Genomic DNA, 57,671 nt, shown 5'->3' with positions numbered 1-57,671 from the left:
CGGCGTATATTCTAAATACCATACTGGTCACTTCGCTCACTCTGGCCTACGTGTGCATTGTTGGCGAGCTTTCCAATAACAACCGACGGATTATTGTAATCGCCATGGTGGTGATTCTCTTTTTTCCGAGCATTACCAAATTCCGTTCATTCCTGATCCGTGACTTTGCCTACCTGAGTTGTTACTTATGGTCGCTGTATTTCATTTTCCGCTATTGCAGCACGCTCAATAAACAACATCTGATCGGCTGGCTGGCGTTTGCCGCATTGAGTTGCTTGTTTCGCTTTGAAGGAATCGCTTTCTTGTTGATCGCGCCGTACTTCCTACTGCTGTTTTCGACTGGTAAGTTCACCAATCGTCGCTTACTGTTCACCGGTTTATCGATCCTGATTCTCGCCGTTAGTCTTGCCTTAATGGCCTGGTATGTAAACGATAAATACGCTGCCATGATTAAGGTGGCACAAGACTCTGGCAAGGATATTCACACTGTCTTTGATTTGTTTGTTGCCAGCACAAAAAAACAGCTCGGTGGCGAGGAGCTCACACTGTTGAATTACGCTGGTGTCTTCGCAGGTAATATTGGCAACGTGGCCTACGAGCTGATCCGTCGAATGGCGTTGTTTTATTTTGTGTTTGCGCTGATCGCTTACTGGAAGAACATCGGCTTTAACAGTTACTTCGCCAAGCGTATCTGGATCGTCTACGTGGTCACCAATTTCATCGTGTTGGTGTGCTTCAGCCTGTACAACAACTTTCTGGTTGGGCGCTATACAATGGCGACCGCGCTCACCTTGTTACTACTCGCACCGTTTATGATTGAACGGATACTGCAGTCGTATCAGCAAAGCACCTGGCTCAAGCGGATCGGCAGCATATTGGCCCTCGGCTTGCTTACCGCTGTGTCCCTTGAAGGGATGGATGTCTCCAGTAAGAAACTGCACATCAAAGAGGCAGCACACTGGCTTAGATCTGAATTACCGGAACACGCATCGTACTTTAGCAATGACCGACTGTTGATGTACTACAGTGGCGATGACGTGGTGGAAACACTGATGAGCAATCACAACAACGTTCATTTGCGCTTCCTGCTAGACACCAAACAACTCAACGACTATGACTATGTGGCACTCAGCGTGAATCCCAAAAGCAAGCTCGAGGATGATTTTCGCCAAACCCTATGGTACATCTACGGACGCCCCGTCAAGATCTTTGAAGGCGTAAAGGGGCGTGCTCTGTTCATTTATCAAACTAATTCAGACTAAATATGAAACTACCACGCCGCGCTTTTTTGTTGTCATTGCTCGGCGGTTCTGCCGCAACACTGGGTTACAGCGCGTATCGCGGTGTACGACTGCCGACACTGGATTGGGACCCACGCGACCCTGCTAGCACGGTTGAGGTCGACAATGGCTTGAACGCACGGCTACACAATCTGATTCTAGTCACACCCGAAGACAACACCAATGTCGCGCACTTTCGCGCCTTCGCGCCGGAGCCGACACTCCATTTGACCTGCGCAAACGGTGGCAAGAAGCAACTCCAGATTCGCAATCTAGCAAACAATGCGACTATCCAATGCAGCGATCCAGCCGCACTCGTGAGCCATACGATTGATGGCATCACTCACACCGTGGAGCTGGATTTTACCGCTCAGCAAAAACTAGAACTGGTGTGCCGCTTACCACAGACCGAAAACTACACATTTGCCGCCATCGGCGACACCGGTGGTGATCAAGAACTCGCCTGGTGTTTGCAACGCGGCCATCAACTGGGCGCTGATTTTTTCCTCCATCTCGGCGATTTTAATTACCAACCCGGCGATTACCGACGCGCGATTGATCTATTCAACCAAAGCCCAATTCCCGTCTATATAAGCATTGGCAACCACGACTTTCATGAAGACGGTTCGATCTATGATCAATTCCTGTCTGAAGTCAGCCCACTGAACCACGCCTTTACGCTCGGCAAGACGCGCTTTATCAATTTAGACACCGCCGCAAATTTTCTACCGTTCGGCGCTGGCTCGCGCGGCGCATTAGTCGACGCCCTAAAGCAAGACACCACCGTAGCACATTCCATCGCCTACACGCACCGCCCCTTGTACGACCCCCTACCCGGCAGTCATCACGACCTAGGGAGTGATGGTGAGCGTGACTGGTTAATTGCAACCCTGCACGAACTCGGCGTAAAAACCTTGATCAGCGGCCACATTCATATCTACGACCGTCGCGAAGTACAAGGCATCGACAACATCGTGGTCGGCCAGGGCCTCGGCCACCAAGACCTACTCACCAACAGCGACTACTCCAAAATCCTGTTGGGGCACATTAATGCGCAAGGGGAAATCCAACTCGAAATCGCCCCCTTATCCATGCCATTCGAACTGCATTGCCATCCGCGCAACGAACCCGTCAAAGAAAGCCTACGCGGCGGCGAGCATGACGCTATGATGCGGGTTGTTGATGAGGCGTGTGGTTGATCTATATTTGTAGGGCATAAGATTTGTTGATCAAGTCATTAGCAGTCTCTGGCTTGTTCGGCATATCTGATTTTGACCGCTGTATACTCTAGGCCGCCATTGCGCGGTTGTTAGACACGACTGGGGCGTCGAAATTTTGATTGCGTTCTTTTTAAGCGAGTGGGCCAAACTCACTATTTTTCAATTGAATTATTTTTCGAACTATTCGATTCTAAGTTTTTCCGAATTATTTTAGTTGACGGATGGTTCTCGCCTAACGCCGCAGAAATTATATTGTAGCTTTTACGAAGCAGAGGTTCGGCCTCTTTAAACTTGCCTTGCTTCTCTAGATTCATTCCTAAATTGTTGTAACTGATCGCCGTATCAGGATGCTCTCCACCCAACGCACGCTGACGGATTTCAAGGATTCTTCGGTAGAATGGCTCAGCGTCTTCATACTTGCCTTGGCCATCTAGATTTGTCCCTATATTGTTGTAACTTTTGGCCGTTTCAGGATGCTCATTGCCTAGCATGCGCTGACGGATTTCAAGGCCTTTCCGATACAATGGTTCGGCTTCTGTATATTTGCCTTGGCTCTCTAGATTCATCCCTACATTGCTATAGCTTTGCGCCGTAAGTGGATGCTCTTCGCCCAGCGCACGCTGACGGATTTCAAGGGATTTACGATAAAAAAAATCGGCTTCTTGGTATTTGCCTTGGTCCTTGAGGTTGGATGCCACACCATTGTAGCTGCCCGCCGTATCAGGATGTCCTTCGCCCAACACAAGCTTACGGATTTCAAGGCCTTTACGATACAGTGGTTCGGCCTCTTTATACCTGCCTTGCGCATTGAGGTTATAGCCCACATTGTTGTAGCTGGTGGCCGTATGCGGGTGCTCTGCACCCAGCACGCGTTGATGGATCTCAAGGCTTTTACGATACAATGGTTCGGCCTCTTTATACTTGCCTTGCGCATTGAGGATAGACGCCATATTGTTGTAGCTGCCCGCCGTATGAGGATGCTCTTGACCCAGTACACGCTGACGGATTTCAAGGGCCTTACGAAACAACGGTGCAGCCTCCTCATACCTGCCTTGCGCTCTGAAGTTATACGCCATATTGTTGTAGCTGCTGGCCGTGTCAGGATGCTCTTCACCGAGCACTCGCTGACGGATTTTGAACCCTTTACGGTACAAAGATTCAGCTTCTTCAATCTTACCTTGGTCTCCCAGGTTAGACGCCAAATTGTTGTAGCTGGTGGCCGTGTCAGGATGCTCTTCACCCAGCACACGCTGACGGATCTCAAGTCCTTTACGATACAAGGGTTCGGCCTCTTCAAACTTACCTTGGTCATCTAGATTAGATGCCACATAATCGTAGCTGGTGGCCGTATCAGGATGTGCTTCACCCAGCATACGCTGATTATTCTCAAGGGCTTTCCGAAACAATGGGGCAGCCTCTTCATACTTGCCTTTCGCACTGAGGTTAAACGCCATACCGTTATAGCTATCACTCAGCCCCGAAGGAACATTGGTCACTCCTTCCTGCTTACAACCGCTCAATGTAAATGCAAATAGAATTACTAATAAAACTCTCAACCGGCATCTATGAGGTGTATCTAGTAATGATTTCCAAAAAGTACTTAATTTTGACCTATTTCTCGGCATTCCGTTCTTTGAGCCGCAGCCCATTCTCAAATAAATTGAATTTCAATATATATATATATATACAGAAGTAGACCATGTGTACAGCCTGACCTTATACCGTGTCTATTGTGGAAATAACTAATATTAAATGTAAGGATAGCTCCAAGATATAATCGAACTAGGCATGTTTTGAGATAAATTCGAGTGTAAGTGTTCGCAGAAATATTTAGAGTCGCCGCGCTACGCTCGCAATGACGGAAAAGGACAATTACCAGCCACTCAGCTTCTTTGAATGCTGCCTCGCTATTGTATTTGGGCTCACCCAAACAACTAACAACAGTCAGCGCGCAGCCAAAGAACTCGGAGTCGGCTTTGGTAGCTTTTAGCTTGTCCAATAGGAATTCGATGGCTTCGATTTCGTTCATTGTCTAAATCGGCCCCGACCCTTTTTCTGCCGTCTATCCTAGCGCGACTCAGCCTGAATGCAGATGCGTGGCAAGTGCTCACGACCCAATTTGAGGCCCAGTTCCAGTATTGGGTCGGCTCAGAACACATCGTCAGACAGGTGTGTTCCGACAAACACTATCAACGAATCCCATCGACGGTTATTCATCGCCAGCTGCTAGGCTGAGGCATCTACAAATAAACGACCGGATCGCGTAAAGCGAGGCCTTCGCTCGTCTTGAATCTGGAAATGGCTGCCTAAAACCCCATCCCTGATACTTCTACGTCAATTTTAAACAAAACAAAGCGATCAATCTCGCGCGCAAAGTAGGGATTGGTGACCTTTTCTTAAGCCATTCTTATGGTGGGTGTCCCTTTATATTCGTTACTTTAAAAAGTCGGGCCTAAAAAACCAATAATGAACCCGCCCAACAAGGCGGATTTTTAATGCTTCCAGTCAGCCGCGAACGCTCTAAGTCCAAATTCATTGCTTGCATTTCCTTCTAGGGTGGATTGGTAGTATTCTTGTCCTATGGAAATTTTGCTTCTAGTTCTTGAGAAATTGTTCAGCGTTCTAGCTGATGTGCTATCTGGTGTAATTGCTGCAATCGCTATTGCCCTCATCAATATTAAAAAAATGGTTCCGGGATATCTGGAATTTAAAAAAAAAGATTAGTCGTACCTAGGTAAACACCCGAATTACATATACCTGACTCGGGCTGTGTCTGACTCCGTTGAATTACAAGGTGTTTGCGATGCCGAATTGGCTTCATGAATTTTTTTATGTAATAAATCTTTCAAAAAGAGTACAGGTAGTGCTGATTTTTGGCATGCTGGCTTTCATCGCAATTTTGACGTTTGGTGCTTATCAGGTTTCAGAGCTTACAATGGTTGGTCCTGCTAAATGTATAGAGATACCTCTAAAGCAGATGTTTGCTAAAAGGTATGAAGCATTGGCATTCATGACGCTATTTTCGTCTATAGTGACTGCGGTACGATGGTATATGAAGGACCGGAAACGTCTCTTAGGGTAAGCAGTCAGAACCACGAGCCCGACTCTATTGAAATAGACGGGTGTTAAAACCCGATAACGAACCCGCCCAGGAAGGCGGAGTTATACCTTCATTTCCGTTGGAAATACAGCCTGGCCATCGATGGCGGCTTGCTCCGTTTAATAATCGTGCTAATTATGTGTGCTAATAAAAAATACTCTGAAAAAGCATTGGATCAATGCTTAAGTATTCAAGCGTTGCTCGAGATCTTACCGGGACACCCATCAGAACCATCTTGCCATAAACCCGCTTCCCTGACAGAATAAAGTTATTCAAGGATGAATAAACAAGGATTGTTATGACCTTACCAAGAAGCACTCTTGTGTCGTTGGCCGACACACCTTATTACCACTGCGTAGCGCGTTGCGTTCGGCGTGCCTATTTATGTGGTGTCGATCGATACTCAGGCACCAGCTATGAACATCGGCGTCTATTGCTCTCTTGAATCCACGTTTTTTAATTAAACTGGATCATGACAGTACTGACAATGTAGACATAATGGTCCTTGAATACTTTACTATGATGGGTGTCCATTCTTATGCTGTAGGTGATTAGACTTGTTGATAAAGTAATTCGCATTCTCTGGCTTGTTCGGCATATCTAACTTTGACCGCTGTATACTCCAGGACGCGATTCATGGATTTGATCTATCTAACCATTCACTCGTCTAAAAAGGGCTCTTAATGTCTGAATTCACAGCAACAATTGACGCATACTTTGAAGATGCTCAACAGCAAGAGAAACTGCTTGATTTACTTAGGAATAAAAAGATTATAGAAATTGAAAATGAAAATTTTTCAATTCAAAACTGTAGCGTTGATGAAGTAGTCAATTTCACGTTATGGGCCGGAGGGCATGACCAGACGAAGTTGGTCACAGATTGGCTCTCATCATTTTCACCTAAACTTTCAATCGTAGAATGTTTCTCTGATGAATCAGAGAAACGATTAGCTTTTGAAAATGGGAAAAAAAAATCTCTCAAATTGGTGCTCAACGGGTTTTCACTCATATCTAAAAATTATGAGGCTGGATTAATTTTTCAAGGAGGAGTAAGAAAAGCAACCGCGTACCTAAAAAGCAATGATGTTGATGTGTTGGACACATTCCAAGGTGAACGCCATATTGATCGTATTTTTGACCGATACGACCCAGATCATGACACAAAGATTTTTGAAATATTGATCGAGCAAGGAAAAATAACTACAGACCTCGTTTTGGACGGAAGTTGTCCGGAAGCAGGTGACGGCGTGGTAGCCGCCTTCTGTATGAACACAGGGTTAGTAATAAAGATGCTAAATAATGGCGGAGATGCAAATATTATTGACCACCATAGCGGTAAAAATTTACTTTGTGACTTTTATTTTACGCCGGACCAAGAATGTCTAAGGGAGCTACAGTCGTTGCTGTCGCTAGGCGTCGACGTAAACCATAAAGACCACCATGGGAGACAGCCAATTGAATATTTCTTTAATAACCTTCATCAAGCCGTTGGGTGTAGCGAGTCGGATGAAGACATTTTTTTAAAGCAACTGAAATTGCTTATAGAGTATGGTGCAACGCCTCATTTTATTGATAAGCATGGCTTTGGCTGTTTATTTTATGCCCAAGGGTTTGACCAAATATCACGTTTTTTAAATAAAAATTTTGCTGGTTTGAAAGTCGTAGAGAAACCTGAAGAATTCGAGCAACTACTACTGAAATACCTGGGCATTTCAGATAGTAGGGATAACGAAGCTAGCGTTCTACACAAGTACATTCATTACGACCTACTTAACTTGCTTTCAGTTACAGAATTCCGAAAGTTTTTTATAAACCCTAAGTTTCTAAAGGAAAAAGCAATGGTGCTCCGCAGGATTGTAGAGTATTTAGACGAGGTGCTGATCCTAGATAGCAATGACCTTCTCAACGTGCTATGTGAGGTCGGCGTACCGATTACTGGCGTTTATACTCAGTCTTCATACTACTGGACGGAATGGAAAGTTCCCAAGATCGAAGAAACCAGAAATATAAAGCAGCGTTTAGAAGACGAGAATATTTTCGAGAAGCTTAACTCTGGCTGTAGATTAAAAAATGAGTGGGGCGAAAAACATATCAATGGACAAGACGACATAAATCTTCTAGCAAAATACTGCTCCGATAAATTGTTAGAAGACATTAAGAGGCAATATAAAGAACAAGGTAAAAGGGTACCTCTTGGATCCTATCTTAGCTATCACTTGGAAAAGACAATTAATCAAGCATCGCGGTCCTGGGGCGAGCATATTTGGATTGGTTCAAGTAGTGCAGTTATAGAAATGCCAAAGAACAATTTTAAAATAGTCAAGTTAGAGGAAGCTTTTGAGCTGCCTGAGTTTGAGGTGCTATCGAATGCATTAGCACCTTAAATATTTTTGCTAGGCAATAACTATGGTTCAAATGAAATTGAGACTTGAGAATGGCCGCTTAGGACAAAAGATCAGTCAGGCCCTCACTTGAGTTCTGGCCAGTTACTGTATTTGGTCACACACCAAACAACTAACAACAGCAAACGCGCAGCCAAACCACTGCGCGCATTTTCACAAAGTTTACCGCTTCATAGATCCAAAAAACTCGGAGTTCGCTTTGGTGGCTTTTAGCTTGTCCAATAGGAATTCGATGGCTTCGATTTCGTTCATTGGGTGCAGAAGTTTGCGTAGAATCCAGACTTTTTGCAGTTCTTCTGGGTCCATCAAAAGTTCTTCCCGGCGTGTGGAAGATTTGTTAACGATGATGGATGGGTAAACGCGTTTTTCAGCAATTTTGCGGTCCAGGTGCACTTCCATGTTGCCGGTGCCTTTGAATTCTTCGTAAATCACTTCGTCCATTTTTGAGCCAGTTTCGATCAGCGCGGTGGCCAGAATCGTGAGGCTGCCGCCCTCTTCGATGTTACGTGCTGCGCCGAAGAAGCGCTTTGGACGTTGCAATGCGTTGGCGTCCACACCACCGGTCAGTACTTTGCCGGAGGCCGGTGCCACGGTGTTGTAGGCACGCGCTAAACGGGTGATTGAGTCGAGCAAAATCACCACGTCTTTCTTATGCTCTACCAAACGCTTGGCTTTTTCGATCACCATTTCGGCGACTTGTACGTGACGCGCTGCTGGTTCGTCGAACGTTGATGAAATCACTTCACCACGCACCGAGCGTTGCATCTCGGTTACTTCTTCCGGGCGTTCATCAATCAGTAACACCATCAGTTCCACATCTGGGTTGTTGGTGGTGATGGCCTGAGCAATCTGTTGCAGCATGACCGTTTTACCGCTTTTTGGCGACGACACAATCAAACCACGCTGACCTTTACCCAGTGGCGCGATCAAATCGATCACACGACCGGTCAAGTCTTCCGACGTACCATTCTCCTGCTCCAGCTTCATACGTTTGTTCGGATGCAGCGGTGTCAGGTTTTCAAATAATATTTTGTTGCGCGCTTCTTCTGGCGTGGAGCCATTGATGGTCTCAACTTTCAGCAGTGCAAAATACCGCTCTGAGTCCTTCGGAGGACGAACCAAACCAGCGACGGTATCCCCGGTACGCAGGTTAAAGCGGCGGATCTGACTTGGGCTGACATAAATGTCATCTGGCCCTGCCAGATACGAACTGTCGGCGGAACGCAGAAAGCCGAATCCGTCTTGCAAAATTTCAACCACGCCTTCGCCTTCGATGTCCTCCCCTTTTTTCGCCATTGACTTGAGGATCGTGAAAATCTGATCCTGCTTGCGCATGCGGCCTAGGCCATCAAGCTCCATAGAGCGGCCTATTTCAGTGAGTTCGGTGGCGGATTTCTTCTTAAGATCGGTTAAAGATGCTGACATGATTGGGAATGCTTACACGGGTTGAATGGCCAATACGATGCGGAATTAAACAGAAATAAATCAGATGCGCACAGGCGAGGGTTGTTAGTGATGAAATTCGTAAATGTTATTGAGCGCCCAAGCCCTGTTTTTTAAGGCTGGACACATACCGTCTCAACGGGGCAGCAAATGGCGGATTTCATACCAATTGCCACATTCGGCACGTATGTTGACGACGTATTCTTGGAAATCTTTTCGGGAACAGGGGTTCGGCGATTGCAAACCCTCCTTAATTGTTTCCGACAATATCACGCAAAATACTAGGTTGTCCAGCTATGCGTGAGATATCTATGGGCAGCTCCGTTGCGCAATGGGCACACCGTGCGTCAATGGACGCACGGTGTGGTAAACATCGCACTAGATATTTTCGTCAAGAAACGCAGTCAATTGCGATTTAGACATCGCACCAACCTTGGTGGCCGCGACATCACCTTCTTTGAACAACATCAAAGTCGGAATCCCACGGATACCAAACTTTGGTGGCGTATTCGGGTTACTGTCAATATCAAGCTTTGCTACGGTAAGCTTATCACCGTATTCAGCTGCAACTTCGTCCAGAATTGGCGCCAGCATTTTGCAAGGCCCACACCACTCTGCCCAGTAGTCGACCAGCACGGGTTTATCAGCTTTTAGCACATCCGATTCAAAGCTTGCGTCGGTAATTTCTACGGTGTTTTGAGACATATGTAATTCGCCTGAATTGGTTAAAATAGAAAAAGGAAGCGGTGAATTAATCAAACTGCTAAACCGCGTGTCAGCGTCTCCGGCTAAGCGTATAATGCAGCGATATACACTGCAATAGCACCTGAAGTCTGCGCTGAGCGTGGTTTTTCAATTGGGTATTCACGCTATTGAGTCTAATTTCCGAAAAAACGACAGGAAATTAGACCAGCATTGAATATTCATGATTAATTCACAGCTCCCTTAAGGTATAGTGTGCGGATTATTTTATATATTGCAAGTATAAAAATATCACGAATTTGGTCACCTCTGGCTAACGCCTCGATCCAACGATGAAAAAAATTGGCGCGCCCTGCAATAAGCTGCATGGCGGTATGGATTTCAATGTCGCCGAGGCCAATCAGATTCAGTTTCTTAAATCAGTTAGAAAATTACTGGCCGTCTTCAGGACGGTCTCAGGCACGATAGACACCTGACACAATGACAGACACACATCTAAGCGATACTCGGTTTGCCGAGCTCGCAATACATCCAGACGTACAAAAAGGCATCGATGCCACTGGTTTTGAGTTTTGTACGCCCATTCAGGCAATGACCCTGCCACTGGCCCTTGAAGGCAAGGATATCAGCGGGCAGGCACAAACCGGCACTGGCAAAACTGCCGCCTTCTTGATTGCCTGTCTGCACCGGTTATTAACCAACAAACCGAAAGAATCAAAAAAGAAAAACCCGGTCCGCGCCTTAATTGTGGCACCGACACGCGAGCTAGCAATTCAAATTCTGGAAGACGGCAAACCGCTGGTCCAATTCACTGATCTTAAGCTCGGAATCGCCTATGGCGGTACAGATTACGACAAACAACGTAAACACATCGAAGAAGGTGTGGACGTATTGATTGGCACACCTGGCCGTATCATTGACTACTTCAAACAAGGCGTGTTCGCGCTGGATGCTCTGGAAGTCATCGTGCTCGACGAAGCCGACCGAATGTTCGATCTTGGCTTTATCTCGGATATCCGCTATCTGTTTCGCGCTATGCCAGCCCCAGAAGAGCGCCTTAATCTCTTGTTCTCAGCCACCTTGTCACACCGCGTTGCGGAACTGGCATACGAACACATGAGCGAACCCGAAGTAGTTAAAATTGAAGCAGAAATCACGGCGGATCGCATTGACCAGATCGCTTACATGCCGTCTAACGAGGAAAAGATCCCACTGCTGATGGGCTTGATTCAAAAAGCCGGTGACGACAAAGGCGTGGTATTCATTAACACCAAACATATGGCGGAAAAAATCGAAGCTTGGTTGAACGCCAACAACTTCAGTTGCGCCTTATTATCTGGCGATGTGCCACAGAAAAAACGCGAAAAACTGCTTGGCAACTTTAAAGACGGCAAATGCAACATCCTGATCGCAACCGATGTGGCAGCACGCGGCCTGCACATCCCAGACGTCAACTACGTGGTTAACTTCGACCTGCCGACCGATGCCGAGGACTACGTCCACCGTATTGGCCGCACCGCACGTGCAGGAGCCAGTGGAACAGCAATCAGCCTGATCTGCGAAACCTATGCCATGAACATCGTCGACATCGAGGAATATATTGAGCACAGCATACCGGTCAATCGCGACATCTCTGACTTAATATTCAAAGACCCGATCAAACCGGATCTATCTGCCTTGCGTTCGAATCGTAAACGCGACGATCGAAAAGGCAAAGGCGGCAAGAAGGACAAACCGGAAGGACGCAGCAAACACCGCGCCAAAAGCGACAGTAGCGATGAACGGGTACGACGTGAGAAAGGCAACCCGAATCGAGTGCCAAAAGAAAAACGCCGCACGCGTGATGACGATGCTGCACAAACTGCGGAACAGCGCGAAGCGGCCAAAGTGGCTGCCATGGAAAAGCGTCACCAGGACCAGCAAAAGTCTCCTCGCATTCCATTACGCGGTCGCCGCGGACACGAAATCCCAGCCATTGGCTAAGTAGGGTTCTTTCACACTCAGATACGCAACGCTGTGCCGCAGACTGACTCACCAAACCCAGCATCAAAGCAACGACGTTCGGCATTGCTCTTGGGTGGCGGTGGCGCACGCGCGGCATACCAGGTTGGTGTTCTCAAGGCTATTGCTGAACTAGTACCCGAGGGATGCGATAACCCGTTCCCAATCATTTGTGGCACTTCGGCAGGCTCGATTAATGCTGTGGCGCTGGCGTCCAACGCATCTCGATTTCATGCTGGCGTGGCTCAAATTATTGCCGTGTGGTCCAATTTCGAATTGCATCATGTGTTCTACGCCGACGCCAAAAGCCTTTTCAAACGCATCGTGCGCTGGGCGTGGTCCAACCTAGGCCCCGGCACTTGGCACCAAGGACCCAGCTCGATCTTAGATAACCGGCCATTGCGCGACTTACTGAATAAGTACATCAGTTTTGATCGAATCGATGAATCAATTGCAGAAGGTCACCTGCATGGCTATGCGCTAACGGCCTGCAGTTATACCTCCGGCGAATCGACGACGTTCTACGACGGTGTACCTGAAATCGAAAACTGGTTACGCACACACCGAGAAGGCCAGCGCGAAAAAATGAGCATCGACCATTTGATGGCATCGTCAGCGATCCCAGTATTGTTTCCGTCGGTCAAAATCGGTGAAGAGCATTTTGGAGACGGCTCAATGCGTCAGATATCGCCGATCAGTCCGGCGCTGCATCTGGGTGCCGAAAAAATACTCATCATCGGTTTACGCACCAAAGTAGCCGCAAATGAATTTGAGCCTCCACGCTACCGCCCAACGCTGGGCCAGATTGCCGGCTATGTCCTTGACACCTTATTTCTGAACAGTCTGCATTCGGATATCGAACGTATGGAGCGTATGAACCGTACCCTGCAGGCCAGCGGCGACGACAATAATGACTCATTGCGTATCATCGAACACTTGGTGATCAGTCCATCCAAAGACATCGCCAATATCGCCATGTGCCATTTTCTAGAACTCCCCAAGAGCTTCCGCATTGCACTGCGCTTTCTCGGCATGGCCAAAGCCAATAGTCGTCGCCTAATTAGCTACTTGATGTTCACCAAAACATTCTGTCGTGAACTTATCGAACTCGGTTACGATGATGCCATGGCACAAAAAGATGACATTATTGAGTTTCTCAAGAAGTAACGCGCCAAATTCTGAGTACAAAATTATCAGCTCGCCATCAGCTAAACAGTGGTCCAACTATGTGCCATGCCTGCTTGAGCCACTGCTGCCCCGAATTTGTAGCCAACGCAGCAATCAGAACACAATGCAGCAACACGCTCACCCAGAAAATAATCTGAAAACGAGTTTTACGGGACTTGTGTCGTAGCTGGCGCTGCGCAAACAGTGCACCTGGCCAACCACCAAACAAAGCCAACAGGTGCAGAGTTTTCTCTCGTGTGCGCCATAGATTCAACTGAGCTGCGCGCTTGTCCTGCCAATAAACCAGGTAATTAACCACACTCACGCACAACACGAACACGGGCACCCAAGCGGTGATCCGTTGCAGCGCTATGAGCACACCAAGCGCGATTGCATAACACAAGACCAACGTAACTCGCCAAAACTCAAACAGGCTGCGGCTCTGGCCAACGCGCCGAACCCGCACGGCACGGTAACGTCCGTTTTTGTCCACCGCCTCGCGAAACTCTACTGCCTCACCTTTCTCCGGGTGCCGCTGAAAATCACAATCGGTTATATGACAAAACACTCGGTTAGAGTTTTGGATGGCTTGAATAAACCCATACCCTTTTGCTGGATCCCAGTGATCTATGATCCCCTGCTTAGGTTTGTTCATGTCTTAGATATTGTCGAACAAAGCCAAGAGGTCTGGTTGATCTTGCCAGTTCTTAAGAAAACGCCGACGATCTTTAGCGTGTTTACGACGCCAACCCCAAGTGGTCCAGTGCGTTTGCGCGGCGTCCAAATCAATAAACACCAACTCAGACCCGGTCCAGATAAGATTGCTGGCTTTCATATCACCATGAGTAATGCGCGCAGCTCGCATACGTGCAAACGCCTCTCGAACGGCCTCGGCCACGGCCACCTGTTGCGTCGCGGTTAAGTTTGGCAGGCAGTGCAATACTTCATCACCATCAACCGACTCACTCACGAAGTAGGCAGTGCGCCGAATCGGTCCAAAGCGGTGCTCGAGCATCATGAGCGGGCGGGCAACGCGCAGGCCGCTGGCGGCGAAAGCATAGCTCATCTGCCAGCACCGTCGTGCTCGCGAACGGCGAAACGCACGCTTAATCTTGTGCCAGAAACTACGCGGGTTGTAGCGCTTGAGGATCAATGCACCGCCGGGACCCTGATAGCGACACACTGTCGTGGTTCGGTCATGCTTAAGGGTTTGAGCCTGTGACGCCATACAGGCATCCAACGTAGCACGGTCGGTGCCAAATACACGACAACTGTCGGCCTCGCAGATTCGAAAAAATCGCCAACCAGCCGCAGACTCAACCGCTTGTTGTGGCCACTGCATGTGATCCATAGCGGCTATTTTCCGATAACGGCTCGACCAGACTTCGTTGTCGCTTGATTCGCGTCATCTGGCAATGATTCCAGCAGCCGTTCTTTGGCTTTCTGACGCAGCACTTTCTCCATCGCCAGTGCTTTGCGCTTTTCTGACTCATACAACTTATTGCCACGACTCTCTACCTTACGCCAGAAGCCCATTTCGGTACGCAGAATTTCACGCAAAGGCTTGCCTCGGTACAATTTCATAAATCGCAGCAAATCACGCTGAGTTAAGCCAATGTCTTTACTCGAGTAATATAGCCCCGCAATGTCTTTAACGGCCCAGCGTTCTGGTGTTTTACGCCGCATCTGAATACGGTGCAGGTCGATCAAATAAAGCTTGCTCTCAGGCGAGACTGTGTCATCGACGTCGAAATGCGCGTCTAATAAAAAGTGGCATAAATAGAAATCACGATGATTGGCACCATTCTCATGAATCACGCGTGCCGTCTCCACCACCTTATTCAGTATCCAGCGCTTAAGGCGGATCTCTTTCAGTGTACGTGGCGGATTTTGCTTCCAATCGGCACAGAAGTCTTCCAGACTGGTTTCAGTCGGCAATGCCTCGGTCACAATAAACGAGTGCTTAGTTGCCGGGTTGCGGCCACGAATACCGTAGGCCGCGACCGTCATCGTGTCGATTTCCAAATCCTTAAGACGGTGCACACCGTGCCATTCGTTAAGGGCGCCGACCACCGGTGCTCGCAGATAAGTAATATTTTTGATGATTTCGCCCCAGCCTACACCGGTGTGCATCTTCAAGAAATAATCCTTATCCCCACGTGTAAAGCGCAAAGTCCGACGCCCGAGTGCCTCACGGTACACTTTGCCTTCGATATTCATCATCTGATAGAACGAGTCTTCACCTTGCAACGCTTGGCGCAACTCATTCGTGATGTAAAGCGATTCATCTCGCTTCTGCGATTCGTGATTCGGCAATGCCGAACGCAACTGCTCGCACGTCTGCTCAATAAAATCGACTGCACGTTGTGGCATCACATACAGACTCGGATTCTGACCGTACTTGATACCGTTCTCGCGCCATTCTTCTTTACGTTCCGACAGCAGCATTTTTTGCAGCTTTTCATTCAGCTCTTCCTGCGAGAATCGTTTGCGCAGCACGTAACCGGCATTGGCGGTTTTAATATGTGGCGCATAACCGCACACCGGCGTCGCCAACACGGGCAAGCCAGACACAATCGCTTCTAGGAGCACACCGCCAGTGGTTTCAGCGTAGGCTGGATGCAACAACATATCCCCCGCTTTCATGAGTGCAGGGACGTCTTTGCGACCGCCGAGAAAGTGGATATGATCGGCCACATCGAGTCTCTTGGCTGATCGTTGAAAAGAATCAATCTTATCCTGACCAACCACGAACAACTTAGTCTTGGCCAGCAATTCTGACGGCAATGAGGCCAAGGCGATGATCGCGCGATCCAAACCTTTAGTCGCAAAACCAGAACCAATCAAGAGCACCAGGTTCTCATCTTCCTGAATTCCCAGCGATGTGCGCAGAGTCTGCCGATCCGGCAAGTCTTCTAGGTTTGCCCAACGCTCTTTCTCCAGCGTCGGTGGCAAGCATAAAAAGCGCGAATCCTGCGTCAAATAATACTGCTGATAAATCAGCTTCTCGCGGTTTGAGAGCGACAAAATATTGGTCTTGGACGACGCATCGAACACACCACGCTCAAAACTCGAAAAATACAAAAATCGCGGTGTAAATCGATAGAAGAAAGAGTGTCGTAGAAATGAGCGACCAACATAGCAATAGTCACCGCAGTAATAGATATCCATACCTGGAATCTTATTAAAACCGACGATGACATCGAATTCGTACTTTGCAAGTTCACGTTTCAGCTTGCGGTGAAAGGTGTGCGCACGCGTGTGGTTGGTAAAGCCAAAATGCTTAATGACCACCACTTCAAGCCCAGGTGGAATATCCCCTTCCCAACTGCCGGTAAACACCGTGGCCTTGTGCCCGCGCTGCGTACACTCATTCGCAATGCGCAACATATCCAAGGACAGGCCGCTGTATGGAAAGTGTTTGTAGAGACAGAACGCGAAATGCATGGCTATAAATATGGGTTGTTTGGGCGAATTATACGCCTAATTTTTACGCAGTTTAGATAATTTGTTGCTGCAACTGTTGCCAGATGATCGCCGCATCAAACTGCTGATAACATGGCGGCGTTGTGATTTGCGCTGTAAGTTTGGGGCATTTCTTTAATAAACAAGGCGAGCAGGCATAGTCACTTTGCAGCGGTACCTGCCGTGCGCCGCGAGTCCCCGTTAACCCGGCATTGGTTGAGCCGTAAATGGACACACAGGGCAGGCTTAACGCGGCCGCCAAATGACCAAGACCGGTGTCCACTGCCACTGCACCAGCGGCGCGAGACAGGAGGTGTGCGACCTCCGTCAGCGGTGCCTTTGGGATAACGGTCACCGGCGCGTCGCCTTGCGCAATCCATTCAGCGCGTGCCTTTTCTGCGGCATTGCCCCAGGTTACCGCAACCGGAAAACCCTGCGTTGTAATATGCGCGGCCAGGTCTCGCCATAACTGGTCCGGCAAATGCTTGGTCGGCCAAGTCGTGCCATGCAGCAACAGCACCGGTTTTAACTGGCCGTTAGGGTCAAAACTCGTGCGCGAGCGCAATTCTGGCAAATGAATATCGTAATCAGGCGCGTTATCGGGTACCGGATAGGACAACGCACCAGCAACCAACCGACGCAGTCGAGTGATCGCGTGCTGGTCGCGCGGAACGGGAACGCATTTATTATACAGCCACGCAGCCGGTGACTCTTTGATCGAATCACCACTAAAGCCAGCACGTACACCACCACGCTGAAGCCGTGCAAATCGAGCAAAAATCGCGCTCTTCATCAGACCCTGGGCATCAACAATCACGTCGTAACGGACTTTCCGTAATCGCCGCCAGAACTGCGTGAACTCAGTCAGACTCGCGCGATTAAATCGACGCCAGCGCCGTGTCGCCACGGGTATAACTCGATCGACACTGGAATGCCAATGCGGTATTTCGGCAAAGCTGTCTTCCACCATCCAATCCACGACCGCATCCGGATGATGCGTCCGCAAATCGGTCAACGCCGGCAGTAAGTGTACTGCATCACCCATCGACGTGAGTTTGACGACCAGAACCCGCATTACAGTGTTTGACTCAACTCGATCACCCGTTGCGGCGACAGCTGTGTGAGGCAATTCAGGTGCTCTAAGGGGCACTCGCGCTTAAAACAAGGACTGCAATCTAATCCCAAGCGCGCTATTGCATGATTATGACTCAACGGCGGTGTATGTCCCGGATCAGTCGACCCATAGACGGCGACTAGCGGCTTTTGCAACGCGGCGGCAATGTGCATCAACCCCGAATCATTGCTCACCACCAAGCTCGCGAGTGACATAAGATCGACGGCTTCGGGAAGACTGGTTTTACCCGCCAGAACGTGACACTGGCCACCGCTAGCTCCGTTGATCTCATCGCACACCAGCACATCTTTATCCGATCCCATCAACCAAACCTGCCAATCGAGTTGTAAGTACGCCTTGGCTACCGCTGCGTAGTGCGCTGCTGGCCACTGTTTGGACGGACCAAACTCGGCACCAGGGCACAAGACCAGAATCGGTTTCTCGGTATCAAGTTGATTTGCCTGCAACACGGTCAGCACCGCGTTCGCATCCACCTCGAGCAGCGGTGGAGGCACCTTGTCGATGGCGCGCACTGGCGCCGCCTTCGACTCACCCAGCGCAATAAAACGCTGCACCGTCATTGGCCAACGCTGTTTATCAAGTCGTCGGATATCGTTCAATAAGCCCCAACGCTGTTCACCAAGCCAGCCGGTGCGCTGTGGAATCCGAGCGACCGCTGGCACCAACGCAGATTTAAGAGAATTTGGTAGCACAATGGCGTTGGAATAACCACGATCACGCAAAGATTTACCGAGCCGAATCCGTTCGCCTAAACTTAATTTTCCATGATTGAAATTCCCCGCGATCAGCTCACCGACTTGCGGCATACGGTCCGTCATCGCGGCCGTCCAAGCTGGTGCCAGCACATCGATCTGCGCGTCGGGTTCGCGCGACTTGATATCGATGAACAGGCTCTGCGCCATCACCATGTCACCGACCCAGGCTGGGCCGATGATCAGGTATTTTTTTGTTTGCTCAGACATGCGGCTATCGTAGCCCGCAACCAGGACGTGCCTAAACGACAGTCAACCAATCCATGCGGTCCGGATTCCTACCGTTGACCACATCGAAATAGCGACGCTGGATGTCCGTGGTTACTTCACCACGCTTACCGCTACCAATCACACGATCATCGAGTGAATTAATCGGCGTCACTTCAGCCGCTGTGCCAGTGAAAAAAGCTTCATCTGCGGTGTAGACTTCATCGCGTGTGATCTGCTTCTCGATCACTTCCAGCCCCATGTCCTCTTGCATCAACTGCACCACGGTATCGCGCGTAATGCCTTCCAGCGCGGAGGTCAGGCTCGGCGTGTACACCTTGCCGCGACGCACAATAAAAATGTTCTCACCGCTGCCTTCGGCCACGTAACCGTTGGTATCCAGCATCAGCGCTTCGTCATATCCAGCATTCTCGGCTTCTTGCAGCGCCATGATCGAGTTGGTGTAATGCCCATTGGTTTTGGCCTTCGCCATCGTGCTGTTTACATGGTGACGATTGAACGACGATGTTTTGACCCGGATGCCATTTTCCAGCGCTTCGTCACCTAAATACGCGCCCCATTCCCAGGCCGAGATACTCAAATGCACCTTCAAGCCTTTGGCATGCAAGCCCATGGCTTCCGAGCCGTAAAACGCCATTGGTCGCAAGTAAGCTGATTTAAGCTGATTTTTACGAATAATTTCACATTGCGCGGCGTTAATTTCGTCCACCGAAAACGGAATCGTCATGCCCATGATTTTGGCTGATTGCAGCAAACGCTCAGTGTGCCGCGTCAATCGAAAGATCGCTGGACCTTGATCTGTTGCGTATGCGCGCACACCTTCAAACACACCGACTCCGTAATGTAAGGTATGAGTCAGCACATGGACTTTCGCCTCGCGCCAATCAACAAACTCGCCATCCATCCAGATGGACCCATCACGATCATCAAACGACATTGTTATTCTCTCCAATAATTGAATTTGAGTGCGGTGAACCACATTTGACACAGCCGTAAAGCGGCATAGATCGGTGATTATAAGGAATTGAAAAAAATATGAGCCTTTTTTTTAACAAAAGTGTCGAAATTCGGTTAGTTTATTCGTCTGATGACTGAAACCGTTTTATGGTCGGTTTCGCTCATCAATCGATACAGGAGAATTTTTATGCAATACATGGCACTTATCTATGCAGCAGAAGATGCAGACGATGTTGATTTAAACACCTTGATTCAACAATACACAGAGTTTGGCGAAAAAGCTGCCGCCGCTGGTGTGCTGGTTGACGATGGCAATGCGTTGCAACCGGTCTCAACCGCCACCACCGTGCGTCTGCGCAACGGCAAAGCTGAAATCACCGACGGCCCCTTTGCCGAAACCAAGGAGCAGCTCGGCGGATACTATATTTTAGACTGCGACACGCTGGATACCGCACTGCACTGGGCAGCGCAGATACCGAGCGCGCGTTACGGCAGTATCGAAGTCAGACCTGTCATGCAATTTGACTAGCAAAGTCAGGCAAACCGATTTGGCGCGCTTGTATCGCGCCAAATCGGGCCGTATTCTTGCTTACTTGGTGGCGCAGTGTGGTGACATCCAGCTCGCCGAGGACGCCTTACAGGACGCTTTCATCAAAGCCACGACTGACTGGTCGGTCGGTACGCTACCAGATACACCCGAGGCGTGGTTAATCACCACTGCCAAGCGCAACCTGGTCGACGTGTGGCGTCAGCAACAACGTCACCAAACCTTACAGCAGCAATTCGCGATCGATTCGCTCGATTCAGCGACCTCAGACGAAGCACAGCAAGAAATCCCCGACGAACGCCTGAAGCTCATTTTTACCTGTTGCCATCCAGCCTTAAACCGAGCTGCTCAAGTTGCGCTGACACTAAAAACGCTGTGCGGATTGAATCCACGTGAGATTGCTCGGGCTTATCTTGTGTCGGAAACCGCCATGCAGCAGCGCTTAGTCCGTGCCAAGCAAAAAATCCGGGCTGCGGGTATCGCCTACGCTGTACCCAGCGGCGAAGACCTACCAACACGACTGGCGTCCGTGCTGGCGGTAATCTATTTAATCTATAACGAATCACACACAGCGTTTGAGGGACAAACCCTGAGCCGAACAGATTTAGCGAATGAAGCACTGCGACTGGCCCACTTAGTCTGTCAGTTGCTGCCACACCCGGAGGCCAATGGCTTGCTGGCTTTGATGACCTTACATCAAGCCCGCCAACAAGCACGACAATCAGCAAAAGGCGCCTATGTACCGCTGGCAGAGCAAGACCGACAACAGTGGGACCAAACGCAGATCGCAAAAGGCCGAACACGACTGATCGGCGCGTTAAGCCAAGGGAACCCGGGGCCGTACCAGCTTGAAGCAGCAATTAGCGCTGTGCACTGTGAAGCCGACTCTTGGCACACCACTGATTGGCATCAAATTGTGCGCTTATACCAACGCTTGTATGAATTGGTACCATCACCTGTGGTCAAACTGAACGAATTGGTCGCTGCAGCACAAATAGTGCCCGTCAACGACATACTGAAACAGCTTGTACAACTTGAATCCGCACTAGAAGACTACCAACCGTTTCACGCGGCCCGTGCTGACCTATCTGCCCGCGCAGGTCAGCCTGAGCAGGCCCGACGCGACTACCAAAATGCCATTCGCTTGAGTCGCAATCAGGTCGAAAAAGCGTACCTGCAATTAAAACTGACCCAACTTTAGGATCACAGCTGCCTCGTCACCACGAGTTTCGCAATTCGCGCAGTTTGAGAAATATCGCTTCCGCACTGGGCGACACACCCAAATCAGGGTATTGCTGACTCAATCCGGCGACTAACGACCCGCTGTCGAGTCGAAAAAAAGTATTGACCAAACGTTCCATGCCGATATTGGAGATAAAGTGCGTGTCACTTGGCCATTGTTGCATGGCTGCCAATAGACTCTGCGCCGCCGCGTTATCCGGCTCATAGCGCAACGTGAATTCAAGATTATTAACGATGTAGTCGTGGCCCGGATACACCCTAGTGGCGTCCGGCAATTTGAAAATCTGCTCCGCGAAAGTCTGGTACATGGTTTGCGGATTCCCGCCGTTGTGGCAGTTACCGACGCCCGCATTGAACAAGGTGTCGCCACTAAATAACGCCGGCGCGGCCTGGTTATCACCCAGATAGTAAAAGCAAGAATGGCAAAAGGTGTGACCCGGTGTATCAAGCGTAATCAGCTCGACCGACGTGCCAACCTGAACGCCGTCGCCAGCGCGCAAACCAACGTCCACATTGGGAATTTTGTCAGTCGCGTGATGATGCGCATACAACGTCGCCCCGGTCGCCCGAATCACTGGTTCGTTGCCCCCAATATGGTCGTGATGCTCATGGGTATTGAGTACACCACGAATGTCCCAGCCTAAGTTTCGCGCTCGTTCAAGCAGCGTTGCATGATCCAGTGGATCGATGGCGACCGCTTCACGCGTTTCCGCGCACGCCACCAAATACATGTAATTTCGCAGACTGTTTCCAACCGCAATTTGTTCGACCAGCATGGTTACCTCTCACTACCTAAACAATGGTTTAATGATACACTGCACTCCGTTTTGCACGCCGTCACAACACCATGTCCATAATCGCCTTAAAGAACGTCAGCATCAGCTTCGGCGCGGATGCTATTTTAGAGCATGCCGACCTGATTATCGAACCGAACGAACGTATCGGATTGATTGGTCGCAACGGCGCCGGTAAATCCACCTTACTCAAACTCATTGACGGGAGCGTGTTGCCAGATGATGGCGACGTGTTGATTCAGCAAGGAGCACGTACCGGCCGCTTAATTCAGGAAGTACCCAACGACATCGACTACGATATCCGCAGCGTCATCGCGCTGGGTAACGCCGAGGCGGGCGAGACGCTGGCACAATATTACTTATTGGACAGCGAACAGCAAGCCGCGTCGCAGGAACTTCAACACGCCTTGAACGACCACGATGGCTGGACGCTGGATCGACGTGTACAAACTCTGTGCTCTAAATTTGACCTGGAACCCGGCACACCGTTTGCTCAATTGTCCGGCGGCATGAAACGTCGCGTTCTGATGGCACGCGCACTGGTTGACGAACCCGATATCCTGCTGCTCGACGAGCCAACCAACCACTTGGATATCGATACCATTTTATGGCTGGAAAACTTACTTCTCAGCCTCAATGTTACGCTGATCATTGTGTCGCATGATCGCAGTTTTATTGACGCGCTGTGTACGCGAATCGTGGAGCTGGACCGCGGATTGATCACCTCCTACCCTGGCAATTTTCAACGCTACCTCGCGACCAAAGCCAAAGCACTGGAAGACGAGGCCACGCACAACGCCAAATTCGATAAGAAACTGGCGCAAGAAGAGGTGTGGATTCGACAAGGCATACAAGCACGGCGCACACGCAACGAAGGCCGGGTTCGCGCCCTGAAAAAAATGCGGGAAGAGCGCCGACAGCGGCGTGAACGTCAAGGCACCGCCAGCATCAGCCTGAACCAGTCTGGTAAATCCGGCAAGGTGGTGATCGAGGCTGAGCATTTGCATGTTACGTACGATGGTAAACCCATCATTAAGGATTTCAGCTGCCGCATTCTGCGCGGCGATAAAGTCGGCATTATTGGCCCGAATGGTTGCGGCAAATCCACCTTGATCAAAATACTCACTGGGGAGAATCCACCGCAGTCAGGACAAATCAAAATCGGCACCAATCTTGAGATCGCTTATCTCGACCAACACCGCGCGGCGATTCGTGATGATCTAAGTGTGCAAGATAATGTGTCCGGGAACACTGAAATCGAGATCAACGGTCAACGCAAACACATCATGGGCTATTTGCAGGACTTTCTGTTCAGTCCGGCTCGCGCCCGTGCCCCTGCAGCCAAATTGTCTGGCGGTGAGCGCAATCGATTGATGTTAGCCAAGCTGTTTACCCGCCCGTTCAACTTCCTGGTATTGGACGAGCCAACCAACGACCTTGATTACGAAACCCTGGAGTTACTCGAACAACTCTTGATGGACTACACCGGGACTTTGCTGTTGGTCAGCCATGATCGTACTTTTCTGGACAACGTTGTTACCTCAACCATCGCGTTTGAAGGCGATGGCCAGGTGTACGAATACATTGGTGGCTATCAAGATTGGTTGGCACAAAAACGCGATCACGCCACCTCGGAAACCGAGGCTCCGGCCGCCAAAGAAAGCAACGTCAAACCCTCCGCTGCGGCCGCGAAACCAAAAAAACTGAGCTACAAACTGCAGTATGAGTTAGACCACCTGCCGGGCAAAATCAGTGAACTGGAAAGTAAAGTACAAACGCTAACGAATACCATGGCCGATCCAAGCTTCTACCAGCAGGATGCGGATACCATTGCCACAACCGGCACTGAACTTAAAGAACTGCAAGCCGAACTCGATGCCGCGTTTGAACGCTGGGAAGAACTTGAGTCAATGTAAGCAGGCGCCGGTTTAACGACACCGGCCAGGCAGAAACATCGTATCCAGATCGGTCAAATTCGTCCCCGCTGCGTGCATACCAGACGGCACGGACTCATGACCACAGATCCACGAGATCGGCGTACTCGGTTCGTCTTTCACGAATACCGGTCGAATGGATAGCACTTTATCGTGCAAGGACTCGGGCAATTTCTGACCCAGCGTCAAATGCATCACACCGTCCCGAATCTCCAGCTTACGCAGATAATTCCCTTTAATCTTACTTGGCTCCGGTAGCCCAGCAGCGGCATTATCAGTGGGGAATGTGCCAGTATTGCCACGGTAATACGCTGCCACATAAGCCTTGTAGGGCTCCACCAGCTCGATCGTTTCAACCATTCGCTGTTGCGTGATGCGGCCCAAATTGGACGGCAAGGCCAAGGTCGCCAGTATGGCAATCACCGCCACCACGACCATAAGTTCGAGCAAGGAAAAACCGGCGACCCTATAACGAATGCGCTGCATTTATACCACCATATACCCCATGATGAGGTACGCCACCACTGTAATGACGCCACACACCAGTGCGTAAGGCAGCTGCGTGCGCACGTGATCCAGAATATCGCAACCCGCAGCAAGGGAAGACACCGCAGTGGTGTCCGACACCGGCGAGCAGTGATCCCCAAACACACCACCGCCTAATACCGCGGCCAACATCAATGACGGCGGCAAACCGAGGTTCAAAGCAATCGGTATCGCAATCGGAACCAACAAAGCAAACGTGCCCCATGAGGTGCCAGTAGTAAACGACGCAAATGCCCCGGCAATAAACACAATCGCGGGCACCATAAACAAGGGTAAATAATCCGCCACCAATCCCGCGATAAACACGCCTGTCCCCAACGCCTTGACACTGGCCCCAAGGGCAATCGATAACAATAAAATTGCCACCAATGGCAGCAGCTCGCCCATGCCTTTAAACCCCTCGTCCAATACCTGCCGACCGGTAAAACGCGCCTGCGTCACCAGCATCAGATACGCAACCGTGGTGGCCAGCGCAGTGGCATACAATACCGACTTCGAACCGCTACCCGCCATAATATCGCCGCCACCGGTCCAGACCATAAACCCAAGCATGGAGACAACCAGCACCGCCAGGGGTATCAGCATGTCACGCGCACGGCCAGCCTGATGTTCGAACTCCACTTCGGTCACAGGCGCATTGCTGGCTTCAGTACGTGCCATCGGGCCATGCACCTTGCCGCTAATCACGGTATACAGCACCAGCAGCAAGGTAGACCACGCATAGACATTTAATGGAATGGTCGATACCAGAATTGACACCGCGTCTTGTTGATCAAAATAAGATGCAATCAGCCCAAGTACAAATGCGCCCCAGGCATTCAACAGAATCAAGATACACACCGGCGCACTGGTGGAGTCGATGATGTAAGCCAAGCGCTCCCGACTCATATTGAACTTATCAAACAGCCCTCGAGACAGAATTCCCGCCGTGAGGACACTTAAATTGGACTCAATAAATATCACCACGCCGGTGCCGAAGGTCACCAGCCCGGTTCGACGTGGTGTGGTGGCAATGCCTGACTTGACCAAGCGGTTGACTGTGGCACGTACCCCGCCTGAGAACCGCATATAAGCGAGCAACGCACCGACCAGCACACAGAACAGTAATAAGCGGGTATTGCCTTGATCCGCAAATACGGCGACCACGCGTTCTATGGTATTCAGCAAACCAGTGGTTGGAGCGTAGCGTCCGCCGTCCATCAGCAATAACCACTCAGACGTGAAGATAGCCAATACCAGTGCGATCACCACATCTCGGCGCCACATCACATAGGCGATCGCCACTAAGGCCGGCAGAATGCTTAACCAGGCAGGAAGTTGCGTCATTGTAGTGCCTCCGCATAGCGATCCAGACCATCGCGTAGATCATCAATCAGGTCCTGCGGGTCTTCCAGACCGATACTTAAACGCACCAAACACTTGGACTCGTCCCAAGCTGTCGCCGTGCGTCGTCGTTTAAAACTGGATGCGGCGAGTATTAGGCTTTCATACCCGCCCCAGGAAAATCCCAGCTTGAAATACCGCATGCCATCCACCATCGCATTTACCGCCGCCGTTTGGTTTTGCTTCAAGACAAAGGCGAATAAACCACTGGCACCAGCCATATCACGCACAAAATATTCGTGCCCCGGGCAAGTCGCAAACGCCGGGTGCCGCAAGTGATCGACAGCCTCGTGTGAGGACAACCAATCGGCAATGGTCTTAGCGTTGCTCGCCTGCTCACGTAAACGCACGTCCAGCGTCCGCAATCCACGCAAGGTGGTGTAAATGTCATCCACCGAGGTACACAAGCCCAATTCATAACTGCGTGCCTGCAATTGTGGCCAGTGCGACTCTGTGGCGCTGGCGACGCCGAGCATCACATCGGAATGGCCATTTAAATACTTGGTCGCCGAATGCACCACAATATCCACACCAACATCCAAAGGCTTAAAATTTAGTGGACTGGCGTAGGTATTATCAATGATCGTGGTAATGCCGCGCTGACGGGCCACGTGAGCTAACGCGGGAACGTCCTGTACTTCCATCGTTAAGCTACCGGGTGATTCAAGGAAAATCACCTTGGTATTGGGTTTTATCAATTCAATAATATCGGCGCCAACCAAGGGGTCGTAATACGTGGTTTCGACTCCGAAGCGCGCTAAAGTCCCATCACAAAACTCGCGCGTCGGCTCGTAAACCGAATCCACCACCAGCAGATGATCGCCAGCCGCTAGAAACGATTGCAATGCGGCCGTGATGGCGGCTGTGCCACAGGGGTAAATGTAGCTGCCCGCCGCGTTTTCCAGTTGGCGCATCGCCTGAGTGAGTGCAAAGGTGGTTTGCGTACCACGTCGACCGTAAAACTCCACACCTTGGTCCTTGCCCGCAAACGCCCGCTGCATGTCGGCTACCGAATCAAATAATATGGTTGACGCACGTGCTATTCGGGGATTCACACTGGCACCGGTCGCGGCTTTATCTCGCCCCACCGTCACCAGCTTGGTTTTATCTCGCATTCATTGCCTCTTCGTCGACTACGACACTACGCAGTGAACACGCTTAATCGGCGAACACCGCGAGTTTGAATTATGCGCCTATTAGAGCACATCTTGACCTGTGGTCCGAATCCACCCTACTGCGAATAGCGCTGCTGCACCACTAGGCCAGTGAGAATTAAACCCAGACCGACCAGGGTACTGATCAAGATTGGTTCTTTCAGAATCACCGCGATCAACACCAAAGACACAAACGGTGAAATAAAAATCAGATTGGCGATCCGCGAAGTATTGGTCGCCAATTTCATTGCTTGCAACCAGAACAAAAATGCCAAGCCAGTTTCAAACATCCCAACATAGATACCACCAGCCCAACCCTGCCAGGCAACCGAATTAAACAGTGCCAGCAATTCACCGCTCCACCACGCGTACAAACCCAACACCGGCAATGCAAAACTGAAATTCAAGCACAAACCTAAAATCGCATCCTGCTCCTGACGACGGTTGAGAATCCAATACAATGCCCACACCAAGGTACTCAATAAGGCACACACCAACCCGAATGTATCTTCAAACTGCATGCCTAATACATCACCGCGCGTCGCAATAATCACCACACCGAAGTAACAAATGAGCGCGGCAAACAAATCTGCTCGGGTTAATTTTTGACCGAGAATTGGCACCGCCAAAAATGACATCACAATCGCCCAGCTGTAATTAATCGCCTGCGCTTCCTGCGCTGGCAAGCGCGCATACGCAGTGAACAATAGGCAGTAATAAAGTGCGGGGTTGAGTAAACCAAACAGCAACGCGTTTAGATAGTGACGTGACGATTGGCGGAATAAAGCGCGAAACTTGCCCTGCACCGCCAGCACACCGAGTAAGAATAGCCATGACGTCAATGATGCGACCAGGATCAATTGGGTCGGCGTCAAGTGCTGCAAACTGAGCTTAAACGCAGTGGCTACCGTAGACCAACATAAAACGGCCGCCAGACCAAAAAACATTGCGCGCTGCTGTGCCACCGTGTCGCCTCTGTATGTTGAGTGAATTGAAGGTTTAAAGGCGAGAACTTAGCACGAGCCGCAAGCGGAATAAACGTCTGACTGAGTCGCTTGAAATATACTGTATATAAATATAGTATCGAAATAAAACCGAATCAAAGAAATGCCGTCAATCTCGCCCGCCAAACTGCCGGAGAAATACTATCTGGACCATGCTCAGGAATTGTTCGCCTATGTGCGTGAGACCTGTGCACATCTCTTGCTGCCCGAGCATACGCAGTATCTCGAGACCTTTGACGCGCTTAACCAAGACGCCCAGTGTCTACTGGTTCGCTGCTTAAGCCGCAAACCAAAATACCTGAAAGCCAGTTCATTGGCTTACCCTGAGATCCGGAACACCGCACAGGCCATCCATGCGGCACAACAAGCGGGGTTATTACGCAGGGCCAAAGCCACTGACTGGCAGGCACTCCATAAGCAACTCACCAAACCACAACTACTTAAGGTGCTCACCACGCGCGGCATGACGGTGAATCGCAGCAGCTCCAAAGCGGACGTCATTGAGCTGGTGCAGACTTACGTTTGCCCTAAGAGCGATGTCGGCCCCGAACTGTATGGCGAATTTGTCTGCTGTACCCAGACCAGCACCATTGATTACCTATTGTTTCTGTTCTACGGCAGCCTAAAACATCGACTGCAAAAGTTCGCCATGCGTGATCTGGGTATTTTACGTACCCGCAATAACAGCAATCCAGCCAGTGCGCGGTTTGCCACTCGTCATGACGCAGTCAGTACTTTTCGGCTGCAAATTTGGCATCGAGATTTTCGCCAACAGCCGGAACTGCGCAACGCCATCGCCGACAAGGTTCGTGAGCATGATGTTATCGGCAGCCAGGCAAAGACCGCCCATGACCGTTTGGTGCTCGCACTCGGGGATGCTTACGTGCGAGAAGACCCAGCGCAAGCTATCGCCCTTTGGCGTCGTTCGGATGACCCGCAAGCGATCGAGAAATGGGTGCGCGAGTGGTATCGCTCGGGTGACCGAGACACGCTGAGATCAACGCTCGAACAACTTGCGGACACCGCGCTTCCGGCCAGCACCCGGGTATTTATCGAAGATTTTGTGGCCCGCAAATACCATGGTAAGCGCACCAGCGTGTATACCGATATGCTGCGCGAGGCAACGCACCAAGTCGACCTGGACGAAGCCTACATTAACGACGTCGAAGCCGGTGTGATTGATGCCTATCAGCGTCGCGGCATCCAAGCCACATTTAGTGAGAACAAACTATGGCGAGCCCTATTTGGTCTGGCTTTTTGGGACTTACTCCTCGGTGACAAACAGCTGACCCATACCGAGTTTGATCATTTGCCAGCCGCGCTGCAGGCGGCCGATTTTTATCGCCGTAACCAAGGCGAAATTGAGTCGATATTGACTACCTATGATCAACCAGCGCTCGCGTTGCAGCCTCTGATTCAACGCGCCACTAAACATTATGGGCAACCCACTGGCCTGTTCCGCTGGCGTTCGGACCTAATTGAAAAAATCGCCATGTGTGTAAAACACAGTCCGCCAGGCGCAATAGCACATGTACTCAGACGTATGGCGCAAGATTACCGTAATACACATGATGGCTACCCTGATTTGTTGGTGCTCGAGCAAGATCGACTGCGATTCGAAGAAGTTAAAGCCCCCGGCGATGTGTTGCGGCCTAACCAGCTGGTCAGCATTAATCGGCTCCGCCGCGCTGGGTTTCAAGTCGACCTGACACAAGTCACTTGGGCCACCGACCCGAATCAGACCTACGCGGTAGTCGACATCGAAACCACCGGTGGTCGACGCGGAGGCAATGCCATCACCGAAGTCGCCGTGGTTCACGTGCGCGGCTTGGAAATTATCAGTGAATGGTCCAGTTTAGTGAATCCCGGTCGCCCGATCCCCAGACACATTACCCAACTAACCGGCATCGACGACGCCATGGTGCGCGACGCACCGCGATTCGCCGATATTGCTGACACGCTGCGAGGTCAACTCAATGATGCTATTTTTGTTGCGCATAACGTCGGCTTTGATTACGGCTTTATCAAAGCCGCTTACGAGGATCTAGGTCAGTCATTTCGCAAACCGAAGTTCTGTACCGTCAAAAACACGCGACAAACCTTTCCCGGATTAAAATCCTACAGTTTAGGGGCACTAACCTCGCATTTCGATATCGACTTGGTCGGCGCACACCGCGCACTCAATGACGCACGCGCAACTGCACACCTATTAAGACTGATTCAGACCGAACGCCTGCAAACCTGATACAGTAAGCATCCCGCAACCCAGATCGATTATTCGCATGTCCTCGCTGTTTTGGTTCAAGCTCAGTTTCGCCCTATTAATTTTAGCTTTGCTTGTCACCGGCATACATCAATACAAACATGGCGCGTTTCGACGGCTACGTGCACGCTGGCTGAGAAACAAACTCATACCGTTACTGACTGACGCAGTGAACGAGCTCGGCGGACCCGTGTTTACCAGCTTACAGGCCCACCAAGCGCCCGATCTGTATCGCCTCTTTCGCCTGCGTGCGAATCTGGAGTACTTACACACCAAAACCGGGCTTCTGTATCCTGAGGAACGAGAACGATCCGCGCAGTTTCTGGTCGCAATCTCGTCACTCGTTGCTCGAATTGATCAGCAGCAGGTAACACACCACGATCTTGATGAAACCATCTTGCGCGGTCAGCGTGCTGTGCTTGAGATCACTGAAATGCGCAATTGACATCGTGGCACAGTATTACCCCAAATAGACTGGGGCATATCCACCACTGGCGTTTGATACGACAGGATGCGACAAAATGATTCACTCTAAATGACTGATATTTAAAGCGTTATTTAAATTGGCACAGCGATTGCTTGTTTTGTGTCAGGCCCGCGCCGCAGTAGGCAGCGCGATTTCTTTAACTCAAATTGTTTTCAGGAGTGAATTCTATGAATAAGCAAAAACGCACATCAATCATTATCAAGCCAGTCGCCCTTGCTATGGGTTTGGCGCTCGCCGTATCAGGTTCAGCATTGGCTGGCCAACATGAGATCAAAACGCACAAAAATGCCAACAAAGAGACCGTTCTAAAATGGCAAGGCGAAGCGTACCAGGCCTGGTTGGATGGCAAAGTGGAAACTGCGCTTCTTTTGAATACCAACCTGAATTCGTTCGAAATCAACACCAAAACTGCGGCAAACCACGTGATTCTATCCGGCACCGTTAACAGCGAAGTCGAAGCCGAGTTAGCCGAAGAGATTACCAAGGGTGTCAAAGGTGTTGAAGGCGTCACCAATAAATTGGTGGTCGACACTGAGATGAACGCGAAACAGCACGAAACCGAAGGCAAAAGCTTCTCACAACACTGGGAGGACGCCACCACCACGGCGACCATTAAGTCAAAGCTTCTGCTGGAAGACACGGTGAAAGGCTTAGACATCAATGTTGATACACACTATTCAGAAGTCACCTTACACGGTGAAGTGAATAGCGACGCCGAGCGCGATTTAGTCGAGGCGATCGCTGAGAATACCAAGTCGGTCACCAAGGTGAACAACAATCTACGGATTGTTGAAGAGCAAAGTTAAGCTGAGTTTGACTGACTTCACTCAGAAGCCCTCGGCATGCCGGGGGCTTTTTGTTTGACCAGTATGCCGCCCAACTCAGATTTCAAAGCTTAGTATGGGCTGTAAATACTTGTCGTTGAAAAATAGATCACCGCGATTAATGCAAAGGTGCTGGTAATCAACCCCATTCTCTTTGACCTAACCCAGCCAGACACCCAATACTCGCGATCAACCCTAAAACCCCAATGCTATAGCCCGCGATCATGCCGTTCCATAAAGTTTCTAACTTGCTCGGATCAGGGACGAATGGCAAGTCCGGATTAAAGCAAATCGTTAACCGCTAGGCAGAAATCACCGCAATCAAATGCCCACACGCCATAGTTGACGACGCGCCGACGAGATGTTCAATTGCTCCTTTATTGGCGGTGAAGATCAACACGCGCACCAGAATTATGGCAGACACGCCTCCGAGAAATGCCGCCACAAACGACAGCTGATTGGCCACTGCCAGTCTGTAGCTTGCTTCAAGTTTCGTCGTCATACCTGACCGTCAGCGCAGTTCGCTTGCAATCTCCTTGTGTGAATCTTAACCCGCTTAAATAATAGGACCGCCACACCAGGTGATATTTTTCGACCCTCGGGGCGGTCAGTTCTGTGCCAAGTATCCAGCGAGCAACTCAAAGCTACCGCCCCAACCGTTACTAAACTGTGCACGAGATGACTCCCAAGCGTCTGCTTCGGCTTGCGTTGGATTCACTGGTTGCCAGACGAACTCCATATAAGTGACACCGTCTACCTCATTCAAATTAATCGTCGCTCGAATTTCCTTCGGCCAGTTTGGCATTGAGGGCGACAAAACATCGCCATTTTCATTGGACTCGTATTGCGTAAAAACAATTCGATCATACGGATTTAAGTCATGATATTTGGTTAATAGCCACATTTCCTTGCCACTGGGCATCACCATTTTATATAAAGCCGAACCTCCGGAGCGGATGTCTGCTGACCGGTAAACGCAGGAAACCTCGGAATTCGGTACTTGCCACTGACATAAGTGTTGTTCCTGAGTCCATGCTTCGTAGACCAATTTTTGTGGCGCGTTGAACGCTCGCTTTAATGTTGCTGGTACTACCGTTATGGCATTCATCTGATTTCATCCTTTTTTTGTATTTCAGAAAGATATTCGTCGAGTTGATCGAACTGTCTAATCCAATGTCGCTCAAACTGGCGTACCCATATTTGAATGGGCTGCAACTTTTCCGCTCTCACAGAATAGAACCGATGCCGTCCACTCCGCCGTTCAGTCACCAACCCAGCGGCCTTCAACACACTCAGGTGCTTCGAAACCATTGGCTGACTCCACTGAGTTTTTTGAACTAACTCGTTAACACTCAACTCTTGGCCGATCAATTTTTCGATCAGCTCTCTTCGTTTCGGTTCTGCAATCGCCGTAAACGTATCGTAGGTATTCGCGGTGCGGGGCATTATCTCATTATATTCCTATATAAGAATATGTAAAGCAAAAACGCACTGTCTTCAAAACTCACTAAATCACAGATTGTGACTGACGATATTCTCGAGGTGTGACGCCCGTCTGTTGCCGAAAAGCACGATTAAATGGGCCTAGAGAGTTAAAACCACAGTCGTAGGCCACTGTTGCGATACTGAGATTTGACTTCGCTTGATCATTGAAAATCCGTTTAGCGCGATCAATCCGATAACTATTTAAAAAATGGTTAAAGTTTCGGAACTGAAGGTGACCAGTTATACAGCGCGTCACCTTATATTCCTGCTCACCAATTTGATCAGCAAAGTCAGAGACTTTTAAATTACAGGTAGTCAGCACCTTCTCGTCGTTAATGGCCTGCAGTATGCGCTGTGCTAATTGTGCAGTTGCCTCACCGTCGGCCGCGTCATGGCGTACTGCGGGATGAGGATTACGCAGCCGATATTGCAACGCGATTCGACTACCGAACACAGCAAACAAGGCGCAGAAGGTTAATAAAGCCCCATTCCATTTTGCAGCAATTGAGTTCGCATTCGCACCCGAAGCCCAAAGGATGGCAACCAGTATCAAAAGACTGAATGCAGCAATATAGACCACTCTAAATTGCCGCTCTGACTCAGAGCGCACCTGCTTAAATCCGTGCAACACATCGATAAACGTAAATACGATCGCCGCAATGCATACCATGGAGGCCGCGTTCCCAAGAACTCGCCCAGCTTCATTTTCAAAACCACCGGGGCCAGAGACGGACGTCAGAGCGCCAGTAGCTTCAATAAGAATAACGATTGGAACAACACTGACAACACGCCTACTTAGTTTCTGAGTGTCACGGAACAGTAACCGACTTAGCAACCAAAACCAGGCACAACCGCCAGACCCTACTGTGACCAAGCCAACCGTTAGTAAACTAGGAGGGTCTGCGGAGAATCTGCTGGCGGTCGAGCACAGAGTGGATATGACAAAACACCACCAAACAAGAACGAGCGGTTCAATGTGCTTGAAACGGTGGGATAGTCTCTCAAAAACCACCTCGGTTCCTGGCGCACTACCCTCCATAGGAGCCGAACTGTTCACTGGCCGAATTAAACTATTAGTTCTCATAACCTTTACCAAGACACATGCCGCAGAAAACAAAACTGGTCGATTTCCAAAACGGCAAGATATGTATTCTTAACATCACGATACTTGGCCAATCTGTTGAAAAAACCACAGCACCTAAAAGAAGTCTAACACATCGCCCGGAACACTAGCCTAAGGTGTATAGGGCACCCTGTTAGTCACACTAAAACCAAGTAGATCCTAAAAACTATGACAACACAATCGACGCCACTCTCTAAATGGCAATCTGCTCCGTTCCCCTCCATAGCGCTCAACTTGGCTGCCAAGTTCTGGTTTGCGACCGTACTCGTTGGGCAAGTTATTTTTTCCTACTATATTGTGGCGTTGTACTATACAGCCACGCTCAGCAACGACACGGCCCGATTTAACACGGTAATGCCAGCTGGCCATATTGAAGGAGACTATTGGGGGAACATCGCTGTCATTGGCCACGTGTTATTGGCGGCCGTTATAACACTTGGCGGTTTGTTGCAACTTTTACCGGTCATCCGCAGTAAAGTGCCGGCACTGCACAGGTGGAACGGCAGACTCTATGTATTAACCGCCGTCATTATGAGTTTAAGCGGTGCGTTCATGATTATCACGCGCCATGAAAAAGTGGTCGGTGACCTAGTCGGTCATGTAACGCTAATGCTTAATGGTGCCATCATTCTGACCTGTGCGGCTTTGGCATTTCGGTTTGCTCGGCAGAGGAAGTTTGCGAATCATCGCCGCTGGGCTTTACGTTTGTTTGTGGCGGTTAGCGGCGTGTGGTTTTTTCGCGTGGGAATGATGGCTTGGTTGAGCATACATGGAAAACCGGTTGGTTTTGACCCACTGAGTTTCTCAGGTCCCTTCCTAACCGTGTTGTACCTAACGGTCTATATCATGCCAATACTCTTTCTCGAGTGTTATTTTCGAGCACAAACTACAGGTTCGGCAATCCAAAAATTGGCCACCGCCACCACAATCGTGATGCTGTGTCTGATTATGATGCTCGGCATATTCGGCGCAACTATGGGTATGTGGCTGCCGAGAATTTAACGATAGATGTGGAGGCACATATAAAAATGATGACAAGCTGCAATAAACAAGCGAGAAGCCACAATGCGGCTATGTGCTTGGCAACTACTGAGTTACCTTGGATTGCTTTGAAACAAAGTACGGAAATAGAGAATACAGAATTAGTGACACTAAGTACGCAATACCCGCAATCGAATATCTTGATTGAACAAATTCGCTGACCGATAGCTCGCGCACCCAGAGTACAACCGAAAGCTCAACGGCCAACAAATACCCCAGTGCTAAAAAGCCAACCAGCAGGAGATCGTTTGAATTCAGCTTTTCTTTTGACAAGTTCCGAATAAAGCACGCCGCCATAAAACTCACCAACACCATAAATGGCGCCTCAATTAATTCTGCAGTTTGCTCGCCTAGATTGGGGACCAATAAAAGCACCCTAATCGTTCCCAAAACAAACCCGAAAGAAAATACAACAATGAAGTAAATTGCAGCGTATTTAATGATCTCTTTCATCTGGAAAATTGGCTAGTGTCGCAAATAGAAATTGGGGAGAAAGAAACAGAGCTGAGCCAAAACCTTATTCCTCACTTTTAACGCAGCCATAGTTTGACGCACACATTGTGGTCAGACACGAATGGCATAAAAACACAGCTTGCTAGTGGATTATTAACCATCGCCTTTGTTAGCTACTCATTGTTCATTGGAACTGGATTCCAAATTTTGCACGATTTTTTGACAGATCACATTCAACAACCTGCCCCCGCTCAATGATTGGGATAAAAACCAAGCCACAAATACCATAAGCCCTAAAAACGCAATTAGCATTGCAAGCACGTCGCTGTTTATGAACCCGTAAATAGCAAAAGCTAAAGGGGCTATTAAAACACAAGCATAAAAATAGACTTGCTTTAACGTAGACTGTTGCAGCGACAGCTCCTTTATATAATTCAGCTCTTCTTCAGTGAAACTATCGCTTTTCATAAGATATACCTACCGCCGTGCTCACTGGGCGTGCTTAATAGCAAGAGCCCCATATAGAGGTCCGTTCTCACTCGCAGGCAGGCATCAGCTGTTTTGTTATGCACTTTCTCAATTTTCAAGTATCGATTCTAACAAACTAAAGTTAACAAACTAAAGTTGGACACCCATCGGATGCCACGATATTGAACGCCAAAGTCAGGCAAAGCGATTACTTAGACGCTTATATTTAGCCTATAGCCGGCCACATTTGTTATGTTAGGTCTACTATCTAAACATGGAAATGCCCCTAGGTCCGAGAAAATAATGAAAAACCTCAAACTTTTGCTACTAAGTGCGTTGTTAACTATGTCAGTAACTATTGGTTCGCTTAGTTCGAACGCGGTGTTAGCGAGTGAAGACGATAACACCGATACCGAAGTGGAAGATGATACCCCCTCGTGCGATTGGTGGTGCACCATTAAAAATTGGTTTTAGCTGGGCAGCACGAGCTAGTTATTAACCATTCGAATCAAACCAAGGTCGCTGGAAGGAAACGAAAAACAATTTCCGTTCTACTCGCCACAAATATCCTTGTCATTCTGAGCGCAGCGAAGAATCGCTGTTGGAGTTCAATCCAGCTGACGTTGATAACAACCGTGCACGCTCGCAATCGCGTCCTTATTGTTCTGAACCCGAATCAAGGAGATTTTTTTCCAAGATATAAGGCGTCTCGAATCAGTAATTATCTGAACCCTGGACGCCCTAGTTGCCTTATTTTTTCGGCGTACTCAACAATTAAGTTGCTTTGTCTTCGGCTTCTAACTTAAGCACACAAACTGCCAATAATAGGGTCGCGAGCACACCAGTCGCGCCAGACGGTACGGCGTCAATACGACCAAACATCATGGCGATCGTATTGGCCACGATCGCGACAAGACCAACCAAAGCGGTTAGCTTGCCCAGGAAGTTTGCGCCCTGCTTGGCAACCACCAGGCCAAATACAACAGCCGATAAACCCAGCAACACTTTAGCGGCGTTATAAATAAAGAACGAATAAGCAACTACGGCACTTGCAGCGGGAGCAAATGCTTCTGCACTCTTGGCTGCCTCGAAAAATGGACCAAATTGAGTCAAACCAACACCGACTTGCACAACGTTCAATACCGCACTGGCAAACACCGCGGCAAAGCCCAGTGCGTAGTTTTTTATTTGCACCAACATAGAGCCCGCAAAGGCCGCTAGCAATACAAAAATCAGAGCCTCCAAGCCCCAGAGCCACCGACGTGGGACGTCATTCGCAACCACATGCAAGGCCGTGTACACAGCCTGCGTGGTCACAACCAAAAACAGCAGGAGAGCTATGATACGAAGGTTTTGTTTTAGTGAAATTTCCATCATCAGGCCTCGTTTTATGTTTCTTAGAATTTATTAATTAACGATATCGTACTTGCGAAACATCTAAATGGACCGTGCTTGTTAAGTTTGCATTACAATCTTTTCTGCCAAATTTTGCACTCTGATGGCTGTGTGTCCCAACCATTGGTCCAATCCAGAACTAACTTAAAGTTATGCGGAATTCAAAACCGGCATCCGTCGTGCATTGCTTAAGCCCTGATACCTAAACACACAGCAATTGCTGCCAGCGCACCTTTTTCTTCTTTACTAATCTTACTTCCAAAGCCAAAAAATCCACCGGAAGCTTCAGCAATTTTCTTACCCAGAAGCAGCAAAGAAATTTTGAAATGATTTGCTTGATCATCAGGTAGACTGCTATCTGCTATAAATTTTAATTGAGCTAGTTCCGAAATATAGTCTATTTCTTTAGTGGCCATATCTGAAATTACGCTCGGTATCTGGTTAATTACATTCGTAATTATTCTATTCAAAAGTGGGTTGTTCAAAATCTCTGGATTCGAAAGCACTTCCATAAATTCTCTCACTTCTTTTTTATCGATACTGCCATCAGCTGCTGCAACTAAAAAGAATATCAAAAAAGGAGCTTGTTTTAGCTTTTCGAAATCTTCATTGGAAAATTCTGTATTTTCTTCACCGTAATGCCCAGTACTAACTCCTGCTTGGTCTACATATTTTTCGTTCCATATTTTTCCTCCCTCAGGATGAGACTCTAATCCATCAAAAAATGCATCGGCTAGCAAATTAAATTCATCTTGAGAAAAGCCTGTGGCTTCAGAAATCTTTAATCTGTGGACTGCAAAGCCTTTCTCGTGATTGGCATTTCTGTAGGGTATTAAAAACTGAATTTTCTTTGCGCTATCATCGCTAAACCTTATATCTACAATTAGCGAATCAGTCTTTCCAGTCTCTAAAGTTACCAATCCATCCTTAATAAAAGCGGCACCTTTGTACTCTGGAGTGAAATTGTTTAGCAGGTGTTCACCCGCAGCCAATGCCTCAACAGAGCCCATTACCATTCTTCTCATACTCTGTTGATCTTCAGCGTCTAATAATCCAACTATCGGTATTAACGTTTCCCCGTCAGATACGCTCAAGATAGCGTGCGCTGCAAAATTACCAGCCATCTTAACTACGTTTTCCATTTACTTCTCCTTTGTTTAAATCATTCGCTTTCCAAATTCGCGTAACACCGCTTTGCGGAAATCGAGGAGCGCCTGTGACTTTGTGTGTCTAAATAGAAATCATGTATTCGGCACTAAACGCATAAAACGTAGCTAGGCTATTAGCGTCCGGTGACCGTAGGAAGAAAATTTCATGGTCTTGTCACACCCTTGCACGAACTTTCTTAACCGCATCATTCTCCAGGATACTACTGCATGCCACTTCGACATATTTATCTCGATTTTCATCGTGTATATCTGGACTATAAGATTCAATCAGTTCGCACATTTGATTAACTCCTTCAATGCCTGTCTCAGTGATCACGCCACCATATTCATCAGTGTTGTTATTTACTGCGTATTCTAAACTCCCCAGAAAATAATCGATAGTGACTTCCGCAAAGCTTCTTTCATGGCCATTCCATTGCAGATTCTGAACTTGACTGAGTTTCTCAAGATGGGTTGAATCAGAACGATTAAGGTACTTTCTGACTTCTCCTGTATAACGAATTATAAAATCTCGAGGATAAAAAACCGAAAATTTGGGTGTATTTGCGTGTCCCATAGGGGATTTTTTTGCCACATATTCCTTGCAATACAAAGCATCAGCGATAAGTTTTACCCGATAAAACTCTTCAGGAACGGCTCTGTATGTTCGAGATGCGTAGGATAGGAGTTGTTCATGCAAATTTCTTCTCAGCGAAACATGCTCGTTCATATAGAGCTCTCGTATTTCTTCCACAGATGAAAACGGCGTGTATGCCATACGCCGGTAGACATATATTACTGAGTCGTTCTTTCTGGGTTTCGCTCTTAGAAAGAAGCGGCCGGCTTCTTCCCAATAGGATTTGACAAAATCATTACGCTCCCCTTTCTCTCTTTCAATAATTCGCTGCCAAACTTCCTTTCTACAATGCACCCACTCTTTATCATTCAACTTCCACAAGGGAATGGAGGAAGAGAACTTTTCAACATATTTATCGTAAGCTTCATTTTGGTATTTTTTCTGAAGCGCCTTTGGGTCTCCAGTGAATATCTCGTTTAATTCATCGACAACGTTCTTATCGTATTTTTTCTTTAGCTTATCTGTTTCGCCATTAAGTAGATCAACAAGATCATTTGCGACCTCCTCTAACGTCTTTGACATATGTCCTCCGTAACTTTAAGGGACAGCGCATCCCAAAAAAAGCGTTTATGTTTTGCCTTACTATTTACTTTTGACCTCAACCTAATACCTTTTCCTCTAAAACAACGTACTCGCTAAAAGATGAATCTGTTGCGGTTACAAATGCAGCAGCACAGATAAAAATGCAACCCAAATATAATTTTGACCAAGCCACTTTTCTGAAAGCGCTTAGAATAATTAAGCCAATTTGGAAAGACGCTATGATTGCCCAAATTGGCCAGTAGCCTAAACCTAGGATGTCTTGTGGCGCAGATATGCTTAATTCGTGCATTGTTAGCACGGACGTCTCTTGGCTCAAAGACATTCCCCAAATAACCAACAGAACGCTTAAACCTAGTGATGAGACCATTAAAGTTAGATTGCTTATAAATACTCTCAAACTATCTTGCGCATGGTGCGCCCAACCTAGGAGAGTGAAAACGTGAACGTCCCGCAGAGCTGAAGGCGAAGCCAATTTGGTTTGTTAGAGTGCTAAGCACACTCATCGAGAATCGGGCTGACTTTACTTTCATTGGGTGATGGGAAAGGCTCCTTAAAAGTAAATGCATTTTCAGTCGGACCCTCTTTTGAAAGCAATTCAAGTCTCTCTTTTGCTTCTTCCAAGGTAGGGATATGACCCGCTTGAACCCACCAAAGAACTAGGTAGAAATCAATCTTATCAAACCAAGAACTCCTTCGACGCATTATTTCTCTGTGCTCTTTGTTCCTGTAAACGAAAGCACCAAGCGCGTTAAGGTCAGTCCATAACGACATATTGGAAGCGATATTCGGATCGTCGAAAGCCTGAACGTCCATCGCGTCATTACCTTCGCCAGTAAAGCGCCAAACAAAGCCTTCTTGAGTTTCAGCGAGAGCGTTAACTCTATCCAAATTGTCAATAAAATCCTTATTATCTGGATGTTCTTGAGGTAGACGAAAACGAGCAATATTCAATTGTGCTAAATGGTATTTCATTAGTAACCTCTTTGGTGTAAATCTAGCGCCGCAAAAACGGGCACTGCATGGTGGTTGGTTTTTCAGGGCATGAACGATGTTGGCGCAATTTATTAGGCATTTTTACTACCATAACCCTCGGGATGCTGAATGCCTGAATCACCAATTATCTGCCAAGATGCTTTTGATGCGACATACAAATTGTGCGCTACTTTTAAATTTTCGTGACCAGACGTAAGCGTGCCGACCGGAATATACATTTGATGTTCATCATTTTTCCCCGGCAGTGAAGAACCGCATACCTTACAAAAGTTTGCGTGCCAGTCATGCTCAGGCTTAGACCAATACGTTATTGAGTCTTGGCCTTTAAGCCAACGAAAATCTGTGTTTTTAACAATAACAACGGCAATACCACCACTGCCAGTTAAAGAACGGCAGATAGAGCAATGGCAAACAAAAACGTCTGATACATCCGTATCAGCATTGTACTCAACAGAACCGCAGTTACATTTTCCAGTTAGCAAAATTACTCCTCGCCTAGTCGCGTAATGGGTAGTTATGGGACAGTCGGGCATCACCAAGCATAGATCACTACCACTACCGCATTGGTGAGCATCAAAGAGAAATCCGTTATGAAGATAAACCGCATTAAGCCTTTTATCTGCCATACTCCTTTGCCTTTTCTATTCTCTAATGCAATTGGAAGGTTGGCCACAAATTGCGATCCATGCGCTATAGCGATTACAGCAAAGAGAATAATTCGTTGTTCTAGTTCCGGAAATAGAGAGACATTGAACAATAAAATTACGCTTAGAACGCAGAAAGCGAAATTGAACCCGCCCAAAAATGGCCCCGTCGCAGCCAAGGTTTCGAAAACTGGCGTTTCTCGATACTCCTTCGGCACAATGATCTTCGCAAAGATCATTCTGCGAAAGGCAAATAGATGAAAGCCCAAACCAAACCAAACTGCATTAACTACAAGAACTAATTCAATCATTCCAACTCACTTTTTTTGCACGTTGATCAGCCGAAATAGAAGGCCGAACAAAGTGGCATAACAACGGTTGCGTCCATTCTAATTGACAACTTCTTATGTATTTTAGGTTACGGAATCTTCGTATAACCACACCATACGATCCAAGAACCACATTTTCGCCAAATACACGAAGGTTGTACCATGAATTGTAAGATAAATATCTAATTTCCAGACACCATAAACAAGTATTACTCCTCCGATAGTTTGCAGTACATTTAATATCACTATCATGTTCTGGTGGCCTTGGGGTATCGGTACCTCATTCCTTTTCATAAACAGACGCTCACCCAGTACTGCCTTAGCACCCCAGCTCTTATAGTTGGTCGGCTTTCCAAACAAAGTCGGGTTTATCCAAATCCAAAATATCAGAATAGATATTGGAATGACACAGTACCACCCGATCCACACTCGTGACCAAATGCTGAGAACCATAAAGGGAAGCGTTGCAAATCGGGTCCAGATCGACCAGGGATTTGCATGGCGGAGCCAACTTTCATCATCTGGCAAGAACACTTTAGAAATTAATTTATCTAACTTCATACTCTACCTGCCTACCTATTTGTATAACACCGCAAATGCGGGCGCCGTTTACTTCGTCCCAGCGAGCACCGCGCGTAAAGGTGGCTTGCCCTGTTACCGGTTTCTATACTCATCTCGAACTTTTTCAACCTCTAAGGAACAACGATTCATTAGACACACGGCGATAGCCATGCCGATTGCTTCTGTTTCTTCCTTCAAAATTTTCTTTGCTTCTTCTACTTCGTTTCGATTTAAATGTTCCAAGACACTAACTTTGGAGTAGTAATCTCGAGCATGCAAGCCGTATTCACGATCATAGCTATCGATGTTCGATTTACCCCATAGCCCAAAACCCGTAAATACTAATACAAGTGAAAGTAGGAATAACCACAAGGGTACTTTACGATTCATCACGATACCTATAATGTCAAAAGCAAAGGCGAACAGAACGTAATTTTAAAGAGTCCATGTGCGGGTCTTTTTGCGGTCTCCTCGTGCCTTTGCATGTTAGCCCTACTAGGCACACTCACTAGACAAAACCTCAACGACGTTACCAGTTTTTGGCTCGACTATTAATACCGTGAAGGTATCGAAATAATCCTCGGGGTTGGCAACACCATCCGCTATTAGACCTTCGTAGTTTTCTACGCCCTGATAGGAATAGTTGGCGAAAACCTTTGCTGGGCTTTCAGGGTGTGGAGATAGATTGCTATTCTCAGACTCGCAAGAGTGATCCTCAATTTGGCCATTCCAACCATGGATTTGGGGATCAAATATTGTGGCGGCGTATCCGCAGTTAGGACAACTGACTTTAACTGGTGGGAAAAGTTCCGTTTTCTCCCTTTTTTTGAAAAAGCCACTTACTCGAACTTGCTGGTTAGTGTTCAACTCAAGTTCTTGATTGCCACACTTGCAAGACAACTGCTTGGTCGTGAACAACAGTCCCGTATTCCAACTTCTTGGTAGCTTGATATCGGAAACGGATACCTTAAATCCAGTGAGGCAATCAGGCGTTTTTTCAAGTAAACTTTTTATTATCTGTTCCATATTTTCACCAGTGAGGTTACGCCGATAACCGGAGCGCTCCGAGGAAGCGACAGCGTTCAGCCTACGATGCCACATCCCACCTGAAAAGGCCTTTGATATCGATGTTGGCTCCTAAACGCTCATAAATCTTTATTGCGCCATGGTTAAATACCCTAGCTGGACACCCATCAAGGTGGTTGACTCATCAAGGTGGTTGACTCTAAGTGGCTAGAAATTAGCGCAATTTGGCCAGATTATCTTTGCTAATGAAGAAACCCTAGTGAGAATGTTTTTTCGAATCAATGAAATAACTATATAGGACTAGGGAAATGCTCTATCACCTAAGATAATGCCACTTTACCCTACCCTGGAGTACTACTCACCGTTTTTAGAATAACCGGTTTGCCGCGATGGCAAACCGATTACCTAAAGCAAGGTTTAATTTGGTGGTATAAAATCTTGATGTACCTCAGGAACGCCACCCCCCTTGCACCCATGAGGCTCATTGATTTTGCTATGTATCGAGGCGTCGGTTCCACGTATGCCTTCGTCACCACAGGCATTGGCTAGCCCCTTGTTATGTATCGGTGCTGTAGAGCCAATAAACGCTTGGCAAACGTCGTGCACAACCAGAGCAAAGTAGCGTCTTCTTGAATCAGTCAAGCCGCGCGCATTTTTGCCGCATTGTTCTCCACATAAACCTATGCAAGAAGAAGCATATTTATTTTTTCTGCCGATACTGGGGTACCATGGATCGTTGAAATTATCCACAACGGCGCAATAACATTTTTGACCTTTAAAAATGTTTCCAGTATCAAATTGGGCCATTATAGGTATTTGATCTGATGGTCGTTTTCCATCAGCCGTGGAAATAAAATGTGTTGTGCCCATGTACGAATTACGTTTGACGAAATGTGTTCCAGGGTAAGATTTACGCTTGCAACTGCAGGGAAAGACCTCGCCATTTTTCAGTGCTCGCTTCTCGCCTAATAAAATTAAATCTGGAAAGCCATCGTTATTAAGGTCCTCAATACGTTTGTCAACGGAGTCATCAAAATGAGAAGATATGCTGGCCTGCTTTTCCGCGAGATCAAAGCCGCCCGCTCGAATGCCTGGTATCAATGTTGCTGTTCGTCCCTCTAGGCCAAAGAAATCAAGATAGCCATCTCGATTAAAATCCATAATTCGAGTTGAAGTGGCGGCAAAGGTAGGGTCCACTATTTCTACTTTAGAACTAAAATCAAACACCCCGTCAGATGTGCCGGGTATGAAATCAGCACGAGAAACACTACCTGAAGTAACTAGGCCAATAAAATCAGCATGGGAATCATTATTAATATCGGCAATTTGCACAGCGTCGTATGGGAAGGCACCGACCGGTATTGCCTTTACGACGCTATTACTTGGAAACCCCTCAGCCGTACCAAGCGTGACGTAGATCGTCGTTTCACCTGAGTCAGCCACTGGTTCATATTTTATGGTAACAAGATCTTGATAGGTGTCACCGTTGACGTCTGCGAACTCTTTAAAGTCAGATTGCAAGTGATCGCCGCTAAGGATGGGAGGGGCATTATTAAAACGGCCGTTCGAGTTTGCTAAGGCTACCACCGCGGTGCCATCTTCGACCCCTACAAAGTCCAGTAAGCCATCGTTGTTTATATCGATAAACCGCTGAAAGCTGAAATCAAAATGGCTGCCCGTTGAATATTCGCCTTTAGAAGCATCTAAGTAGCCTGTATTTGTTCCTTGTATCACTACCGCCGTCGATGCATAAGTGGAAATGTAGTCAATATAACCGTTATTATTGAAATCGACTAGGGTCTTATGCTTCGAGTCTAACAAAGGGATGTTACGTGATATCGCCTGCTTATTCTGGTTGAAAATGGCAAATCTAATTTTTTTAAAGCCTTTTCTTCTTTGCGTCCAATCACCCTGCGTAACGATAACAGTGCCTTCGGTTTTTGAAAAAGAAATCAAATCAGCTCTATTATCATTCGTGATATCACGAACCTCGTGCTCATACAATGAGCCATCTTCAAAAGCAGGGAAATTGTCTGTCCAGCGTCTGCGGCCGTCCGCAGCTGTGTTGCTTGTGCCGCGCATAATATGCACCTTAGCACCATCAATTCCAATATAGTCCTTATAGCCGTCAGCATCGACATCGGCGAAGAATTTTTCAGGAAAGAAAAAGTCATCATGAGTTTGCTCAACTCGACTGTCGCTCGGCAAACCACTTAAGTTAGCAATCCCAGGAAACGTGGTTTTCTGGTTAGGGCGTAGCTCTGCGCTTGAAGTATTAAGCGTATTAAGAGCAACAAAACCGACAGCCATGGCCATAAATTTTGATCTAAATTTCATTTTTAACCTCATTACATTGAATGTAAATTTCGTAATTACCGTGGCTAAGTTACTCACTCAATTCAGTGCTGTCAGTAGCAAACTGGCGCCTTGAAAGGTTTAGGGTTAACTTTGACAGGTTTGAGGCAAGCGACATCACAAGGCTTCTTTACTATATTTATTCTTGTTACGTTGCGAGCTGGTACAGGTGAATCAGAACACAATCGATATCCACTGCCTGAATTGCCACTACCAAGGCTATTATGAAGAACGGATGGCTCAACGCATGGGTATTCCTACGGTGTTTCTAGTTGATGTGAATCGACGAGACTATGAATTAATCCTATTTGCGCTGGGGGCAAATTCTATCGGCATATTAAATGTTTTTTCATAAAGACTCGCGAAATAAGCTGGTTTACTGAAACCCACGGATCGAGTGAGCTCAGCAATGCTTCGAACACTCCCTTCCGAGAGCTTTTGTCGAGCGAGTTCTAGCCGGCAATGTCTAATAAACGCAGCCGGTGTGAATTGAGCTTCTTCCGCTACCCTTCTGCGCAACGTCGCTTCGCTAACATGCAAGGCCTTGGCCAGTTCTTCAACGCCAAAACTCGGCTCTGTAAGCCGTTGATTAACAACTTTTCTTACTTTTTCAATAAACGATAGCGATTTATTTTTGACCTTACCCTCTGAGCCGCCGTCATGTGTGGAGTCTTGTTGCCGATAAAAAGCGGCAAACTGCGCTTGCTTGTTGAGTAGGTTACGAATGCGAATCTTGAGCTCATCGCCGTTAAAGGGTTTGACTAAATAGTCATCTACCGCTGCCATCAAGCCATTCATTCGGTCTTGCATACCTGCGCGCGCAGTTAGCATAATCACCGGCACCTGTGAGAAAACCGGCTGTTTTTTAATAGACGTGACAAATTCTAGGCCATCTCGATTAGGCATCATTAAGTCGGTGATAATCAAGTCAGGTAGCTGCTTATGCAGAACCTCTTCGGCCAAAACGCCATCGTTTGCCGTTAAAACTTCATACTCATTTTCCAGGAAGCGCTGAATATAGCTACGCATCTCTTTATTATCGTCTACGACGAGTATGGTTTTTCGCCTTCGGGTACTCGGTGTTACCTGATTGTCGTCTATCCTAGAATGCTCGGCTGACTGAGTAATTATCGCGAGAGCATCCCAATTTGACTCGCTCTCAAAAGCAATATCATTGTCATTTAAATGCGCCCTACCAAGTGGTAAATTGATTTTAAAAGAAGCGCCTTTTCGTACTCCATCATCACCTGAAATGTTGGTTACTGAGACCTCCCCGGCATGCAATTCAATAAGTTCTTTTACCAGTGCAAGGCCAATTCCGGTACCAACGCCTGATTTAGCGAGCTCAGAGGAATCGGATTGAAAATACCGGTCAAACACAAACGGAATTTCATCGCTAGGAATACCGCCACCCGTATCAGACACTGTAATTTCGACGTATTCATCGCCACTGAACTCGTTTTCATCTTTATGAGCTGGTGCTGTAGATCGAATATCAACGATGATTTCGCCATTCTCATGCGTGAACTTGATTGCGTTACTTAATAAATTGCTGATGATGATTCGGAGTTTCTCAAGATCAACATAAGCGTGAACTTCAGCGAGATTGGTCACCAGCTCCAACTTGATCTTTTTTTGCTCTGCTAAGTTCGTAAACTGAGCCAATAGTTCTTTGACTGCGCCAACTATATTCGTTCGAGACGCTTTTAAACCCAATAATTTCTCGTCTATTTCGCTTAGTAAAAGAATTTGATCGATAAGATTTTTTAGAGAGTTAGAGTTCTTAAGAACGCCCTGAATCGTCGATTTTTCTTGAAAAGTATTCTGTGCCAACAGCATCTTTAAAGGCCCCTCGATAAGTGTGAGAGGCGTACGAAATTCATGACTGATATTGGCAAAAAACCTTGACTTAGACTCGTCCATCTTGAGCAATTTGTTTGCCTTTTGCTCCAAGTCAGAATTTATTTTTTTAATGTGAGCTGTTTTTTGCTCAAGTTCGGCTTCGAGTTGAATGTTGTAATTGGTCTTTAACGTATTCGATATATTCAGCTGCTCTACGGCGGCTTGTTGTGCCGCTTGCTTTTCACGATAGGCGATCAGGATTGTGAAAATAGAGATGAAAATCATCGCGATCACTGCGCCAGTAACGATAGGAAATGGAACATAATATTGGCTTGTTATACCAAAACTAAAAGCAACTTGATCCAACAGACTCAAACTTAATGGTGTAAAACTGATGAGGATATACTTAGGAACCGATTGGCCATCTTTGATTAATGTATAGGCAGGAACATAAAACGCAAAATAAAAGGAGAATACCAAAGCCACTGAATCTAAAACCATGGTAAAAACCTCCTCACCGTATGTGAAAGACAGGAAAAACAGAGGTATAGAAACAATGGTAATGACGTTGCCCACCAAATTAAGACGCGGGTAGTTTTTTAAATCTTGAAATTGCTTGAAGAAGAACGTAGCTAAAATGATTGCCAAGGGGTAGAAGACGAAGGTTCCAAGTTCACTGAAACGCAGATGGTCAGCGCTAAAATACTTTACAAGGCGACCGTCGAGCGATAGCCAGACCATAAACACGCAACTGCTCCACAGAACATAGAGCAACGACGTAAACTGACGCGCAATGATAAATACGAGTAAATTGAGCACCATTAACGTCAAAAAAACACCAACAAAAATACTCGAGAGGTGATCCTGAACGCTTTTACTCAGGTCATAACTTACTCGGTCCCAAAGTCGAGTAGATAATATTGGTTCTCTTAAAAAGTTTTTTTGCTCGTTAAATCGTTGTTGTAATAAATTTTCTGAAGACTTAACTCTGAAGAGGAACTGTTGCGTTTCTCCGGCTCCCAAATTTATCGAAAAGCCGAATTCTGGATTCGGCATATCTCGAGTGCTCAAAAGTTTGTTATTGCTTGTTTGAAAAGAAGACGAATTTTTCTTCGACGGATAAAAATAGACGTCCTGTAACGTTGGAGGGCCCAGCTCGAAGACTAAGTTATGAGTATCGTCTGATGAGTTTTTTAAACAAAATAAAAACCAGTGCTCTGACCTATCTTCTTTATCGACTGTCTCCTCTTTCTTGCTCGATATGCTATTGACTGCCACAAAATCAAAATCATCTAGTACGTTGACACCGTTTTGTGAATCATCAGCGTCAATTTTATTCGCGCCCACGTGGTATCCAAGATTCGAGAAGAGCGATACTCCTTTCATAGTCGACTCGGTCTCGACACACGCGATATCGGTAGAGCCCCTTGAACCCTTTCCAGTTGACGCACTTGCGCCCGGATAAAGTTGACTGCAACACATCAAGTATGCGCAAATCAGTAATATGCTATGTCTAGACACAATCACTTCCATCAACTGGCCTCTAATGGGAAATCACGCAAATTGCAGGTGTCATTGTATGCGCGTTATTTGAGTGCTTGCAAAATATAAGGAACAAAAAAATGCATCAAAAAAATGGACACCCACTGGCGACTTCCCATTACTAGGATTTGTGTTGGCGTTAGTTGCCGAACCAGAGTCGACAAAAAGTCAGTTACCGTGATCTTTGAATCAAAAGATGCACCAAAAGATGGACACCCACTGGCAACTTCCCATTACTAGAATTTGTGTTGGCGTTAGTTACCGAACCAGAGTCGACGAAAAGTCAGGTACCGTGATCTTTGAATAGCGTCTAAACCCGATTTCTCATGCCACCCTGCTAAATATGCCTCGCTGAAAAATAGGTATTCACACTGAGTGAAATTAGATTTTTAATTGTTATGCTGGAGGCATGTTTGATTAAGACGGAACCTGCTTATGCTGTTTCTCAAGATGAGATTACCTTGTCTTGCTATGTTGACACTGTTGTGTTTTGCAAGCACTGTGAACGCCAAGAACAACGTTGTCGTGATCCCTCTGTTCGATGACAGTACACCCGCTGTGTATGCGCCAATAAAATCTGATGAAGCCCCTAGGTCTGACTACTATATTCATTCAGAAACGGCCGTTGATCTGATAACAGGTCTAGAATGGCAACGGCATGAGCAGTCGCTATTTGATCGTACTTGGTCGGACGCGAATCAATATTGCCGCCAGTTAAACCTACGAGACCATAACGATTGGCGTTTACCGTCGATTAAAGAGTTAATCGGCATCACTGACTACACCAGGTTCGCTCCTGCCCTAAGTGTACAAGCTTTTCCGTCCCCAAATTCCAGCCGGGATTATTGGTCGAACACCATCGACCCTGTTAATAGTTCTTTAGCTCGGACGATCGATGTTTGGAACGGTCAAGTACGTAACGCAATGAGAACCCACAGTAGATTCGTTCGATGTGTACGCGCCGGAAACTCAAGTGGATCAACTTTCATCGATCACAATGACGGCACCATTGAAGATCTCTCATTTGGTTTGATGTGGGAGAAAGCCACCTTTGGCTCAGGACCCGGCAATTTAATTGCTGCCACCAATTATTGCAATGAGCTAGACCTGGGAGGGTTTCGCGATTGGCGAGTACCGGCGTTGAAGGAGCTAGTTAGCTTGGTAGAGGTTCGAGCACATACAGAATTTGAGATAAACGCCATCTTTGAATACCATAACGATTATAGAGATAGAGAACAACTGCTGACGACAACCACCAATGTTACCAACACGCCTGAGGTTTGGGCAGTACGATTCAATCAGATTAGTCCAAATGATTCGAATGGAAGTACCGTTTACTCTGTACCTAAAACTGGTTATTTCAATAGCGGAGTGAAGTGCGTCCGTAACACGAAATTATGATTACGCGCACGCAGTCTCCCTGCGCTGAAAACCAGTCAATTCACAGATAAAAATCGACTCAGACGCCACCTAAACGCTACTGAATCAATCGTGGTTAAGATTCTTTTTTGCCGACTGTATAACGAGTTTTTACCAATTAAGCCAATCATTCGATGACAACATGCATACTCGATGACCAACTTTTGTAACAACTTTTGGACACCCATCCTAATTATTAATTTCCTTAGGCTGTGAGTGTCCTGTTCTTCCTCTATTTTTCCTTCTCGAAATAGATTCACCTTTCCCTGCACTAGCTCAATGATTTGTGCCTGAAGGGAATATATGTAAAAAGTTATGGTGGCACATTTTTTGAGAAAACTCCCTCCAAATTCTCAGCATGGTTGGACAGGCGAAAAGTAAGACCCTGACCATGGAGGCACCTCAAGTCTCGATAGGAGGCTTAGAGACGCCTTCGCACATGTTAAGGGGTTAGCGACTCCGCTTGCTCATAGTCGCCAATTGGTACTTCATAACAGTTGACCTTATTGGTCCATGCGCTGTAGAAAGAAACCAAAGAAGTGCTGGGCACCAGAACGACAGGTAAAGCGTTGAGTAACGTGAACTCAGTGGTAACGGTCGTCCATGCTCTTTTTCCGCATATGGATTCAATGTTGAGTGGCTTGCTAATCTCAACCATGCCGTTAAGGGTGGAATGGTGCCAGCGATTGACGCTTTTACTTTCTACCGATTGCTCGTGTTGAACAAACTCAATTGTGCTGCACCCTGACAGTACGCACAATGCGAATGCGACAAATACTGCTGTTGACTTGCGGTGGTTAGAAGCAATAAACGGTCGCATTTTCATTGCCCCTCCTTGCACCATACTTTCGCTGTTCTAGGGGTATAAATACCGAGCGTCAGCAACGAAAGGAACCAATCAGAAGACGTGGTAACTGTCTGCATCTGCGTGACGTCACTGCCTTCGCACGCTTCATTGACATCGACTTTATGTTTGCCAATCGGCCCGCCGAAGTAAAACGGCTTACTGTCGAGGTAGTCGGGAGGTGAATTGTCTTTATCTCCCCCATTAGGTCGAATAGTCACTGTGGAGCACGCGGTGATAAACGTCGTCAACAGCACGCTCAGGGTTATTTTTCTAAGGAGAGTATTCTCTTTATTACACATATCTTTATCTCTACTCATCAAAAGGTTGGCATAGTTATTTGAAATAGGGCGCCACCCATGTTGGATTCTTTTACGCTAAGCGAGCCCCGATAACTATTAACAATATCAGCCACGATCGACAGTCCAAACCCCTGCCCCTCGCCACTGGAGTCCAACTGGACCCCACGTTCTAAAATCGCCGAACGATTCGCTTCAGGAACCCCACTGCCATCATCTTCAACAATAAAGTCCAATACTGACTGGCCGCTTTGGATGGTCGTTTTAAACGCCGTCAGACGCACCCTGTGCTCGCTGTGTTTAAACGCATTGTCTAAAAGGTTGCCAATCATTTCCAAAAGATCGTTTTCGTCACCGTAGAAAGACAGCCCTGTCTCTATTTCCAATTCCGCTAGAATGGTCTTTTGTGCATACACTTTTTTCAACGCCGAAATGATTTCGGTGGCGCTATTCGCCACCGCTATTTTCGAGACCACAGTAGGAGCACCACTGGGTATAGCGCGCTGAAGTTGATACTCAACAAGCTTCGTCATTCTAGCCACTTGTTTGGTGAGAATTTCGAGCAATTTTACTCGCGAGATAGGCTGCCCGTCATCGTCGATATCAGACCCCAGTCCCTTGAGTACTGAGAGCGGTGTCTTTAAACCATGAGACAAATCTGCCATACGCTCTCGGTAACGTTCGCGTTGATGTCGCTCATTTTCGATAAGTTGATTCAGATTCATGGTCAGTGGTATTAATTCCCTAGGATAGTTGCCTGCTAGCGAGCGAGCCTGACCCGTGCTCATACTCTCTACGTCCGCCGCCATTTTTCTGACAGGGCCAAGGCCGACGCGCAGAATAAGAGTCTGAAGCAACAGAAATATCAGACCGAAAGCGAGCAAACCTGCTGCGATGATGGTTCGATACTTTGACAGCTCGTCTTCATAATATCTGAAGTCTTCCATCACAGTGAAAATGTACTTGGTTTTAACACCGTCACGATTTGACCAAGTGGTGTTGTAACTAGACACATAATACTCTGTGCCATCGCCCCCTCGCGCCCGCCCAAAGTACCATTGACCACCGTCTGGCGCTGGAAACGAAAATTGCTTTTCCATCGCCGACACACTGCGCCAGACCTCATATTGCTGATTGTCGTCGGCCAGCCGTTTAACAAAGGCAAGAAGGTCTCCGCGCGTTTGGTTAAATCGTGGTTCGGTAATTCGAGCTGGCAAACGCATTGCGCCATCGTCGCTATTGCCAGAGGACAACAGTTGATAAGTATGCAACCTGAGTTTCTCTTGAATAACATTCTCGAGACTGATCGAAAATGCGGCGCGCAGCATTAACGCCGTTGTACATAAGAAGACGACCAGTATCAGTGCAGTCAGAACAAACATACGCTTAGTCAGCGAGAGCTTTGCAAACGAGGACGCAGTGTTCGACAACCAACCCAAAGACCGCTTGGTTGTTATTTGTGAATGACGCGGTGTCTTTGTTTGAATCATGTTCATCAAGACCGTCGATTCAATCCGCGAGTTGCCTGAATCGATACCCGCGTCCACGCAAGGTTTCGATGGGTTGTAATGTACCGCTTGGGTCTAGCTTTTTACGTAGCCTTGCGATAATGACTTCGATGACATTGCTTTCCGTTTCTTCATCCACACCATACAGCTGATCGATGAGCGTGAACTTACTGGTGATTTTCTGGGGGTTCATCATAAAGTACTCGAGCACCTTGAACTCGAATGCAGTAAGGTTCACTTCCTCATTGTTGACACAAATTATTTGACTGCTTAAGTCCAGGCATATTGGTCCAATCTGCAGCTTGCTCTTTGTGCGGCCGGTTGATCGGCGCAACAACGCACTGACGCGGGCCACTAACTCCTCAAACTGAAAAGGCTTGACTAGATAATCATCCGCACCGGAATTCAGGCCCTCGACTTTGGACTTCCACCCAGTTCGAGCAGTTAGGATAAGTACCGGCAGATCATGGTTGTTTGTGCGAAGTTGTTGGATAAGTTGCATGCCATCCATGCGCGGAAGACCTAGATCGACGATCGCCAATGCTATTTCATATTCTGAGAGGTAAAACAGCGCCTCAACGCCATCTTCGGCCACGCTGACTTGATAGCCCAAATGGCCAAGTTTTCGTTGCAATTGCCCCTGTATTTCTTGATCGTCCTCGACTACCAAAATGCGCATTATGGATTGTCCTCCTCACTCTCACCGCCTAACTCAGATCCAGGCGAATCTCCCTGTTCTGGCGCCGATTGGCTTATTGTTTTTTGAGTTGCTTGGTCGAGCCCTGTTTTGTCACGTGAAACAATATTGCCCGACACGGCATCAACATAGATAATGTGGATCTCACCGATTCTAGAAATGAGTTTCACGCGGTATCTGTTGCTCTTCGTTATCAGCTTGACGTACAACACATCGCCGGCGATGTGCTGTCGGGCAAATTCACCCGCTTGGTCAATTCCAATTAGTGCGACTTCGCCTACAGGGTGAACTCGCTTTGCTTGGTCTGGCTCAACGGTGTTCTGCGGTTGAGCTGACTGACCCCCATCTTGTTGCTCATCCTTCTGCTCGGGCTCGTTAATTTGTCGCTCCATCCAGCTTGTCAAAGGCTTTACCAAACTTTCAACCCAAGTTGTGGTCGGTGCAATTCTCTCCTCTAACCATATTTCATCGCCCTTTTTTGGGCCTTGATCAGCCTTGTTTTGCTTTTCCGCATCTTCGGCATCTGCGGCTCCACTACAGAGCAGCAGAATAATAAGGAAGCGACGTTTCAACGTTTATACCTTTAGAAATAAAGATGTTAATGGGGTTGCTTTAGTAACGGTGACCAGATGCATCGTAACATTGATGCAAGCTCTATATAAACTAGCGTTTCAATTCCAATAACCACAGACAACCCCACTACATCTAGCGCTCACTAAGACTGGGTATCAAGCTGATATGACCATTCTTCAAGACTGTCTTGAGCATTTGTATACATTGCCCGATAAAACCACGCTGGTTTGATCTTGGCTGCCAAAGTCATCATAGAAGATTCCTGATTGTGCTGACCGTTGTGTGAGCAAATAAACCACATTGCCGCCCATGGCGTAGGCTTTATTTTTAAGATCGTGTCTAGCGCCAGTCTCGAGTTCTTCACTGGAGATGAATATATTGTCTTCAGCACCTGTAATGTCACCTAGGAATTGACAGTTTTCGGGGTTGGGTTCCGTATGGGTAAGTCTTACCATTGAGGCCGCGGGTTCCAGCACGGTTGAGGCACATGCGCTTAAAGTTAGTAAGATAAAGAGGGTAGTTAAATTCTTCATTATGAACTCCGAGGGTAAATCTATCGCGTTGATTTGATTAGAAGTTATAGTTAATGCCAATTGACGCTTGGTACACCACGTCCTCATCGAGTATGGGGCTGTCTTTGAACTCAGAACCGAGCTTGCTGACGCCAGTTTCAACGTTGATATCCCAATTTTCAGTGAACTCATAACGAGCGCGAATTCCAGCAAACGCAACAAAGGTATCGTCTGCACTAAACTCGGGCCGAGTAGTCGTTGCTTCGCTCTCACTGACGCCGACGTAATGATTCACGTAGTCTGCACTCAACCACTGCGCACCAAGCTCGGGATTGATGTTCCAGTCACCAGCCTTTAGGTCAAACGTATACTTAATTAGCGCCGATCGTCCATCGTGCTCGTTACCGGCGTCTGTGAGTACATTAAAACTCAGGCGGCCTAGATCAGTATCATGATTCACATAAATACCGCCAAGAATTGTGCCATCACGTTCATTTAGACCGGCTAGCTTCTCATTCTTCTTATAGTCGTCGCTATCGAGCAAGAAACCGGCGTCCAGCGCAAATTTCAATCCCGCGCTAAAGCCATTGCTTCTCGTGATGTGTACATTCAAGCTACCGTCTTGATAAAAAATACGCTCGCCGTTGTACCGCAAATTTGGAGAGATCCAAGCATCGTCGTCTTCACCGCTGTAGGGGTTACTGAACGCACCCAGTGTGGCACCGACAACCCATTTGCTGTTACTGTCACCCGGGCCAATTGCATCGCCTGCGTTGCTTGGAAGAGAAAATGCACTGGCCGCGCTGAACGTCGAGAGAGCCATCAAGGCAGTCGTTTTTGATCTGAATAAAGTAATCATAAGAGTGTTCCGATTTAGGTTGAGTTATTTAACTCTCGCTACTCTAAGCCAGTGCTCTGAATGAAAACTTAACCGTAGATTAACTGAACCTTAACTAGTCGATTTCTTGCTTGAACTAGTTTCTTGTTAGTTTCTTGTTGGACACCCACTTTGAGTTTCTTGTTGTGTAGTTTATTGTTGGATGTAGTTTCTTGTTGGACACCCACTTTGAGTTTCTTGTTGGGAGTTTCTTGTTGGACACCCACTTAACTCTTCTTATCTCTTGAATTCTACCCGGCTCTATGAGACTTTAATAAGCTCAACGGATTGAAACAGGAGACAAGGATGGCGCTTCCTCGCAAACAGTTGGTATCACTCAGTGACACCCTCTTTTATCATTGTGTTTCGCGCTGCGTCCGGCGTGCTTATCTATGCGGGTTCGACCGCGTGACAGCGAAGAGCTATGAACACCGCCGTGACTGGTTAGAGTTGAAGCTTCGTCGCACAGCCGACATCTTCGCTATTAAACTCTGCTCGTACGCGGTGATGAGTAATCACTACCATGTCGTGCTACATGTTCGACCCGATATTGCAGAAGCATGGTCGGAACGCGAAGTGGTCGAGCGATGGAGCAACCTTTTTGTTGGCACACTGTTTTCACAACGCTACTTGGCTGGCGAACCACTGAGTGAACAACAATGGGCGGTGCTCCGGCGAGATATCAAATGCTGGCGCAATCGGCTGATGGATATTTCCTGGTTTATGCGCATTGTGAATGAGTCAATTGCGCGACAAGCCAACAAAGAAGACCGGTGTACAGGTCGGTTCTGGGAAGGCCGTTTTAAGAGCCAGGCGCTCTTGGATGAGCGCGCGTTATTATCGTGTATGGCTTATGTGGACCTAAACCCAATTCGAGCTCGAATGGCAAATTCGCCTGATGAGTCTGACCACACTGCTATCAAATACCGCATCGAAGTGCTGACACACGACATTTCAGCGTGCTCCGGATTAGAACAATTTGTGGGAATAACGAAGCATGCAATCGGTATCCCTTACAGACTCAAAGACTATCTCAATTTAGTCGACTGGACCGGACGCAGTATTCGACATGACAAACATGGCTCTATTCCAGACCAGATCCCTCCCATTCTTCAGCGGCTCGACTTAGATATGGCATCTTGGATAATACTCACCACCGAGTTTGAGGCGCGGTTTCAGAGTTGGGTTGGAAGTGCACATATAAACCGGCGCGTTTGCCGTGGTAACTTAGCCCAAGCAGCAAGCCGTTCTCTAACACCCGTTTAAAGCAAAAGTAATTACTACTTAGCCTTCATCACGCAAGTGAGAAATTCGCTCGCCATGTATC

The 57,671-nt window shown here is 47.7% G+C and carries 56 protein-coding genes and 1 pseudogene (1 of these 57 running past the window's edge); 19 read left to right on the top strand and 38 right to left on the bottom strand.

Features of this window, described 5'->3' with window-relative positions; all coding sequences use genetic code 11:
- Both IE055_RS05385 and IE055_RS05380 read left to right on the top strand, forming a co-directional pair.
- Nucleotides 1–1,262 carry the 3' portion of an ArnT family glycosyltransferase gene (locus IE055_RS05385; protein WP_189399006.1) on the top strand. 244 nt of this gene lie to the left of the window's left edge, so the window shows 1,262 of its 1,506 coding nt (coding positions 245–1,506); its start codon lies off the left edge, out of view; it ends in the stop codon at nucleotides 1,260–1,262.
- 2 nt (nucleotides 1,263–1,264) lie between these two features.
- The gene (locus IE055_RS05380) at nucleotides 1,265–2,479 is read left to right on the top strand and encodes a metallophosphoesterase family protein (protein ID WP_189399005.1); all 1,215 of its coding nucleotides are present in this window, start codon (nucleotides 1,265–1,267) and stop codon (nucleotides 2,477–2,479) included.
- Between the two features lie 173 nt (nucleotides 2,480–2,652).
- Here IE055_RS05380 and IE055_RS05375 read toward each other — a convergent pair whose 3' ends face one another.
- Nucleotides 2,653–3,996 carry a tetratricopeptide repeat protein gene (locus IE055_RS05375; protein ID WP_189399004.1) on the bottom strand — a complete coding sequence of 448 codons (1,344 nt, stop codon included), beginning with the start codon at nucleotides 3,994–3,996 and terminating at the stop codon, nucleotides 2,653–2,655.
- Nucleotides 3,997–5,080: 1,084 nt separating this feature from the next.
- On the opposite strand from IE055_RS05375, the gene IE055_RS05370 reads away from it, so the two are divergent.
- The 4 genes and pseudogenes from IE055_RS05370 (at nucleotide 5,081) to IE055_RS05360 (ending at nucleotide 7,984) form a co-directional block, all read left to right on the top strand.
- Entirely contained in the window at nucleotides 5,081–5,224 is a 144-nt protein-coding gene (locus tag IE055_RS05370) for a hypothetical protein (protein WP_189399003.1), read from the top strand.
- A 79-nt stretch (nucleotides 5,225–5,303) separates the two neighbouring features.
- The gene (locus tag IE055_RS05365) at nucleotides 5,304–5,582 is read left to right on the top strand and encodes a hypothetical protein (RefSeq protein WP_189399002.1); all 279 of its coding nucleotides are present in this window, start codon (nucleotides 5,304–5,306) and stop codon (nucleotides 5,580–5,582) included.
- Nucleotides 5,583–5,898: 316 nt separating this feature from the next.
- Nucleotides 5,899–6,030: pseudogene (locus tag IE055_RS18065) on the top strand (transposase); the annotation flags it as partial.
- A 253-nt stretch (nucleotides 6,031–6,283) separates the two neighbouring features.
- Nucleotides 6,284–7,984, top strand: a complete 1,701-nt coding sequence (locus IE055_RS05360; protein ID WP_189399001.1) for an ankyrin repeat domain-containing protein — start codon at nucleotides 6,284–6,286, stop codon at nucleotides 7,982–7,984.
- Between the two features lie 180 nt (nucleotides 7,985–8,164).
- On the opposite strand, the gene rho is transcribed toward IE055_RS05360, so the two are convergent.
- Nucleotides 8,165–9,427, bottom strand: a complete 1,263-nt coding sequence (gene rho / locus IE055_RS05355) for a transcription termination factor Rho (protein ID WP_189399000.1) — start codon at nucleotides 9,425–9,427, stop codon at nucleotides 8,165–8,167.
- A 396-nt stretch (nucleotides 9,428–9,823) separates the two neighbouring features.
- On the bottom strand, nucleotides 9,824–10,150 hold the full coding sequence (gene trxA / locus IE055_RS05350) for a thioredoxin TrxA (RefSeq protein WP_189398999.1): 327 nt from the start codon (nucleotides 10,148–10,150) through the stop codon (nucleotides 9,824–9,826).
- 329 nt (nucleotides 10,151–10,479) lie between these two features.
- Between trxA and IE055_RS05345 the strand changes: the two genes are divergently transcribed.
- The 3 genes from IE055_RS05345 to IE055_RS05335 are packed head-to-tail and all read left to right on the top strand — an operon-like array spanning nucleotide 10,480 to nucleotide 13,315.
- Complete coding sequence (locus tag IE055_RS05345; RefSeq protein ID WP_189398998.1) at nucleotides 10,480–10,623, top strand: hypothetical protein; 144 nt, start codon at nucleotides 10,480–10,482, stop codon at nucleotides 10,621–10,623.
- Nucleotides 10,624–10,627: 4 nt separating this feature from the next.
- Complete coding sequence (gene rhlB / locus IE055_RS05340; RefSeq protein WP_189398997.1) at nucleotides 10,628–12,130, top strand: ATP-dependent RNA helicase RhlB; 1,503 nt, start codon at nucleotides 10,628–10,630, stop codon at nucleotides 12,128–12,130.
- Nucleotides 12,131–12,163: 33 nt separating this feature from the next.
- Nucleotides 12,164–13,315, top strand: coding sequence for a patatin-like phospholipase family protein (locus IE055_RS05335; protein ID WP_189398996.1), 1,152 nt, complete (start codon nucleotides 12,164–12,166; stop codon nucleotides 13,313–13,315).
- Nucleotides 13,316–13,352: 37 nt separating this feature from the next.
- Here the strand turns inward: IE055_RS05335 and IE055_RS05330 are convergent, their stop codons facing one another.
- The 6 genes from IE055_RS05330 to IE055_RS05305 are packed head-to-tail and all read right to left on the bottom strand — an operon-like array spanning nucleotide 13,353 to nucleotide 19,832.
- Nucleotides 13,353–13,970 (bottom strand): DUF1294 domain-containing protein, encoded by a 618-nt coding sequence (locus IE055_RS05330; RefSeq protein WP_189398995.1) that lies wholly within the window; start codon nucleotides 13,968–13,970, stop codon nucleotides 13,353–13,355.
- 3 nt (nucleotides 13,971–13,973) lie between these two features.
- On the bottom strand, nucleotides 13,974–14,657 hold the full coding sequence (locus IE055_RS05325; protein ID WP_229794153.1) for a lipopolysaccharide kinase InaA family protein: 684 nt from the start codon (nucleotides 14,655–14,657) through the stop codon (nucleotides 13,974–13,976).
- Between the two features lie 14 nt (nucleotides 14,658–14,671).
- The gene (rfaP, locus tag IE055_RS05320) at nucleotides 14,672–16,762 is read right to left on the bottom strand and encodes a lipopolysaccharide core heptose(I) kinase RfaP (RefSeq protein ID WP_189398993.1); all 2,091 of its coding nucleotides are present in this window, start codon (nucleotides 16,760–16,762) and stop codon (nucleotides 14,672–14,674) included.
- Nucleotides 16,763–16,814: 52 nt separating this feature from the next.
- Nucleotides 16,815–17,855 (bottom strand): lipopolysaccharide heptosyltransferase I, encoded by a 1,041-nt coding sequence (gene waaC, locus IE055_RS05315; RefSeq protein ID WP_189398992.1) that lies wholly within the window; start codon nucleotides 17,853–17,855, stop codon nucleotides 16,815–16,817.
- Nucleotides 17,855–18,877: a lipopolysaccharide heptosyltransferase II gene (gene waaF / locus IE055_RS05310; protein ID WP_189398991.1), complete on the bottom strand. Its 1,023-nt coding sequence runs from the start codon at nucleotides 18,875–18,877 to the stop codon at nucleotides 17,855–17,857. Before waaF ends, waaC begins: the two co-directional genes overlap by 1 nt.
- A 31-nt stretch (nucleotides 18,878–18,908) precedes the next feature.
- The gene (locus IE055_RS05305) at nucleotides 18,909–19,832 is read right to left on the bottom strand and encodes a branched-chain amino acid transaminase (RefSeq protein ID WP_189398990.1); all 924 of its coding nucleotides are present in this window, start codon (nucleotides 19,830–19,832) and stop codon (nucleotides 18,909–18,911) included.
- Nucleotides 19,833–20,039: 207 nt separating this feature from the next.
- Here IE055_RS05305 and IE055_RS05300 point away from each other — a divergent pair, with 207 nt between their 5' ends.
- Both IE055_RS05300 and IE055_RS05295 read left to right on the top strand, forming a co-directional pair.
- On the top strand, nucleotides 20,040–20,381 hold the full coding sequence (locus IE055_RS05300) for a YciI family protein (protein WP_189398989.1): 342 nt from the start codon (nucleotides 20,040–20,042) through the stop codon (nucleotides 20,379–20,381).
- A complete protein-coding gene (locus tag IE055_RS05295) occupies nucleotides 20,374–21,600 on the top strand; it encodes an RNA polymerase sigma factor (RefSeq protein WP_189398988.1) in 1,227 nt (408 codons plus the stop codon). Before IE055_RS05300 ends, IE055_RS05295 begins: the two co-directional genes overlap by 8 nt.
- 16 nt (nucleotides 21,601–21,616) lie before the next feature.
- Here the strand turns inward: IE055_RS05295 and IE055_RS05290 are convergent, their stop codons facing one another.
- On the bottom strand, nucleotides 21,617–22,417 hold the full coding sequence (locus IE055_RS05290) for a hydroxyacylglutathione hydrolase (RefSeq protein WP_189398987.1): 801 nt from the start codon (nucleotides 22,415–22,417) through the stop codon (nucleotides 21,617–21,619).
- A gap of 71 nt (nucleotides 22,418–22,488) precedes the next feature.
- On the opposite strand from IE055_RS05290, the gene IE055_RS05285 reads away from it, so the two are divergent.
- Nucleotides 22,489–24,351, top strand: coding sequence for an ATP-binding cassette domain-containing protein (locus tag IE055_RS05285; RefSeq protein ID WP_189398986.1), 1,863 nt, complete (start codon nucleotides 22,489–22,491; stop codon nucleotides 24,349–24,351).
- A gap of 12 nt (nucleotides 24,352–24,363) precedes the next feature.
- On the opposite strand, the gene IE055_RS05280 is transcribed toward IE055_RS05285, so the two are convergent.
- From IE055_RS05280 to IE055_RS05265, 4 genes are all read right to left on the bottom strand, one after another.
- Nucleotides 24,364–24,855 carry a pilin gene (locus tag IE055_RS05280; protein ID WP_189398985.1) on the bottom strand — a complete coding sequence of 164 codons (492 nt, stop codon included), beginning with the start codon at nucleotides 24,853–24,855 and terminating at the stop codon, nucleotides 24,364–24,366.
- A complete protein-coding gene (locus tag IE055_RS05275; protein WP_189398984.1) occupies nucleotides 24,856–26,241 on the bottom strand; it encodes a Na+/H+ antiporter NhaC family protein in 1,386 nt (461 codons plus the stop codon).
- Nucleotides 26,238–27,413, bottom strand: a complete 1,176-nt coding sequence (gene metC, locus IE055_RS05270) for a cystathionine beta-lyase (RefSeq protein ID WP_189398983.1) — start codon at nucleotides 27,411–27,413, stop codon at nucleotides 26,238–26,240. Before metC ends, IE055_RS05275 begins: the two co-directional genes overlap by 4 nt.
- Before the next feature lie 116 nt (nucleotides 27,414–27,529).
- Nucleotides 27,530–28,417 carry a DMT family transporter gene (locus IE055_RS05265; protein WP_229794152.1) on the bottom strand — a complete coding sequence of 296 codons (888 nt, stop codon included), beginning with the start codon at nucleotides 28,415–28,417 and terminating at the stop codon, nucleotides 27,530–27,532.
- A 142-nt stretch (nucleotides 28,418–28,559) separates the two neighbouring features.
- Between IE055_RS05265 and IE055_RS05260 the strand changes: the two genes are divergently transcribed.
- From IE055_RS05260 to IE055_RS05250, 3 genes are all read left to right on the top strand, one after another.
- Nucleotides 28,560–30,701 (top strand): exonuclease domain-containing protein, encoded by a 2,142-nt coding sequence (locus tag IE055_RS05260; protein WP_189398982.1) that lies wholly within the window; start codon nucleotides 28,560–28,562, stop codon nucleotides 30,699–30,701.
- A 37-nt stretch (nucleotides 30,702–30,738) separates the two neighbouring features.
- Nucleotides 30,739–31,164: a hypothetical protein gene (locus tag IE055_RS05255; RefSeq protein ID WP_189398981.1), complete on the top strand. Its 426-nt coding sequence runs from the start codon at nucleotides 30,739–30,741 to the stop codon at nucleotides 31,162–31,164.
- A 209-nt stretch (nucleotides 31,165–31,373) separates the two neighbouring features.
- Nucleotides 31,374–32,012: a BON domain-containing protein gene (locus tag IE055_RS05250; RefSeq protein ID WP_189398980.1), complete on the top strand. Its 639-nt coding sequence runs from the start codon at nucleotides 31,374–31,376 to the stop codon at nucleotides 32,010–32,012.
- Nucleotides 32,013–32,331: 319 nt separating this feature from the next.
- Here the strand turns inward: IE055_RS05250 and IE055_RS05245 are convergent, their stop codons facing one another.
- The 4 genes from IE055_RS05245 to IE055_RS05230 form a co-directional block, all read right to left on the bottom strand.
- Nucleotides 32,332–32,532 carry a hypothetical protein gene (locus tag IE055_RS05245; RefSeq protein WP_189398979.1) on the bottom strand — a complete coding sequence of 67 codons (201 nt, stop codon included), beginning with the start codon at nucleotides 32,530–32,532 and terminating at the stop codon, nucleotides 32,332–32,334.
- Between the two features lie 105 nt (nucleotides 32,533–32,637).
- Nucleotides 32,638–33,138 (bottom strand): SRPBCC family protein, encoded by a 501-nt coding sequence (locus tag IE055_RS05240; RefSeq protein ID WP_189398978.1) that lies wholly within the window; start codon nucleotides 33,136–33,138, stop codon nucleotides 32,638–32,640.
- Complete coding sequence (locus tag IE055_RS05235) at nucleotides 33,135–33,476, bottom strand: ArsR/SmtB family transcription factor (RefSeq protein WP_189398977.1); 342 nt, start codon at nucleotides 33,474–33,476, stop codon at nucleotides 33,135–33,137. The genes IE055_RS05240 and IE055_RS05235 overlap by 4 nt, the downstream gene beginning before the upstream one ends.
- 61 nt (nucleotides 33,477–33,537) lie before the next feature.
- Nucleotides 33,538–34,185 (bottom strand): helix-turn-helix domain-containing protein, encoded by a 648-nt coding sequence (locus IE055_RS05230; protein WP_189398976.1) that lies wholly within the window; start codon nucleotides 34,183–34,185, stop codon nucleotides 33,538–33,540.
- Between the two features lie 621 nt (nucleotides 34,186–34,806).
- Between IE055_RS05230 and IE055_RS05225 the strand changes: the two genes are divergently transcribed.
- Nucleotides 34,807–35,640 carry a DUF2306 domain-containing protein gene (locus IE055_RS05225; protein WP_189398975.1) on the top strand — a complete coding sequence of 278 codons (834 nt, stop codon included), beginning with the start codon at nucleotides 34,807–34,809 and terminating at the stop codon, nucleotides 35,638–35,640.
- A gap of 84 nt (nucleotides 35,641–35,724) precedes the next feature.
- On the opposite strand, the gene IE055_RS05220 is transcribed toward IE055_RS05225, so the two are convergent.
- The gene (locus IE055_RS05220) at nucleotides 35,725–36,054 is read right to left on the bottom strand and encodes a hypothetical protein (protein WP_189398974.1); all 330 of its coding nucleotides are present in this window, start codon (nucleotides 36,052–36,054) and stop codon (nucleotides 35,725–35,727) included.
- A gap of 255 nt (nucleotides 36,055–36,309) precedes the next feature.
- Nucleotides 36,310–36,600, bottom strand: a complete 291-nt coding sequence (locus tag IE055_RS05215) for a hypothetical protein (protein WP_189398973.1) — start codon at nucleotides 36,598–36,600, stop codon at nucleotides 36,310–36,312.
- A 303-nt stretch (nucleotides 36,601–36,903) separates the two neighbouring features.
- Between IE055_RS05215 and IE055_RS05210 the strand changes: the two genes are divergently transcribed.
- Nucleotides 36,904–37,074, top strand: a complete 171-nt coding sequence (locus IE055_RS05210) for a hypothetical protein (protein WP_189398972.1) — start codon at nucleotides 36,904–36,906, stop codon at nucleotides 37,072–37,074.
- A 300-nt stretch (nucleotides 37,075–37,374) separates the two neighbouring features.
- Here IE055_RS05210 and IE055_RS05205 read toward each other — a convergent pair whose 3' ends face one another.
- From IE055_RS05205 to IE055_RS05155, 11 genes are all read right to left on the bottom strand, one after another.
- Nucleotides 37,375–37,974 (bottom strand): thiamine biosynthesis protein ThiC, encoded by a 600-nt coding sequence (locus IE055_RS05205; protein ID WP_189398971.1) that lies wholly within the window; start codon nucleotides 37,972–37,974, stop codon nucleotides 37,375–37,377.
- Between the two features lie 209 nt (nucleotides 37,975–38,183).
- A complete protein-coding gene (locus IE055_RS05200; protein WP_189398970.1) occupies nucleotides 38,184–39,137 on the bottom strand; it encodes a hypothetical protein in 954 nt (317 codons plus the stop codon).
- A gap of 181 nt (nucleotides 39,138–39,318) precedes the next feature.
- Nucleotides 39,319–40,302, bottom strand: a complete 984-nt coding sequence (locus IE055_RS05195; RefSeq protein WP_189398969.1) for a hypothetical protein — start codon at nucleotides 40,300–40,302, stop codon at nucleotides 39,319–39,321.
- A gap of 510 nt (nucleotides 40,303–40,812) precedes the next feature.
- Complete coding sequence (locus IE055_RS05190; protein WP_189398968.1) at nucleotides 40,813–41,295, bottom strand: DUF3291 domain-containing protein; 483 nt, start codon at nucleotides 41,293–41,295, stop codon at nucleotides 40,813–40,815.
- Nucleotides 41,296–41,387: 92 nt separating this feature from the next.
- Entirely contained in the window at nucleotides 41,388–41,798 is a 411-nt protein-coding gene (locus tag IE055_RS05185) for a GFA family protein (protein WP_229794151.1), read from the bottom strand.
- Between the two features lie 50 nt (nucleotides 41,799–41,848).
- On the bottom strand, nucleotides 41,849–42,271 hold the full coding sequence (locus IE055_RS05180) for a hypothetical protein (RefSeq protein ID WP_189398967.1): 423 nt from the start codon (nucleotides 42,269–42,271) through the stop codon (nucleotides 41,849–41,851).
- 102 nt (nucleotides 42,272–42,373) lie between these two features.
- The gene (locus IE055_RS05175) at nucleotides 42,374–42,850 is read right to left on the bottom strand and encodes a DUF6653 family protein (protein ID WP_189398966.1); all 477 of its coding nucleotides are present in this window, start codon (nucleotides 42,848–42,850) and stop codon (nucleotides 42,374–42,376) included.
- Nucleotides 42,851–42,943: 93 nt separating this feature from the next.
- A complete protein-coding gene (locus IE055_RS05170) occupies nucleotides 42,944–43,240 on the bottom strand; it encodes a hypothetical protein (protein ID WP_189398965.1) in 297 nt (98 codons plus the stop codon).
- Between the two features lie 105 nt (nucleotides 43,241–43,345).
- The gene (locus tag IE055_RS05165; protein ID WP_189398964.1) at nucleotides 43,346–43,876 is read right to left on the bottom strand and encodes a hypothetical protein; all 531 of its coding nucleotides are present in this window, start codon (nucleotides 43,874–43,876) and stop codon (nucleotides 43,346–43,348) included.
- Between the two features lie 417 nt (nucleotides 43,877–44,293).
- A complete protein-coding gene (locus IE055_RS05160) occupies nucleotides 44,294–46,213 on the bottom strand; it encodes an FG-GAP repeat domain-containing protein (protein ID WP_189398963.1) in 1,920 nt (639 codons plus the stop codon).
- A 309-nt stretch (nucleotides 46,214–46,522) separates the two neighbouring features.
- On the bottom strand, nucleotides 46,523–49,459 hold the full coding sequence (locus IE055_RS05155) for a response regulator (RefSeq protein ID WP_189398962.1): 2,937 nt from the start codon (nucleotides 49,457–49,459) through the stop codon (nucleotides 46,523–46,525).
- A gap of 591 nt (nucleotides 49,460–50,050) precedes the next feature.
- Here IE055_RS05155 and IE055_RS05150 point away from each other — a divergent pair.
- Nucleotides 50,051–51,016 (top strand): Lcl C-terminal domain-containing protein, encoded by a 966-nt coding sequence (locus IE055_RS05150; RefSeq protein WP_189398961.1) that lies wholly within the window; start codon nucleotides 50,051–50,053, stop codon nucleotides 51,014–51,016.
- Between the two features lie 460 nt (nucleotides 51,017–51,476).
- Here the strand turns inward: IE055_RS05150 and IE055_RS05145 are convergent, their stop codons facing one another.
- From IE055_RS05145 to IE055_RS05115, 7 genes are all read right to left on the bottom strand, one after another.
- Nucleotides 51,477–51,854 carry a Bor/Iss family lipoprotein gene (locus IE055_RS05145; protein ID WP_189398960.1) on the bottom strand — a complete coding sequence of 126 codons (378 nt, stop codon included), beginning with the start codon at nucleotides 51,852–51,854 and terminating at the stop codon, nucleotides 51,477–51,479.
- 2 nt (nucleotides 51,855–51,856) lie between these two features.
- Nucleotides 51,857–52,198: a Bor family protein gene (locus tag IE055_RS05140; RefSeq protein ID WP_229794150.1), complete on the bottom strand. Its 342-nt coding sequence runs from the start codon at nucleotides 52,196–52,198 to the stop codon at nucleotides 51,857–51,859.
- Nucleotides 52,198–53,667: an ATP-binding protein gene (locus tag IE055_RS05135; RefSeq protein ID WP_189398959.1), complete on the bottom strand. Its 1,470-nt coding sequence runs from the start codon at nucleotides 53,665–53,667 to the stop codon at nucleotides 52,198–52,200. The genes IE055_RS05140 and IE055_RS05135 overlap by 1 nt, the downstream gene beginning before the upstream one ends.
- A 19-nt stretch (nucleotides 53,668–53,686) precedes the next feature.
- A complete protein-coding gene (locus IE055_RS05130) occupies nucleotides 53,687–54,364 on the bottom strand; it encodes a response regulator transcription factor (protein ID WP_189398958.1) in 678 nt (225 codons plus the stop codon).
- Nucleotides 54,364–54,954, bottom strand: coding sequence for a PepSY domain-containing protein (locus IE055_RS05125; protein WP_189398957.1), 591 nt, complete (start codon nucleotides 54,952–54,954; stop codon nucleotides 54,364–54,366). The genes IE055_RS05130 and IE055_RS05125 overlap by 1 nt, the downstream gene beginning before the upstream one ends.
- Before the next feature lie 177 nt (nucleotides 54,955–55,131).
- A complete protein-coding gene (locus tag IE055_RS05120) occupies nucleotides 55,132–55,488 on the bottom strand; it encodes a DUF4156 domain-containing protein (RefSeq protein ID WP_189398956.1) in 357 nt (118 codons plus the stop codon).
- 37 nt (nucleotides 55,489–55,525) lie between these two features.
- Nucleotides 55,526–56,326 (bottom strand): MipA/OmpV family protein, encoded by an 801-nt coding sequence (locus IE055_RS05115; protein ID WP_189398955.1) that lies wholly within the window; start codon nucleotides 56,324–56,326, stop codon nucleotides 55,526–55,528.
- A gap of 426 nt (nucleotides 56,327–56,752) precedes the next feature.
- On the opposite strand from IE055_RS05115, the gene IE055_RS05110 reads away from it, so the two are divergent.
- Nucleotides 56,753–57,610: a transposase gene (locus IE055_RS05110; RefSeq protein ID WP_189398954.1), complete on the top strand. Its 858-nt coding sequence runs from the start codon at nucleotides 56,753–56,755 to the stop codon at nucleotides 57,608–57,610.
- The last annotated feature ends 61 nt before the right edge of the window (nucleotides 57,611–57,671 follow it).

Source organism: Arenicella chitinivorans, from assembly GCF_014651515.1.
Taxonomy (GTDB): domain Bacteria; phylum Pseudomonadota; class Gammaproteobacteria; order Arenicellales; family Arenicellaceae; genus Arenicella; species Arenicella chitinivorans.
The sequence above is the reverse complement of the archived record's forward strand: the minus strand, read 5'-3'. Positions and strand labels throughout refer to the sequence as shown.

Excerpts from the sequence above, each read along its gene's own strand:
- IE055_RS05120 (WP_189398956.1), bottom strand. The coding sequence starts at position 55,488 with ATGAAGAATTTAACTACCCTCTTTATCTTACTAACTTTAAGCGCATGT.
- IE055_RS05255 (WP_189398981.1), top strand. The coding sequence starts at position 30,739 with ATGTCCTCGCTGTTTTGGTTCAAGCTCAGTTTCGCCCTATTAATTTTA.
- IE055_RS05170 (WP_189398965.1), bottom strand. The coding sequence starts at position 43,240 with ATGAATCGTAAAGTACCCTTGTGGTTATTCCTACTTTCACTTGTATTA.
- IE055_RS05250 (WP_189398980.1), top strand. The coding sequence starts at position 31,374 with ATGAATAAGCAAAAACGCACATCAATCATTATCAAGCCAGTCGCCCTT.
- IE055_RS05230 (WP_189398976.1), bottom strand. The coding sequence starts at position 34,185 with ATGGTATGCATTGCGGCGATCGTATTTACGTTTATCGATGTGTTGCAC.
- IE055_RS05305 (WP_189398990.1), bottom strand. The coding sequence starts at position 19,832 with ATGTCGTTTGATGATCGTGATGGGTCCATCTGGATGGATGGCGAGTTT.
- waaF (WP_189398991.1), bottom strand. The coding sequence starts at position 18,877 with ATGTCTGAGCAAACAAAAAAATACCTGATCATCGGCCCAGCCTGGGTC.
- IE055_RS05370 (WP_189399003.1), top strand. The coding sequence starts at position 5,081 with ATGGAAATTTTGCTTCTAGTTCTTGAGAAATTGTTCAGCGTTCTAGCT.
- trxA (WP_189398999.1), bottom strand. The coding sequence starts at position 10,150 with ATGTCTCAAAACACCGTAGAAATTACCGACGCAAGCTTTGAATCGGAT.
- IE055_RS05215 (WP_189398973.1), bottom strand. The coding sequence starts at position 36,600 with ATGAAAAGCGATAGTTTCACTGAAGAAGAGCTGAATTATATAAAGGAG.
- rho (WP_189399000.1), bottom strand. The coding sequence starts at position 9,427 with ATGTCAGCATCTTTAACCGATCTTAAGAAGAAATCCGCCACCGAACTC.
- IE055_RS05155 (WP_189398962.1), bottom strand. The coding sequence starts at position 49,459 with ATGAAAGGAGTATCGCTCTTCTCGAATCTTGGATACCACGTGGGCGCG.
- IE055_RS05260 (WP_189398982.1), top strand. The coding sequence starts at position 28,560 with ATGCCGTCAATCTCGCCCGCCAAACTGCCGGAGAAATACTATCTGGAC.
- IE055_RS05175 (WP_189398966.1), bottom strand. The coding sequence starts at position 42,850 with ATGAAGTTAGATAAATTAATTTCTAAAGTGTTCTTGCCAGATGATGAA.
- IE055_RS05280 (WP_189398985.1), bottom strand. The coding sequence starts at position 24,855 with ATGCAGCGCATTCGTTATAGGGTCGCCGGTTTTTCCTTGCTCGAACTT.
- metC (WP_189398983.1), bottom strand. The coding sequence starts at position 27,413 with ATGCGAGATAAAACCAAGCTGGTGACGGTGGGGCGAGATAAAGCCGCG.
- IE055_RS05345 (WP_189398998.1), top strand. The coding sequence starts at position 10,480 with ATGAAAAAAATTGGCGCGCCCTGCAATAAGCTGCATGGCGGTATGGAT.
- IE055_RS05380 (WP_189399005.1), top strand. The coding sequence starts at position 1,265 with ATGAAACTACCACGCCGCGCTTTTTTGTTGTCATTGCTCGGCGGTTCT.
- IE055_RS05195 (WP_189398969.1), bottom strand. The coding sequence starts at position 40,302 with ATGTCAAAGACGTTAGAGGAGGTCGCAAATGATCTTGTTGATCTACTT.
- rfaP (WP_189398993.1), bottom strand. The coding sequence starts at position 16,762 with ATGCATTTCGCGTTCTGTCTCTACAAACACTTTCCATACAGCGGCCTG.
- IE055_RS05290 (WP_189398987.1), bottom strand. The coding sequence starts at position 22,417 with ATGCTGGTCGAACAAATTGCGGTTGGAAACAGTCTGCGAAATTACATG.
- IE055_RS05210 (WP_189398972.1), top strand. The coding sequence starts at position 36,904 with ATGAAAAACCTCAAACTTTTGCTACTAAGTGCGTTGTTAACTATGTCA.
- IE055_RS05200 (WP_189398970.1), bottom strand. The coding sequence starts at position 39,137 with ATGGAAAACGTAGTTAAGATGGCTGGTAATTTTGCAGCGCACGCTATC.
- IE055_RS05115 (WP_189398955.1), bottom strand. The coding sequence starts at position 56,326 with ATGATTACTTTATTCAGATCAAAAACGACTGCCTTGATGGCTCTCTCG.
- rhlB (WP_189398997.1), top strand. The coding sequence starts at position 10,628 with ATGACAGACACACATCTAAGCGATACTCGGTTTGCCGAGCTCGCAATA.
- IE055_RS05145 (WP_189398960.1), bottom strand. The coding sequence starts at position 51,854 with ATGCGACCGTTTATTGCTTCTAACCACCGCAAGTCAACAGCAGTATTT.
- IE055_RS05135 (WP_189398959.1), bottom strand. The coding sequence starts at position 53,667 with ATGATTCAAACAAAGACACCGCGTCATTCACAAATAACAACCAAGCGG.
- IE055_RS05150 (WP_189398961.1), top strand. The coding sequence starts at position 50,051 with ATGCTGTTTCTCAAGATGAGATTACCTTGTCTTGCTATGTTGACACTG.
- IE055_RS05325 (WP_229794153.1), bottom strand. The coding sequence starts at position 14,657 with ATGCAGTGGCCACAACAAGCGGTTGAGTCTGCGGCTGGTTGGCGATTT.
- IE055_RS05130 (WP_189398958.1), bottom strand. The coding sequence starts at position 54,364 with ATGCGCATTTTGGTAGTCGAGGACGATCAAGAAATACAGGGGCAATTG.
- waaC (WP_189398992.1), bottom strand. The coding sequence starts at position 17,855 with ATGCGGGTTCTGGTCGTCAAACTCACGTCGATGGGTGATGCAGTACAC.
- IE055_RS05165 (WP_189398964.1), bottom strand. The coding sequence starts at position 43,876 with ATGGAACAGATAATAAAAAGTTTACTTGAAAAAACGCCTGATTGCCTC.
- IE055_RS05365 (WP_189399002.1), top strand. The coding sequence starts at position 5,304 with ATGCCGAATTGGCTTCATGAATTTTTTTATGTAATAAATCTTTCAAAA.
- IE055_RS05275 (WP_189398984.1), bottom strand. The coding sequence starts at position 26,241 with ATGACGCAACTTCCTGCCTGGTTAAGCATTCTGCCGGCCTTAGTGGCG.
- IE055_RS05360 (WP_189399001.1), top strand. The coding sequence starts at position 6,284 with ATGTCTGAATTCACAGCAACAATTGACGCATACTTTGAAGATGCTCAA.
- IE055_RS05160 (WP_189398963.1), bottom strand. The coding sequence starts at position 46,213 with ATGAAATTTAGATCAAAATTTATGGCCATGGCTGTCGGTTTTGTTGCT.
- IE055_RS05330 (WP_189398995.1), bottom strand. The coding sequence starts at position 13,970 with ATGAACAAACCTAAGCAGGGGATCATAGATCACTGGGATCCAGCAAAA.
- IE055_RS05225 (WP_189398975.1), top strand. The coding sequence starts at position 34,807 with ATGACAACACAATCGACGCCACTCTCTAAATGGCAATCTGCTCCGTTC.
- IE055_RS05235 (WP_189398977.1), bottom strand. The coding sequence starts at position 33,476 with ATGCCCCGCACCGCGAATACCTACGATACGTTTACGGCGATTGCAGAA.
- IE055_RS05245 (WP_189398979.1), bottom strand. The coding sequence starts at position 32,532 with ATGACGACGAAACTTGAAGCAAGCTACAGACTGGCAGTGGCCAATCAG.
- IE055_RS05140 (WP_229794150.1), bottom strand. The coding sequence starts at position 52,198 with ATGAGTAGAGATAAAGATATGTGTAATAAAGAGAATACTCTCCTTAGA.
- IE055_RS05285 (WP_189398986.1), top strand. The coding sequence starts at position 22,489 with ATGTCCATAATCGCCTTAAAGAACGTCAGCATCAGCTTCGGCGCGGAT.
- IE055_RS05190 (WP_189398968.1), bottom strand. The coding sequence starts at position 41,295 with ATGAAATACCATTTAGCACAATTGAATATTGCTCGTTTTCGTCTACCT.
- IE055_RS05300 (WP_189398989.1), top strand. The coding sequence starts at position 20,040 with ATGCAATACATGGCACTTATCTATGCAGCAGAAGATGCAGACGATGTT.
- IE055_RS05205 (WP_189398971.1), bottom strand. The coding sequence starts at position 37,974 with ATGGAAATTTCACTAAAACAAAACCTTCGTATCATAGCTCTCCTGCTG.
- IE055_RS05180 (WP_189398967.1), bottom strand. The coding sequence starts at position 42,271 with ATGATTGAATTAGTTCTTGTAGTTAATGCAGTTTGGTTTGGTTTGGGC.
- IE055_RS05240 (WP_189398978.1), bottom strand. The coding sequence starts at position 33,138 with ATGAATGCCATAACGGTAGTACCAGCAACATTAAAGCGAGCGTTCAAC.